Origin of the sequence: Bulleidia extructa W1219, from assembly GCF_000177375.1 — a bacterium.
Classification (GTDB): domain Bacteria; phylum Bacillota_I; class Bacilli_A; order Erysipelotrichales; family Erysipelotrichaceae; genus Bulleidia; species Bulleidia extructa.
Map to the genome: position 1 here is coordinate 57672 of NZ_ADFR01000016.1, position 57671 is coordinate 115342.

Genomic DNA, 57671 nt, shown 5'->3' on the forward strand with positions numbered 1-57671 from the left:
GGAAGATTCTTGATCATACCTTTGATTCAATAAGTCGATGGAGGAATGTAATTGTTCCTCATTTAGAGATAATGTATCCACCAACTGTTCATCACTAATCCCTTCTTCCCCCACTGCGAAAAGAAGGCCTTCTACTAAGCTTAATAAATGATCTTGATTTTCCATGTTAGTTATTTCCCTTCTGTATCCAGATAAAATCCTTCTCATCCAATTGAATAAAACACTTTTGTTGGCGAGCTAAGTCCAAAATAGCTAAAAAAGTAACGATCAATTCCTGCTTTGTTTCACAATCCTCAATCAAGTTCTCAAATTTGAAACAATCCGGTAACTCGTGAAAACGAATCTTTAATTCCAAGACCCGATCCTCCATGGATATTTCTTTCACTGTATAACGAACCGGAATCGGTTTTTCTAATTGTTTACGTCGCCACAAACGAGCCATTGCTTTTAATAAATCATAGGGATTTCCTTGAAATCCTTCCATTGTTTCTATATCACTTGGCTGATATTCAATCATAGGGCGTGTGTATTTCAATTGTCTTTGTTCATAATAGACTTCCAATTCCTCTCGAATCTCTTTAAATTGTTGATATTCCAACAGACGACGCACTAAGGCCTCTCTTGTGTCTTGCTCATAATGATCTTCCAATTCTTCTTTTGAGTTCGGTAAAAGTTGTCTGGATTTATACTCAATAAGAGAAGCCAATTGGGCTAGATATTCCCCTGCAATTTCTAAATGCAATCGCTGCATGGAATGAATGTAGGCGATATATTGGCTAGCTAATTCGTTTACATCTAAATTCATCAAATCCAATTCTTTTTCATGAATCAAATGCAACATCAAATCTAAAGGACCATCAAATTGATTTATCGTTACTGAAAATTCTTCCATGCGCTTATTTTACCAAAAAAAAAGACAGTTTTCACTGTCTTCTTTCTACTTCACAACGATATTCACTAATTTATTCGCTACCACAATAACCTTCATGATTTGTTTACCATTCGTATAGTTAGGAACGGATTCAATCGCCTTATCTTTTAAAACTTGTTGATCACTATCTTTTGCCATTTCAAACTTTGATCTTAATTTACCGTTGACCTGAACAACAATGGTCACGGTATCTTCCACCATCTTGCTTTCATCATAACTTGGCCATTTTTCAAAACTGATTCCCTGTTTACCAGTCAGAATTGTCCAAAGTTCTTCTCCTAAATGAGGGGCAAAGCAGGCAAACATCTTCACAAAGTTTTCAAGATATAATTGATACACATGATCCGCTTTATAACATTCATTGATAAAAATCATCATTTGTGAAATAGCTGTATTAAAACTCAAACTATCAATATCTTCTGAAACCTTCTTAACTGTGGCATGATAAACGCGATCTAAAGAACCATCATTTTCAGAAGTCAATTTATGACTTTCAACAACCAATCGGTACACCCGATTCAACCACTTGAACGTCCCCTCTATTCCTTGATCACTCCATGGTTTTGAAGCTTCTAATGGTCCCATAAACATTTCATAGACACGTACAGTATCCGCACCATACTCTTCTATCAAAACATTTGGATCCACAATGAATTCAGGGAATCGTTTTCCCATTTTGATTCCATTAGTTCCTAAAATCATGCCCTGATGCACCAATTTTTGGAATGGTTCTTTAGTTGGTGTAATCCCTTTATCATATAAGAAGCGATTCCACATACGAGCATACAAAAGATGACCTACTGCATGTTCTGGACCTCCTATATACAAATCAACGGGCATCCAATGTTTCAAAAGTTCAAAATCCGCTAAGCACTTTGAATTATTTGGATCAATGTAACGAAGATAATACCAACTACTACCAGCTGATCCAGGCATAGTAGAAGTTTCTCGCTGTCCCTTTATTCCATTTATTTCGACATTGACCCAATCGTCAGCTTTAGCTAGTGGAGCCATGCCGCCTTTTCCTGGTTTGTAATCATCTAAAATCGGCAATAACAGGGGTAATTGGTCATCACTTAACGCTACATAGCGATCATCTTCCAAATGAATCACCGGAATCGGTTCTCCCCAATATCGCTGGCGTGCAAAAATCCATTCTCGAATCCGATAATTGACTTTTTTAGATCCCAAACCTTTTTCCTCTAACCAAACCAACATTTTTTCAATGGCTTCTTCTGTATTTAAGCCATTCAACCAATCGGAATGAATATGAATCCCATCTTCTACCCAAGCTTCTTTTGCGATATTTCCACCTTCTAAAACAGGAAGAATATCTAAGCCAAACTTTTTTGCAAAAGCATAATCTCGTTCATCATGAGCCGGTACCGCCATCACCGCTCCTGTTCCATAACTTGCTAAAACATAATCTGAAATCCAAATAGGAATTGCTTTCCCATTAACCGGATTAATGGCATAGGATCCTGTAAAAACACCAGTCTTTTCTTTGTTTAACTCTGTTCTTTCCAAATCCGATTTCAAAGAAGCCTCTTTTTGATAAGCTTTTACCGCTTCTTTTTGAATCTCTGTGGTGATTTCATTCACCAATTCATGTTCTGGAGATAGGACACAATAACTAGCTCCAAATAAAGTATCACAACGAGTTGTGAAAACGATAAACCGTTGATCACTACCTTGTACTTGGAATTGAACACTCGCCCCCACTGACTTACCAATCCAATTCCGCTGCATTTCCTTGGTTGATTCTGGCCAATCCAACTCATCCAAACCATCCAACAATTTTTCAGCATAAGAAGGAATATCAATGATCCATTGTTTCATATTCTTACGAACAACCGGATAGCCTCCCCGTTCACTTTTACCATCAATGATTTCATCATTAGATAAAACCGTTCCCAATTCTTCACACCAGTTTACCGGCATATCCACACACTTAGCCAACCCTTCTTCAAACAATTGTTTGAAGATCCATTGAGTCCAGTGATAAAAATGAGGATCGGCTGTACTAATTTCACGACTCCAGTCATAAGAAAAGCCAAAAGACTTTAATTGTTTTCGAAAAGTTTCAATATTTTTTTCTGTAAAAGTAGCGGGATTATTCCCGGTTTGAATGGCATACTGCTCCGCTGGTAAACCAAAAGCATCATAGCCCATCGGATGAAGTACATTATAACCTTGCATCCGACGTTTTCGGCAAATAATATCTGTGGCAGTATAGCCTTCCGGATGACCAGCATGCAATCCTTGTCCACTTGGATAAGGAAACATATCCAAGGCATAGTACTTAGGTTTAGAAAAATCATAAGCATCCGTTTTAAAAGTTTCTTCTTGTTCCCAATACTGTTGCCATTTGGTTTCTATTTCTTTGTGATTATATGGCATTTTTTCCTCCTTGATCAATAAAAAAAGCCCTTATCTCTAAGGACGTATTTCACGCGGTACCACCTTAGTTCATGAATTTCTTCATGCCCTTTATTCTCTTTTATCGCAAGAGTTACGCTTCGCTCCAAAGCAAGTTCAATGATTTTGAAACACTAAGTTACACCATCCCTTAGCTCTCTATGCTTTCAGTCTCATTTACTACTCTTCTTCAATGTGATAGATAGTTGTATTATACACTCTATTTAAAGATTCCATCAAGCGTATCCACAAGATAATTCGGGTAGTTATTTTCTCGATCCTGTGTTAAATCAATTTCCTTTCCTTCACTGACAAAAACACTTGTCAGTCCTAATTGCGAACACATTAAGATCTCTTTTCCCATAGAGTTGCATAGCCGGATCACATCCTTACGAGATTTCTTTACAAAGGATAGAACGCATTTTTGAAACGCTTTCGATTCAATCCCAAACGAATAAAATTTCTGCAAGCACGCATAGGCAATCATCCGAGCTAAACTATCCGCTCCAAAACTAACCTCTCCATCCACGCTTTGAACCCTTCGAGAATCCAAACAAATCAATTTCGCACCAAATTCTACTTCTGATAATACGGCTGCAATTTCATGTTCATCAATAACGGATTTACGACCAATTAAAACATAATCCGGTTTAGAAAAATCAATTTCTACACCATAATTCAAGATTTCTTGTTTGATTTTATTTGATCCCAAATAAGAAACCTTTGCTGTTTTTTTACTGGAACAGATATATTGTAAAGCCGCTTTAGTGGTGGAGTAAAACTGATCTTCCCGTAGAAAAGGGAGCTGATTTTTCCAATCAGCATAGAATTTTTTTTGACTCAGTAGCAAGAATTCCACTTTTTCTTGATTTAATTTTTCTAAAAAAGAACGATCTTTTTTGGTATGAATCAAGTCATCCGGTATTAACAATGTTTTTCCATGTAAGTTCATGGTTTAAGTGTAGCACTACTACAGGTTTTATCACAATTGTGTTAGTATGAAATACATGAATAAACAACAAAAATGGCTTTTCGGAATAGTTGGAATGTTATTGATTATTTTGCTTGGAGTGATTCATTCCTTTTGGATCAGCCCCCAACGCTTTGAACTTAGAAAAGAAACATTAAGTTCTCCACAAATTCCTAAATCTTTAGACAATCTTAAAATTTTATATTTCAGTGATCTCCATTATGGAGAATTCATGAATCAAAAACGACTTCATACATTAGTGGATAAAATTAATTCCTTACAACCAGATGTTGTTTTATTTGGCGGAGACATCTATAGTACTATCGCAAAAATAAACGCTCAATCAAATAAAGAGATCCAAAATGCTTTTTCTTCCATTCGAGCTAAATATGGGAAATTTGCTGTTCTAGGTGATCAAGATGAAATGAATGAAGAACACTTAAAAGCATCTCGCTCTATTTTAAACAAAAGCAATTTTGAGATTCTTCAAAATCAATCCATCACAATTCATAAAGATCAAGAAGACTCTATTGAATTGGTTGGTTTAGCCAATGGGATCACCACCCCTGTCGACTCTAAAAAAGCCTATGAAAATCTAGTTCCTATGCATTATGTTCTAGCTTTTTCCCACACGCCAGACTCAGCGAAACAAGTTCCGGCTGATTTAACCGACTATTATTTAGCTGGTCATAGTTTAGGAGGTCAAGTTTATTATTTATTTGGTTCTTTAACAAGACCTGCTATGGCCAAAGAGATTTTCCGCGGTAAATCTTCTATCAAAGGGAAATTTGATGTGGATGTCACAAATGGTGTTGGAACCATCAAGAAAGATGCCCGTTTCTTAACCCCTGCCGAAGTGGTGCTGTATACGTTAAAAAAAATTCCTAAATAACCAAACCGATGGCCGAAAATAATAGCTAGTTTCATCAATCAAAAAAGGCAACTTCCTTGAAAAATTCTCATTGAAATAGCCTTTTTTAATATAATCATAGACATCATCTCATCTACTATTCACCTGAAACACTAGACTTCCTCTTCTTTTAACTCTCTAAAATTTGAAAGATGATATCCAAAATAACATTTACCCGATTTGCCTATAAATATCCCATGTTCAGGCATGTTGACTATTTCTTCCAAATATATCATAGGCAGATCGTTTTTAAACGGATAATCACTGGTCATGTTTTTCATAGTTACTAAAGTCTTTTCTCTTAACTTGTTCATTCCATCGCCTTTCTTAACTCCAAATCGCTGAAACTCTTTCTCCATCTTAAGAAACCCTCCCATTCCTCATTTCATACAGTTCATCTGCCAATGACATTGTTGAACTTCTATGAGAAACAAGCACAATGGTTTTTCCCGTCTTGGCTTCGGATAAAGATTTTAGAATAATACCTTCATTTAAGATATCCAAATTACTCGTCGGTTCATCCAAAAGAATCAGATCACCATCTTGTAAAAAAGCTCTTGCTAAGCCAATTCGCTGTTTCTCGCCATCTGAAAGAGAATCTCCCAACTCTGCCACGTTTGTTTCATAACCATCAGGAAGACTCATGATAAAGTCGTGAATACTCGCTTTTTTAGCCGCATTTTTCACTTCTTCCATCGTTGCTTTCTGTTTAGCTATCTTGATATTTTCAGCTATCGTATCACGAAACATCATCGTATCTTGCGTCACATAACTCGAAAAATGTCGTAAATCATCAGTATTGATTTCTTTTATATTTTTATGAGAAATATAAATAGACCCTTGGTTGACATCCCAAAAGCGCATCAGTAATTTTAAAAGTGTCGATTTTCCAGAACCACTAACCCCATGAATTCCCAAAACTTTCCCCTTAGGAATCTGCATGGAAATATTTTGAAGAATCATATCCTTTTCATAGGAAAAATAAACCTTTTCAACCTCGGCACCTTCAAAATCAATCGGTTTTCTACCACTCACTTCTTCAATAACCGGTTTTTCTTCCAATAACGAAAGAACTCTTTCTCCACAAGCTAGCGTTTGATTTAAGTTATTGGATAATGAAGATAAAGCAATAGTAGGTCCAAAAGAAGACATCATCGCTAGTGTAGCGATCAAGACTTGTGAAAAATCAACGTTTCCTGTTTGGTACAACCAAAGCATCATGAAAAACATCCCCCACGAAAAAATCTGGATAATCAGATTTGTTACCGCTTTTTGTGAACCTTCAAATGAGCTTAATTTTTTCTGATTTTCAGACAATTGTATCGATTTCTGATCCATGATCGTTTGTTGAATTGTCCCTTGATTGTATTGTTGAATTTCATCTAAACCATACATACTATTCAATACAAAATCATTCAGTTTTCCTACTTCATTTCTAAATTTTATTCCCGTACCATAACTGCGTTTTTCATTCCAAATAGGCAATATAATCCCTACTATTCCATAAGCAAATAAAGCCAGCAAGCCAGCCAACCAATGTTGTTGACCAATAAAAAGAATCATCATCATAGAAGTGAGAAACGCTATCGCTATTGGCGAAATAGTATGCGCAAAAAAGACTTCCAATAATTCAATATCGCTTGTGATAATCGTAATCAGATTTCCTTTTTCTTTTCCTTCCAGTTTAGCAGGACAAAGTTTACGAAGAACCGAAAACACCTTATGACGAATAATAGCCAATACACGAAAAGCGATATAGTGATTACAGTATTGTTCCCCATAATGAAGAATTCCTCTTGCTACAGCCATCACCAGTAAAAGAGTGAACAAATATTGCCAAGAAGATAAAAACCAAAACGTTACCTTTCCAGATGCTGCCATTCCTTCAACAACGCCAAGCCCTTTAAGAATGCCATAACCACCAACGATCGTCAGAAAAATTGCGCATAAAAAACCAAGAACCCCTAATAGAATCCCTAAAAGCATCACCCCCGTTAGTGGTTTTACCAAAATGATAAGCTTTCTCATAATGGCTACAGCCGATCTTCTTCTATCTGTATTCATAGTGCCTCTTTTCCATGTGAATATCTTTCGAGATTCATTTGTTTGGTGAATAAATTTTGATAAACACCTCTTGTTTCCATCAATTCATGATGTGTTCCCGATTCCACGATTGTTCCATTTTGTAATAAATAAATACAATCGCTATCTACTACATTGGCTAATCTGTGTGAAATTAAAATCACCGTTTTTTCTTTTGAAAGATTTCGAATTACTTGCATAATGATTTCTTCACTCGACGCATCTATATTTGAAGTCGCTTCATCAAAGATGTACATCGGCGTATTATGCAACAAGGCTCTTGCCAATGCCAATCGTTGTTTCTGACCACCGGAAAAATTGGAACCATTGGTTTCTATTCGGGTATTCAAACCATCCTGAGAGCTGACAAAAGCCAACAGATTCACTTTCTTTAACGCATCTTCCATCTGTTCGTCCGTTGCTAAAGCATTCCCCATTAAAAGATTCTCTTTGACCGTTCCTTCAAAAAGCCAGCTATTGTGACTAACCATCGTTATGTGACTCATAATGGACTGACTGGATAAATCACCATGTTCATCCTGATTGATTTTGATCACGCCATGATACTTTGGATTCAAACCCATTAAAATACCGGCTATAGTTGATTTTCCGGATCCGGATACCCCCACAATCGAAACAAAGGATTTTGGCTGTATATCCATATCAATACCATGCAATATTTCCCGCTTATCATCGTATGAAAAAGAGAGATTTTTTATCTGAATTTGAAGTTTGTCACCTGTAATTTCTTTGGTTCCTCTTGTTTGTTCCGGAAGATCCAAAAGTGCAAAAATACGATCGCTGGCTTTGATACCATTCATTCCAATATGGAATAAACTGCCTAGCAAACGCATTGGCAAGAAAAATTCAGCCGCCAAAAACAAAATCATTAAAACACCGGTCAACGAAATTTCTCCTTTAGAAAATAGAACAAGAGCACTAATCATACCCACCGTTGCTCCTCCATAAGCAATAATATCCATCATAGAGGTACTGTTTAACTGCATCATCAAGACTTTCATAGTGATTTTACGAAATTTCTCCGACTCTTTATCCATATCATCAGCCGCAGTTTGATCAGCCTGATAAATTTTCAAAGTGGTCATTCCTTGCAATTTTTCAAGAAAGCTATCACCTAATCCATAATAAATTTCAAAGTAGTGACTGAGCAATTTTTTAGCAATGATCATAACCAGCATAATGACTATCGGAATCAAAAAAACTGCCACCAAAAGATACCAAGCCGTCTTAACACTGATTTGAGATATCACAATAAATAAAATAACCGGAGCGAATAGGGCATAGAAGAATTGACTAAGATATCGACTAAAATAAGTTTCCAATTGTTCAACACCCTCTCCGACCATTTGCACAATTTCTGATGTACGAATCTGTTCACGATACGAAGGCCCTAGTCGCAATAATTTCTCATAGATTTGACCTCGTAACACCCTTTTAACATCTACGCTGGCATAGAAACTAGCACGAGTATACAAAAGATCACAAATATAACGGATTGTCACTCCCAAAAAAATGCTCATTGCCACTTGGATCATATCGGCGTTAGTCAGTGTATGATGCCATACCAGACTAATTAAGTTCGTGACATTCCAAGCAATCATAATTTGTACCAACAAAGATACCAACTGCCAAATAATCTGATAGATAATATATTTTCCCGACCCCTTTAAAAGGCGCAATAACCTTGTCTTAATCATACATTCATTCCCCTTTTCATCACCACTATAAAGCCATTCAATATCCCATATCTCATTGAATTTCCTATTCATGTTAGTCGATATTTATTCCCTGTCATATTAACATGGTCAAAATTCTCTAACAAGAAATTCAATTCAAATAAGATCATCAGAAAATTGAATCATACTTATGATTTTTATATATAAGTACGTTTTTATCACAAATCAAAAATCATCTTTTACAAAGATGGAATCTTGCATCATTAACCGGAATTTTTGACCACCTATAATAGCTCAAATACTCTCCATCCCCGTTATAAAAATAATCAACTTCCAAAGTCATTCCTCTTTTTATTCAGGGTATAGAAAAAGACGCTTGACACGTCCTTATGAATATTCTTTATCGTCACTTAGCGCAGCAATAATTTTATCCTTAAATTCTTTACTGTTCAGTCCTGCTTTTTCCACCATTTCCAGTTCGCCATGATGAAGTAATACAATCTCATCACAAAGATCAAGAGCCAAATCCATGATATGTGTTGAGATAATCGTGATTCGACCTTGTTTTAAAGACTGAAGTAATTGTTTCATTCGTTCAGCAATCACAACATCCAGTGAAGTAAAAGATTCATCCAACAACAAAATCTCTGATCGAGAAATAATATTCGTCAACATTTGCATTTTGTTTTTCATACCGTGGGAGTAAAATTCTAACGGCCTATCTCTATCTTCCGGTTCAATACTCATATACTCAAAATAATCATCAATGCTTTTAAGGTTAGATGGTGCATTTTTATTCGTATTCAAAAAGAAATTTAAAAATTCTCTTCCCGTCAAAAACTCCGGTACAATAGGCGTAGATAACACATATCCAATATGATCTGCTGTGACTTCTTGATGAACTCCATCCATGTCCATATAGAAATCTCCATTATCAGTCTCTACATCTCTATTCAAACAATTAAAAAATGTCGTTTTGCCAATTCCATTCCTTCCAAGTAAACCATAAATTTTCCCTTCTTCAAAGGTGAAATCTATATTTTTCAAAACTTTCTTATTTTCAAAACTTTTTGATAATTGTTCAATGATAAGTCTCATAACATCCCCTCAACTATAATTCTAGAATACCCGCTCAAATTAATCAAATCGTTTCAAGCTAAGAATCAACACGCTTGACATAAAAAGACGATAAAAATTTAATTTTTCTACCGTCTACCCTATTTTACGATTATAAACCTTTTTTAAAAAATTTCCTGAACTCTGCAACTTCAGAATTAGATTGTGTAACAGAAACCGAATATTTAGCCCCTCTATTGAGACCCGGCTCATAAGTAACCGGTACAAAATGAAACGAATATTCCGCATTAAATACTTTGCAATACCCCAAATAACCTTCTGTATGACTACCATTATCTCGATTAAATATGACCGCATCACCATGATTTTTCAAATCTGGTTCAACTGGAATAACCACAACTTCTCCCTCTTTATATCCCACAATAAAATTACTATGTTTTGTAATTTTCACCACAATAGCATCTGTAAAATCTTCCGAGTGACAATAAATCAACTTATACTCATCGCCATTAGGAACACTATTATTAAAGATTTCTCTCATTCTTGCCTTGTTTTTTCTATTTTCTTCATCCGTCGCTCCCAAAAACGCTTTCTTAGCTAAATCCATTAATCCCATTTTCGTTCTCCTTTTATTTTATTAATAAAATTCTAGTTGTTTACATTATACCTTAAATCTTTTTACATCCATAGACTTGCCAGCTATTTTTTATTTTCTAATTTTAAATGTCTTTGGAGCGAAACGATACACCAAAAAACTGGCCATCATACTATAAAGGACACAAAATACAATCGTCATCAATCCAAACATTAAAAATGATAGACGGAAAACTCTCACATGGAAAGACACTAAGTAAGTTAGTAACATGACCAGTTGATAAATTCCGCTTTTTAATTCTGTTTCAGCATTGTATGGCTGGAGTAAATAATAAATAGTCAGATAATGAATGGAAAAAAATAAGCTTATACAAAGAATTGAAACGATCATTATAGCATCATTCAAGAAATCACTTTTCCCCTTGATAACATAAAGAATCAATGATAATCCAATTCCAATAATCAAAGCAGGAACCGCATTGATTTTCATGATTTCCCGTAAACGAATCTGGAATAGTCGTAACACCAATTTGGGCTGTTTATAAAAAGAATACGTCAATAAACTATGATCACAATTCATAAATAACACTTGTGTAAAACGAGCACCACGATTGATAGAATACATAACAAGCACCAAAGAAGAAAAATTCGTCATAATAACACGATACATAGTTGGTTTTAAATCAGGACGAAGAAAAATAACCATCAAAATAGCAAAGATGAAAAGGATACAACCATACGAAACCTTTTTAGTGGAATTCCAAAGTATCTTTTTGTGTCTTTTAATAAACAATTCATTTAAATATTCAAAGCCTATACGATGACTATGAATGGAAGTGTCTGCCGATATTTTCTTCTCATTTTCCTTCTTAATCAACTTTGCCATCGCTTTAGAATCCATTTGTGTGACCATTTTTGATAATAATTCCTGATTAACAGCACGATAGTCTTGAAAGGTGAATACTTTTATCAAACCGATCATTCCTAAAGGAAGACAAATCAAAAACAGCCAGATAGAAATAACCTCCGGCAAAGCGACGCCCATCATCGGTAGCCCATATGCAAAAGCCACTAACAAAGTAGCGCCAATCATCGCGTTTTTAAAGAACTTATTTTCATTATAATCATACCCTTTTTTCTCATATTCAGATAAAATCAAGGCCGTCACTGAAAGTTTCATACCCGCTATACAAAACGGTAAAAGCAAACACAACCATAAAGGTATTCCTTTTCCTATCCCAAAGAAAATCGTAAAAGGCAAAAAACCAATTACAATCTTTAAAAGAGCATAAAAATAATTAACCAATGTATATTCCTTTGCGTCCATTCTCATAAGAATCATGGCATAGTATTTATCCTTTGTCGGATTAAAAAGACGTGTATTCATCAAGCTGCCAATCATCGTTAAAAAAAGCAAGATATGTAAAAAAGTCATACTTTTAGGTAATCCCTTATTATAAAGAAATCCCATACCACCAACCATGATTAGAAAATAAAGGAATTTCCATAAAAAAGTGGAAACAATTTCCCATAAAACAGATAACAGATTCGCGAAAATTTTAAATCCTTTTACTTGGTACACCATTTCCGGAAGTATTTTTTTCAAAAAAGGAATTTGCTTAAGAAAAAATAAAATACCATTGACACGATAGGTGTTTTTCAAAGAAAAAGAAATCCTAAGTGTCTTATTCATGGTCTTCCTCACTCAATGCTCTAATGATTTTATCCTTGAACTCTTGACTATCTAAGTTTATTTTCTCAACCACTTCCAATAGACCATGATGAAGTAATATGATTTCATCACAAAGATCAAGGGCCAGATCCATAATATGCGTTGAAAAGATAATGATTCGATTTTTCTTTAAAGAACGTAACGATTGTTTCATACTTTCTGCTGCAACAACATCCAATGAAGTCAAGGGTTCATCCAGTAATAAAACATCCGGTTCAGTCATCATGTTAATTAACATTTGCATTTTATTTTTCATACCGTGTGAGTAGTCCTTTAACAATTTATCCCTATCTTCCATCTCAATGCCTATATCATCAAAATACGCATCGATACTTTTAAGATGGGTCATTGACTTTTCATTGATGTCAATAAAAAACTTTAAAAACTCCCTACCGGTTAAAAATTCCGGGACAGCTGGCGTGGATAAAACATACCCCATGCGATCCGCCGTCAAGTCTTGACAAACCCCATCTATTTCCAAATAGAATTTTCCACTATCCACCTTCATATCCTGATTCAAACAATTGAATAAAGTTGTTTTACCGGCTCCATTTCTTCCCAGTAAGCCGTAAATTTTGCCTTCTTCAAAGGTAAAACTGATATTCTTTAAAACTTTTTTATTTCCAAAACTTTTTAACAATTGTTCAATGATCAATTTCATCCGATCTCCTCTATTATCTTTAAGAACACTATTCAATCCGAAACGAAAAACATCAAAAATATTAAATATGTCTTATTTTACCAATCCATGTAGATCTTGTGCCAGTTCTTTCAATATTGATAAATCCCGTTCTCGACAAAATCCAAAGATATTGCTGATATCTCTTCCTATAAAAGTTGTTTTCTCTTTTGATCCATAAATGGTCAATTTCAATTGTTTCGAGTTTTCTTGGATCGAAATATCCTCTAAATTATCTTTATATTGAAATTCACCATCCATCCACACACTTATTTGTTTATTTTCAAGTTGAACTTTAAAATCATGACCACATTTCTTTTTAATCCAAATGGCGACCGGTGCCCCTATCACAAAAGCAGGAACCAAAATAATCAACTCCAGATAAATATTAGAGCTTGCCATGCCTGTTATATTCTTATGCGGAAAAACAAACTCAAAAACGATTAAAATCATGGCTACCGGAACCATGAAGGCAGCAGGATAACTTAGTCCCATCACTCGATCATCTTTTGGAGTGCCTGCTCTAAATTGATATATTTTCATGACCACTTTCTACCTCAACATTCTTTCTATCAGCCAAAATAATAAAGGCTTATGCAACTCTAGATTCACATAAGCCTAGTCTACTTTTCTCTACTCTGACGGCCTCATCAATGGTTGTAACAATCTACTTCCACTTTGATTCTATCATCGCTTGTACTTGTCCTAACGGAATATTGAACAAAATACCATACAGACACATTCCTATTAACAAAACCGCTATCGCAACGGAAATTCCATAAACAAGCGGATTATGTAGTTTAGCTTTCCTGACTATTACATTGATCAACGTATAAGCCAGAAAAGCAGCCGATACAACTAATACAACATAATTCGGCACCATGCTGCTCATACGATATCCTACCTTCCGCTACAAAAATGATTCCAGAATTCAACCCAACTACTATGTTCATCTCTTTGATCCACATACGCAAAGGTTTCTTCGTCATACCAATCGTTATTCAATATTTCATCCACATATTTAGGAACAAAGAAATTAAAGAACTCCTTTTTAAACGAGTTTCCATACTGCAAATAATACGCCCCCGTCATCTTAATAAAATTCACTCTCTTAACATCTTGAGGTTTGTATGTATACGGTTCACCAGCTTGACTTAAATCTGGACTTACTTCCAGAAAAACCAAACTCAAGTCACTTTCTCTATACCCAATCACAAAACTTCTAAATTTACATGAAAATGTTCGAATAACTACCAAACTAGCTCTTTGTATATCTTCTGAATACGCATAAACAATCTGATAGCTTGATCCATCTTCTACATGGCTATCAAATAATTCTCGCATCCGCTTTTTATTGCCATCATTTCTGGAATTGTCTACTTCCACTTTACTTTTACTTCCACCAAATAAACCAAATAATCCCATTTCATTATCTCCAATCTTTTTAGGGAAATTTCCCTTAACTGGTTTCTATTGTAACATAACAAATATTTAATACATATACATGTATATATAATTTCCAATTTTTACTGATTTTTTAAAAAGGCAGCTATACACTACCTTTTTTTAATAATTCATTCATTAAATCCATATACGCATAACCATCTCCATTGTGGCGATAGCCAATACCGATAAAGTCAGATTGCTTTGGTAAGCTATATTGAAACAAGCTAACAATCCCTTTTTCTTTTTCTATAAAGCCATTTCTTTCCAATACAGTTAGTGTCAAAATCCCTTCTTGTTCCACCAATTTTTTCAACATTCTTTTCCCTTTTTGATACACCTCAAACCTAGGAAAACAAAGGCGAACCCCATCTTCAATCACTTGCAAATGACAATCCAAGAAATAAGATTGAAAAACATCCAAGTCAATGGTTCGATCCAAATAAACATCCCAAACTCCCTCTTGCTGATAAGAAATTCCTTTCGTGAAAGGAAATTCTAATTCAGTTTGAACAATAGTGGTCTTTTGAATACCAAATTCCAGCAAGGCTTGACCAGGATTTCCTTCTGTCAAAAGAACCATTATTTTTTTAGCGGTCGGTATATTCTCTTGGAAATACTGATCTAATTTTTCAAAAACAGGAAATAAGCTCTCTTGATGAATAATGAACACCATTGATTCTTTTTGAAATTGACTTGGTCGATACGTCCAAAGACAGCCATAAATTCCTTTTTTATAGTCCATATAAACTTTTTGTAAAGGCCAGCGAATCGACAATTCTTTTTGCAAACGATCTAAAGAAGAGGATTTTAAAACCTCTCCTTTCGCTACTTCCGGAACAAAAGAAATTGAAAGTTGAAAGCGAGATTTCCATAGCCCTACCAAAGCATAGAAAAAGATACCGATAAACACAATCAAACAACCCCAAATCCAATATTGATTCATCTTTCTTTTCCTTTCTATCTTTGATCTAAATAAATCGCTTTTTCTACCAAACAATCTTTTCTTTGTCCCCACTTGAATTCCATCAAAACCGTCTTAGCCTTGGAATGGACATGAGCATACGCTAAACCCATGCGCACACAAGATAATCCCTGTTCATGAGCTTCTTCTATCATACTACCTATCTTTTCCGCTTTTTGCACGATATAAAACCGACCATTCCCTTTCAAAAGACGATGAACAGCTTCCATTAAATCTCTCAAAGGCAAATATTTTTCCCGTCTGGCTGTATCCAAATAAAGATTATTATTTTTAATATCGCCAGAAAAATATGGAGGATTACACACAATAACATCCACCAATTCCGCTTTGTATTCTTGAATTCTGGAACAAACAAATTGGAAGTTTACTCGATTGTAGATAGCATTTTCCTTAGCACTTTCTAACACTTCAGAAAACACATCTACTCCAATTCCTATAATATCGGCCTTCTCTTTTGCGTAATATAATAAAGCCCCTTGGTTACAACCAATATCCAATACCGTTTCTCCATCATAGACTTCCAAAAAACGACCCAATAATTCCGTATCACCATTAAAATGATACCAATCCTTACCTTGTGCAAGGCTATATCGAGTTCCATTCAAGTAATCTCTTTTAATGCTGATCTTGGTACTCATATAACCGTTGTTCCCTTTCCTAACCTCATCCTACTCTCTCCAATTTCACTAACTCGATTGATTGTCGATTGGTGATCCTTCCTTTCATTCGAATCACTTGACCAACTTGTAATTTTCCTTTCAAGGTTTCATATAGTTGACTAAATATCAACACTTCTAACTGTCCACTTTCGTCTTCGATTCGAACAAAGGCCATATAATGCCCATTTTTATCCTGGTGTTCTTTGATTTGTGTGACCGTTGCTAACCCTATCTGATCAGGTTGATAAGACCAAGTTTTTAAAAATGGTAAGCACCAGTGGTTTTTTTGACGCACTAAAGCCGAAGGATCTAATTGAAGACTATATGAAAGAACAGATTGCTCATATTGTCGTTTCATATTCAAACTTTCTTTTTCATCTTGCAAAACAGGGCTGGAAACCAACTCGAAATTCAAATATTTCTTTCCTTGTTGATGGACAACACATAAAGAAGCATAGCGAAAAGCATCCTCTAATTGATGAATCAGTGCACTCCGACTATATCCAAAAAAGTCCAAAGCCCCTACTTTGATACATTCAAGTACTTGTTCTGAATGGATTCCCAATAAAGATAATCTGGCGACACATTGAAAATAATTTTCATAAGGACCGTTTTCTTTAAAATCTTTTTGAATCGCTTCAATTGTTTCATAACGTAAAGAAGGAATTGCCATGAGCCCCAGTTGAATGCCTTCCTTATCCATTCGACAATACGCTTCTTGACAACGTAAGTCAAAAGAATAAAAAGGAATTTTTTGAAGACGCATTTCTTTTAAAATCGTAGCCATCAACGAATTCGATTTCAAAGATTGATTCAACAAGACACTATAAAAGGTTAATGGATCATGAGCTTTGATATACAACATTTGATACGCCAATAATCCATAAGCCACCCCATGTGATAAATTAAAGCCAAAACCGCTTATAAATTCTTGAATCACACGCCATAAATTCGGATGAATCGCTGTGAACTTTTCTTCCAATCCTTTAATCAACTCAGGTTCTTTACAACCGTTTTTTCGAATGGTCTCTGCTTGGGCAAAGTTCATTCCTGTCACCTCTACCAATAATCGCATGACCTGTTCTTGAAAGATAAAAACACCATGAGTATTCTTCACAAGCTCTTGAATCGACTTCGGATACTCTGATCTCTTATTTTCAACGTATTGAGGAATGTGTTGAACCGCTTGCGGACGAGCAATCCCTAAAACATTAACCAATTCCATAAAGGAATTTGGTTTTAACCGTGGCAATTGTTGTCGCAAAAAAGGAGCATCCAGCTGGAATAAACCAGCTGTCAATCCACGATTTAATAAAGCATAACTATCCTGATCCTCTAAATCTAAGTGAGGAGTATCTATCTTTAAGTTGGTTTGATGTAACAGTTCTTTCAAAAAATCCAAGTTGGACAGAGACAAAAAATCCATCTTAATCAAACCATGTGTTTCTAACGTATCTTTATCCCACTGAATCTTTAAAAATCCATTGCTTTCCATAACCGGTACAACATCCAATAAACTCTTTTCACTAAGTACAATACCGGCCGGATGAATGGAATCTGATGTGTATAAACCCTCTAATTTCTGAGCCATCGCAAAAACCTCTTGGCAAGCTTTCGACTGTTTCACAGCATTTTGTAAGGCGATATCCCGTTCTTGCAACACCCTTAAATTGTCTACCTTATATTTAGCTCTTGCTTTTTTGACAGCCAAACTTAACGATCTGGCTTCCCTTTCCTTAAGAGTATAACACTGGCAAAGCGCTTGAATGACTTCTACACTCGCTAAGGAATGAAAGGTTGAAATTAAAGCCACATGTTCATATCCGTAAATCTTTTGTAAATAATTGAGTAATAGAGGTCGATCTTGGCTGGCAATATCTATATCTATATCCGGCATCTTTGTTCGATTCGGATTTAAAAACCGTTCAAATAATAAACCATATTTCAAAGGATCAATCTGACTGATCCCCATCGCATAAGCCATCAATGATCCCACCGCCGATCCTCTGCCTGGTCCTATTAGTAAGTTTTGTTTACGAGCATAACGAATGGCTTCATACACTATCAAAAAATAACGTTCAAACCGTTTTTCACAGACGATGTTAAATTCCATTTGAATCCGTGTTAAATAGGCTTTAGGAATCTCTTTGGTCTGAAGGCGTTTTTGAAGCCCTAAGAAAACCAATTGTTTTAAATAAGTCTTTTCATCTTTATCTTTTAGAAAAAACGGCTTTGGCAATTGAGTTTGAAATAAAGTTAAATTCACATGACATTCTCCAGCTAAACTGGAGGCTCTTTCTTGTTCTTCATCATCATAATATTGATGAATCTCTTCATCCGAATAGAAATAGCGACCAACTAAAACGGGCACACCGGGATCATGAATGGTTTTCTTTTTTCCCAATAACTCCAAAACATGAAAATCTTTTGCTTCAGAGGATGTTAAGTATTTTACTTTAGAAATAGCGACGGTAGGAATATTTTTAGATCGGCAAACTTGCTTTAAAAGAACATTACATTCCCTAAATTTTTGATTTTCATTATACGAAATAGCCACATCAAAAAAACGTAAGTCTTCCTGAAACTGGGTCAGTTGTATTTCTAAGATCTCTCTTTGCCCCTTTAACAACGCCTCATCAAATAACCCTCCTTCTCCATACACGATGATATGAATATGACCGGAATGATTTTTTAATTGATCATAAGAGACAGATCCTGTTTGACTGATTTGATAGGAATACCGAATCAATTCTTGATAACCTTGATTATCTTTTGCCAAGATTAAAAAAGGAACTGTCGAATTTTCTATCTGAACATCCATTTCCATTCCGAAAATGGCTTGAATTCCCTCTTTAGCACAAAGTTTTGAAAATCGATCATGTCCTGACAAAACATTATGATCACTAAGAACAAGACTCTGATATCCAAGCTTTTTAGCGTATCGGACATAGTCTTCTAAGCGTATAGTTGACTGGTAAAAACTATATTCGGATGTCACAAGCAAATGACTAAACATATTCTTATTATAAACGAAAAAAGACTTTCTTTTCATTTTACTTTATGTCTTATTTTTAGTAACATTTATTTGAATCATTTCTACGATTTAAACACATATGGAGGGGCGTCTTATGAATAAACCAAACATCAAAAAACCGATCTTATACTATGCCAATTGTGTTCTCATTGGCGTTTTAATTTTATACGCTTTGGTTGGTGGCTTTGCACTTGTTAAAGGAAGCCAATTGTTAAAAGGAATGCCCTCATTAAACGTCGATGACTTCCGCTCTTCCGATTCTACTAAAATTTATGATGCGAATCATAAACTCATTACAGAAGTTGGTAACTACTATCGGCAAAACATCTCTTATAAAGATATGCCTCAGGTTTTGGTAGATGCTTTTTTATCTGTTGAAGACTCTCGTTTCTTTGCCCATAACGGTTTTGACACACCTCGCTTTACCAAGTCTGTTATAGAAACATTGCTTCATCATAATATGCAAGGGGGATCCACCTTCACCATGCAGCTGGTAAAAAATACGTACTTTTCTACGGAAGATAAAGAAAGAACAGCCACTCTATCTTATAAAGCCCAACAAATCGTCTTAGCCATGAATTTAGAAAAGAAACTATCAAAAGAAAAAATCTTTGAGCTATATTTAAACAAATTAAACTTTGGTGATCGTATTCGTGGGGTACAAAAAGCCTCTCAATACTACTTCGCAAAAGATGCGAAAAACTTATCCCTATCGGAAGCTGCACTATTAGCCGGTATCATCAATTTACCGAATCGATATAATCCTTATCGTTATTTAGATTATGCAACATCTCGTCGTAATGAAGTTTTAGATTTGATGGAATACCATGGCTATATTACAGCCCGTGAAAATCAATTAGCGAAAAATATTAAACTTGAAAATCTTTTAAAAGGCAGTCAACATTTAAAAACTGAAAGTACACAATATAGTTCTTTTGTGGATGTAGCCTTGAATGAGGCACAAGAATTAACCGGAAAAGATCCTGTTTCTTATGGCATGGAGATTCATACAACATTAGTTCCTAAAATTCAAGAACGCATTGAAAAAATTCAAAATGAGAAATACTTTCGATTTCCAGATAAAAACATTCAGGTTTCTTTAGTGGCCATTAACAACAAAAATGGTGAAATTGCAGGTATTGGTGGTGGTCGAAATTATGGTGGTGGTGCTCGTTTATTGAATCGAGCCATTTCTAACTACAAGCAACCGGGTTCTTCCATCAAACCAATCATCGATTATGCCCCTGCTTTTGAACATCTAGGCTATTCCACCGATGAAGTTCTCTTAGATCAACCAATGACCTTCCCTTCTGAATCCCGTGTTCTACATAACGCTGACGATGACAATTACTATCGTGGGGATGTGGATATTAAAACCGCCTTAGCTCATTCCTTAAATATCCCGGCTATCCGATCTTTTGAAGCGGTGACCGCTAAAATTGGTTCCGATAAATATATCGATTATCTGCGAAGTCTTGGTTTCAAGAAAGCTCGCTATGGCAATTTTCACCCTTCCATTGCGATTGGTGGTAATTTATTTACAACAACTGTCACGGAAGTGGCGGGAGCTCATGCGGCCATGGTTAATCTCGGTAAATATAATCAGCCGCATTCCATTCGTAAAATCATTTATAACCGAAAAGAATACCTTCCACCAAATCAAAACAAACAAGTCATTTCTAGTGGTTCGGCTTATTTAACAGATGTCTTGATGGCTCATAATGTGACGTCCGGTGTTTACAACTATATGCAAGTTCTACGACGTCCTTATCCTGTTTATGCTAAGACCGGTACCACCGACTGGGGAACGTCCGGTTTGCAATACGGCATTCCAGAAGGAGCTGCTAAAGACAGTTGGATGATTGCTTCCACCTCCAATTACACTAATGCCGTTTGGATGGGCTACGATTTTGCAAAAAAAGGAGAAGGAACTTATCTTCATCAATGGAAGAGACTATTAAACATTCCTGGTCGCATCAATAACTTAATGCTAGATGTGGAAGAACAAATTCCGGGAGTTCAATTAAAAGGTGTTCAAAAACCAGATGATGTTGTCAATGTGAGATATTCGAAAGGAACCTATCCTCATATTGGAATTGACTCTCAAAACAATCATAACCCTATCACTTCCATGGTGTCTAAAAAAGGATTGGAAAACGTTCCAACCGTCTATGCTGGTGATTACCAAAAAGATCGCAATCATTTAGCCTTCTTCCACGCGTCTATCTCCAACGGTTTGATTTATGCCAATTGGGGAGCCCAAAATGTTTGCAGTGGATCAAGGGATATCTCTCTCCATGATCGTTTTAATCATATTTCAAAATCCGGAAAATGTATCGCTCATAATGGCTGGTTACCTTCTTTGAGAAATACGCAGTTCTATATGGATCTTTATCAAAATGATCAATACGTGACTACCGTCCAATCCAAGCGAAATACTTGGCAAGGTCTTCCCGCCTATTTCAAGGGAACTGTGAAAGCCTGTGGATGGATGGTGAGAAACGGTTCTAAGTCTGAAAAAATATGTACAACTGCCGGTTACTATGATCCGGAAGATACCAAAAAGAAGGATCAATCTCTAGAAAAGAAATAAAGGAACATCGTGATGAACAGATGTTAAGAACGTTCATCACTAGTTCCTTTTTATTCACTTTTCTTGTATATAAACAAAACTCACCACATATTCACCATCATGAGAGATTGAAATTTCAATTTCAGGATGATTTTTGACATAAGGAGAGCCATTTTCCTTATGTAAAATTTCATACGATAGATATTGCTGATCCTGCGTTGCCTTAAAAATAGCTTCTTTAGCACAAAAATGCGTTGCTAAATAGACCTTTTTTTGTTCATCATTCCGTAAACAACGGTACTCTTCCCATTCATCCCCCGTTAAAATAGAGGACGCCAAAGATTCTTTTAAAGAGATTCGATTGATCTTGAAGATATCTGTTCCAATCATAGATTTATTATAATAAAAATTTGGGACATAAAAAACATGATCTCTCTAGAATCATGTTTCTAAGATTATTCACTCTTTAATCGATTCACCAAAGCCAATAAAGCCTTAGCAGAATTGAAGTTTTCATTCACAATTTCCGTTGCCGGAATTGAAATATCATAATGATCATTCAAAGCACTGATGGTTTGAAGAATATCAAAAGAATCAAACACTTGATGATCAATCAAAAATTCTTCTGTTTCATAATCCACATCATCACGCACTTCTTCTTTTAATAAATTAATCAATTCTTCCATTTTTATCTCCTTGTGTTTAAAATATACGTTTCTTCTTGATCTCGCAATAATTCCAACTTATTGCCACTCAATTTATAGACGGAAGGCAATTTTCTGGATAAGAATAATCCAATCCCTTCTGTTACACCATAAGCTCCACAATTATGAAATACAAGTACATCTCCAATCTTTAATTTTGGCAAAGTCACTTTACGAACCAAAACATCTGCCGTTGTACAAAGAGAACCCGCCAAACAATAGTCTGCCATTTCTTCATTCTGTGGACTTTCTAGAAGAGGAACTTTCATTCCCATCATTTGACCATAGTAATTTAAATGATGAATGCCACCATCTAAAATAGCCACATAGCTGTCGTTTAATTTTTTGATATCTTGCACTTGACTATAATAAGATCCACAGTTATATACCATAAAACGACCCATCTCCACCATGACTTCTCTTTTTAAAGAGGATAGACTATCTTGAATCGCTTTCAAAGGAGCTAAATCCTCTGAAAAATCATCACCCACAAATAATGGAACCGGTAATCCCGGTCCATACTCCAAGGCTAACGAAAGACGATACTTTTTTTCCCACAACTTTAATTGAGCGTCCAACTGCTCTAATTCACTAATCTGATGTTGACTCTTTTTACGTTGAGTTCCTGCAAAATAGTGAATACCGATGATTTCAATTTGTGGATCCGGATGCTCAAAAAGATATTCTGTATCTTCTACGCTCATCCCAAATTGATTGCCGGACGTTAAACGAATATAAGCTTTCACTTTTTCATGACTATTTTTTAAAACCTCTTGGAGACGTTCAAAATGAACGATACTTTCAAAGCTAAATAAACGAACCCCATAATCAAAAGCTTCTTGAATATCCTCCACCGTTTTATTCACACCGGACATCAATATTTTAAAAGCCGGCACTTTTCGATCTATACAAATTTTCATTTCACCAGGAGAGCAAACTTCCAACTGGTCAACCGTTTCAAACAATGATTCCACCAGGAACGGATTAGCTTTAATAGAATAACATAACCCCCATTTCCCATCTGCAATCTTTTTAATATCACAAATACGCTTTAAAAGTACATTTTCATCCATCACATAATACGGTGTTTTCATACAAAATCTCCTTTCAAAGCTTGCCGATCAATTTTACCATTTTTAGTCATTGGTAAATGAGGCCAAAAATGAATATGATTGGGAATCATGTAGCTTGGTAACTTTTTCTTTAAAAAATCAGCCATTTCTTCTTTCGTTAACGTTCCTTCAAAATGAGCTTCTATCTTACTTCGTTTAGCATCATATAATACGCAAGCTCTTTCACAAGCCAAATGCTCTTGCATGACAATTTCAATCTCACCCAGCTCAATTCGGTGTCCTAAATGCTTGATTTGAAAATCTTTACGACCTTGGAAAAAAAGCTTCCCTGTTTCGTCATAATAAGCTTGATCACCCGTTCGATACATCCTTATTTCCACTTCTTTTACAAAAGGATTCAGCGGAAAAGAAGTCGCTGTTTTTTCCGGAAGATTCCAATAGCCAAGCGCTAAGCAATCTCCGCTCACGCAAATCTCACCTATGCGATTGGGTTCTTTTACTAATTGATCATTTTCATCCAGCAAGAATACCCATTCGTTATCAAAGGCTTTTCCAATACTGATATGATCCAAATCTCCTTTTTGATCAATGATTTCATAGGTGCAATTGCAAGTAATCTCAGTAGGGCCATATAAATTCACATACCGAACTTGTGGTAAAAACTTCATCCACTTTCTTAGATGTTTCACCGGCATAACCTCACCAGAGAATAAGATAGAATGAATTCTATCCGGCAAACGATACGATAAGCCGTTCATGATTGACACAAAACACAAAGCGGAAACCGCCCAAACTAATACTGTTGCTTCTTTTTCTACCAACAAATCCATCAAATCTGTCGGATTGGAGAAAAATTCTCGTGGAATCAAAATCACCGAAGCCCCTAAGTACATAGCCGAATACAAATCCTTCACTGAAACATCAAAATCCAGCGGAGCTTGATTCGCAAAAACATCGTCTTCCTGAAATTGAAACGTCTTACAAAAGGTAGGGATAAAATCAAGAACTGATCGATGACTAACCGCTACTCCTTTTGGTTGACCTGTACTGCCGGAAGTAAAATTGATATATAACGGTGCATTGGAATAACAATGAGTTTTTAGCTCTACTTCCTCTGTTGATAAAAGAATATCTTCTTCCAGTAAATACTCAAAAGAAGAAACTAGTTTTTCATATCCTTGTTTCACAATCAAGCAACTTGGCTGAAGCTGTTCTAACATTTTTGATAACCGCTCTTCACTTTGTCTAGTATCTAAAACACAATAGCACGCACCACAATAAGCACACGCCATCATCCAAGAAACCAGCTCAATGGACTTATCCATCAATAAAGCAACTGGCCGATACATTTGACTTCTATCTTTTAAAAATGAAGCCTTCTTTTGTGTCAAACGCCAAAACTCAGAATACGTTATTTGGCTGTTTTTTTCCATCAAAAAAATATTATTAGGAACCCGCTTTACTGTGTTTTCTAAAATATCAATTACCGTTTTCATCATTTAAAACCCCGCATACATCATCGCCACATGATCAAATCCTGGCCCATAAGTCGCAAATAAAATATACGCGACAACTAAACCATACATCACTAAAACCTGAATAGATCCATGAGAACTAAAGAAGCTTTGTTTCCAATCCCAACCTTTTTCTTTTGCGATATTGAAAAGACTCACTAAAACAAAACCAATCCCGACCACCAACCACTCTGCCTTAGTAATAGAAACGATCGATAAGAAAGCTGATAATTCTTGTCCTCTAAAATTAGAGAAAATACTTTTGACCATCATCCCAAAAGCACTTAAATTCGGTGATAAAAATAACGCTTCCCCAAGACAAACAATTATAATCAATTTGATAAAGCGAAGAGTCTTAACACCAAATGAATCAGAAGAGACTCCTGTTTTTTGATAAAAAGACTGCATTGGTTTTTCCAGCAATAAATCCAATAAAATAAAGATAAAATAGTACAACCCATATAAAATATAGGTCGATTGCGGACCATGCCAAAGTCCATTTGCCAACCAAACAAAGAATAAAGCAATGATCGGACCAACTAAGCGAGCCACTGACTTATTGATGTGCTTTTTTGTCCATTTACTCATTTTCTGAACCGGCTTTGCTAAAGAAATCGGATAAAAGATGTAATCACGGAAAAAATGACCCAATGTCATATGCCAACGGCGCCAAAACTCCGAGGCATCTTTCGCAAAAAATGGTTGATTAAAGTTTTCCGGTAATGTAATTCCCAATAATTTAGCCGAACCAATTGCCATATCTACTGAACCGGAAAAATCCATATAAATTTGTAAAGTACACAACCCAATTCCCAATAATGAAATGGAACCGATATGTGTATAAGATTTAAAAATAAGAGCCACCACCGGAGCGATTCCATCCGCAATGACTGATTTTTTCAATAGCCCCCAAAAAATACGGATAAATCCCTCTTTCAAATCATTGAAGCTAGCCCCGTCTGCTTTCCTAATTTGAGGAACCACCTCTTTAAAACGTGTGATAGGTCCCAAAACAATGGTTGGAAAAAAGCTCGTATATACTAAAACATCCACTAAACTCGGATTTTTTATCTTATTTGTTTTCACATCCACTATCAAAGAGATCAATTGCAAGGAATAATAACTAATTCCTAGCGGTAAAATTAACCTTTTTACTTGTAAATTAGAAGAAAAGAAAGAATTAAAAATTTCAATGAAAAAATTCCAGTATTTCAGTTTGAATAATACCACTAATAAAAAGACGATACTAAAAAAGGTAACTACATTCTTTTTCCTTTTCTTGATACATTTATCTTTTTCTTTCAATTCTATCTTATCTAATAACCAACAAGACATATAGACAAAAATAGACGAAGCTAAGTAAATAACCACTAATTTCCGTGACCAGTTAAAATAAAAGGCCATATTGATTAATAAAAGAGCATATTTTCGAAAACGTTTTGGCACGATGTGATAGAAAAGAACGGCTAAAGGAAGAAAACCGGCAATGTATAAAATACGAGTATAACTCATTGTTGTTGACCTCTTTCTAATTCTTTAACCAAGTAGGAGCCTAACGCTTTTCTGATTTTTTCTTCACCAAAGTCATTTAAATGATCACCACCATCACGATAATCTTTCTCAAAATCAATCTTCACCTGTTTTAATTTCAAATTATAATCGATATAGCGAATGCCATTTTGATTTGCCCACTTTTCAACTTCATCATGTCTCTTTTGATTCCAATTCACAGGACTTGGAACACTGACCAACACTAACTTCACACCAGAATCATGGCATAGCTTTTTAATCTTATCCAAGTACTTTAAATTAAAACGATTTAAATACGTAATATTATATGGATTTAAAGGGTTAAAAGGAATTTTCTTTTGTTTCATATAATCCATTCTCTTTCGATACGCTTCTATCGTTTTATCCGGATAATACCCCAAATGAGGATCTTCTTTCCCCTTTAAATCAAACCGATACATCGCATGATAATTCATAATTGGAAAAAGGTTCATTAAATCAAAACGATTATATTTATTGGTAGCATTAAACAGAGCGTGTGCCTCTAAAACGATGATTTTCGGCTTTTGCGTTTTTAATGCTTCACGAATCATAACATAGCTATCCAAGGTCATTTGGCCGGTTGTTGATAAATTATAGTTTTTAATTCCGAATTCTTTTTCATATCCCTTTGGATTAAATCCTGTCCAAGCCAAACTATCCCCTACAAAAAGAACTTCTTTTGAAAACGGCTTTTCTTGTTGATATGTCGATAATTTTGGTTGTACATATTGATAATGGTATCCATATTTTTCTAAACTACCAAATGGAAGTCCTATTACATAAACAACCACCACTAATCCTAAGAAAAATAAACCTATCTTTACAAATAATTGAACTATTTTTTTCATGTCGATTCATTCTAACATAAAAACAGTCATGAAATAAATACTTCCGCATGAGGTTATTTTTCTTCAACCAAATAAAAAAGGAACTTCAGTTCCCTTCATTACTCCTCTTTTAACTCTCTAGCCATCAAATCTATCATAGCTTGACTTGGCTTTTTTCCTTCATACAAAACCGCATACACTTCATTTGTGATAGGCATATCAATGTGATGTTTTTTTGCTTCTAGATAAACAATCTTACAAGCATACATACCCTCTACTGTTTTTTGATTATTTTCTAAAAATTTCTTTGCACTATCCTCCCGACCAATTTCATAACCTGCCATAAAGTTACGAGAATGTCGAGAGGTACAAGTCACGATCAAATCTCCAACACCATCTAAACCTAAAAATGTTTCCGGTTTACTACCAAAATAGATTCCATAACGACTGATTTCCGCTAATCCGCGTGTCATTAGAGCCGCTCTAGCATTGTCTCCTTGTCCTAAACCATCTAGGATTCCTGAAGCAATGGCCATCACATTTTTTAAAGCCACGCCAATCTCGGCTCCAATCAAATCATAATTTCGATATACTCGGAAGTAATGATTTGAAAAAACTTCTTGAACAATTCTTGAGGCTTCTTCATCTTCACTTACTGCATTAATTGATGTCAACAAACGAAGGACCACTTCTTCAGCATGGCTTGGTCCTATCAAGCTGACAATTCTTGCTTGCTTGTTTTGAAAAGCTTTTTGAAGAACAACAGACAAACGTTCATGGCTTATAGGATGGAACCCTTTCGCCACATTAACAATAATCACACCCTCTTCTAAATAAGGGCTAACTTGTTTAGCCACGGATTCTAGAGCAATAGAAGGTACCGCCATCAAAACAATTTGGCTACCTTTTACCACTTGAATATCTGTACTGGCTTTAATGCTAGGGTTTAATGCCGCAGTAAAAAACTTAGAATTATGATGATTATTTTGAATATCCTCTACTTCTGTAATTTCTTTACCCCACATTTGAACCTCATGGCCGTTATCCGCCAACACCTGTGCTAATCCGGATCCCCAAGATCCTGTTCCAAGAATGGAAATTTTCATTCTGACACCTTCTTTCGAGCAATGATACGAATTGGCGTCCCTTCCAATGGGAACGCATTTCTTAATGTATTTTCTAAAAAACGTTCATAGCTAAAATGCAATAATTTAGGATCGTTACAAGACAACATAAAGGTTGGTGGCTGAATACCAACTTGTGTGGCGTAATAAATGCGAAATCTTTTTCCATTATGAGTGGGGGATGGAGTCGTGATTTGAGCATCTCCCACCACCTCATTTAAAACATTCGTTGGAATTCTTCTTTTAGCATTTTCCAAAATCATATCGACTATTGGTAAAATTCGATTCACCCTTTGATGTGTTTTGGCTGACACAAATACAATCGGAGCATAACTTAAGTATAAAAAATGATCCCTTACCTTTTGGGTAAACTCATTCATCGTTCTATCATCTTTTTCAACAATGTCCCATTTATTCACCACAATAATAATTGGTTTATTCATCTCAACAGCGTAGCCGGCCACATGCTTATCCTGTTCACGAATACCAGCTTCTCCATCCATCACAAACAAAACCACATCACAGCGTTCAATGGCTCTCATGGCTCTTAAAACCGAATATTTTTCAATGGATTCATATATTTTTCCACGCTTACGAATACCTGCTGTATCCACAATAATGTATGGCTTACCTTCATGTGTAAATGGTGTGTCAATAGCATCTCTGGTTGTTCCTTGAATATTGGAAACAATAGCTCTTTCCTCATTTAAAATGGCATTGACCAAAGAGGATTTTCCAACATTCGGTTCTCCAATCACAGCCATCTTAACCCCTTTTGTCTCAGGAATATCCATTCTTTTTGGCATCAATTCAAAACAACGATCTAAAACATCTCCTACACCGACTCCATGAATTCCCGAACAGGCCATCGGATCTCCTAGGCCAAGCTCATAAAATTCATAAATATTGACCATACGACTTTGATCATCAATTCGATTCACCGCTAAAACAACCGGTTTTTTATTTTTCTGCAATAAACCGGCAATAAAACGATCGTCCTCCATCACCCCCATTTGTCCATCACAAACCATCAGGATGACATCTGCTTCTTCCATTGCAATATCCACTTGCGCTCGGATCTCTGTTTGGAATGGCTGATTGGCTAATTGAATGCCGCCTGTATCAATCACCCGAAAAGAATTTCCTGCCCACTCTGCACTACCATACAAGCGATCTCGCGTAACACCCGGTATATCTTCTACAATAGACATCCTTTCACCAACCAAACGATTAAAAATCGTACTCTTTCCTACATTTGGTCGACCGACAATGGCTACCACCATTTCTTTCATACTCGACTCCTTTCTAGAGATACGAACAAACTTTCTCGACCACTTCTTCAATAGTCATATCCGAACAATCAATACGCACCGCATCCCTAGCTTGCTTCAAAGGAGAGGCACTTCTTGTTTCATCCTGTCGATCCCTTTCTTCCATAGCCTTCACGACTTCTTCCAATGTGATAGAAGAATTCTTTTGTTGCTCTTCTAAAAAACGTCGTTTCGCTCTTGCCTTGACACTGGCCACTAAGAAGATCTTCAGTTTAGCATCCGGCAACACTACCGTACCAATATCACGACCATCCATGATAAAACCCTTTTCTTTCGCCAAAAACTGTTGTCGAGCCACCATTTCTTGACGCACCTTCGCCCACTTAGAAATATTTGAAGCCCCAATAGAAACTTCAGGTTCACGAATGATTTTAGTCACCTCTTCACCATCTAAAAAGACCCGATCACTCTCCAAGCGAATCTCTGTTTCATTCAAACATTTTACTAAATCCTTTTCATTTTGCTGTGAAATACCTTGCCGAATGGCTTTTAAAGCCAAACAACGGTACATAGCTCCTGTATCTAAATGCGTCATACCCAAATTTTTTGCAAGTTGTTTAGAAATGGTGCTTTTGCCCGCAGCACTAGGCCCATCAATCGCAATATTATATCGTTCCATTAATGCTTGCCTCCAAAAATACTCATAAATACAAAAGTCAATATAATCACCAAAGCCACAATTAAAATAACTAATACAATATTTAAAATACGGTTAGTTCTTCTCACTTTCGTATTCAAAGAAGCCACATCATCTCCATAATTTTCTAATTGAGCTCGCATGGAAGTTGTCTCATTTAAAAGTTGTTGATGCGTAGATTGTTCTTCTTGTCGATTCATCTCCGGGATTTCCATTGAATATTGTGAATCCTCGGTTGAAGAAGCCACTCTTCCAGCCATGATATCCTGTACTTCTTTCATGATATCAGCCTTTGTTAAATTTTGAGTCGATTCACTAGATGAATTTACTTTTTGAAAAGGGATATCAGTCGTACTGCTATCTTCTAATGGTTCATAGTGCCGCTGTTGCTTTGGAAAAGGACGTGTCACTAACTTCTCTTCTTTCTTTAAAGAAGTCAAAATATCCAAAGAAGTCTCTTCGCTGGCCGCCTGACCATGTTCAACATTATAGCGTTTAGCTTCCTTAAGATATTGATTGATATATTCATTATCTAAAGGAGAAGCTTCAACATGACTCAAAGCTTCTAACGGAGATAAATCTGACTGTTCAATCCGACTTGGTTGACGCGGTGTTGCAACCATCTCTTTGGCATGATTCGCTTTTTTGATCTCTGTATTTTTTTCACTAGGCACTTTAAAATTACTTTGATCGATACGATTTAAACGACGAGCCAACCGTGATAATTCTTCACTTTGAATCGGGGTATCCAGAAGTGATTCTTGTTCTTGCATACTACTTCTTAATTCTTTGTATTTTTTTGTACGGGAAAATTCTGACATATTAACTCTCCAATCGTCAAAATTATACCATAAAGAAAAGAGCCTTTCGGCTCTAATTAACGATGTAATAGCGGACTGATTGATTTATACAATAATAAAGTGCAAATAGAAACGATGATTCCTTTGATTAAATTAAAAGGAAGTACTGATAAAAGCACAAATCCCAAAGAATCTTGGATGAGTGGAATAATGGCTTGCCCGGCCTTTACAATTGAAGAAATACTCGTATGAAAGAAATATGCATACGCAGGTAATAATAAGAAATAATTCGCAATTACTCCTGTGGTCGCCATGACTATAGTTCCTACACCCAATCCAATGAAAGCATTCTTTTTTGTTTTCTGTTTTTTATAAATGAACATAGCTGGCAAAACAAAAGAAAGACCAATTAAAAAATTCGCCAATTCTCCTACAAAAGCGGTTACCGTTCCTTTGAAAAGAAGATGTAAAACAATCTTTAAAGCTTCTATACAAACGGCCGCAAAGGGGCCCAAACTAAATCCGCCAATCAAAACAGCCACTTCACTTAAATCAAATTTATAGAAAGGCGGTGCAATGAATGGTAATGGAAATTCAATAGACATTAAAACAAAAGCCAAGGCTCCCATAATCGCCATCAGCGCCACACGTTTGATGGTAGAAACTTTTCTTTCTACTGTTTGAACATTTTCTGACATAGGTTTCTCCTTCCCTCTTACAAAAAAAGAGGTTCTAAGTAACCTCAGGAAAGATAATAAAAGACTCTTTCATCCAGACTCTACTGTCGCCTTCGGAATCACACCGAATCATGCCATAGGCTCGCGGGGTATACCGCCGGTAGGGAATTTCACCCTGCCCTGAGTTACACTTTAATTATAGAAAAATTCGACCAACATGCAAGAAAAAAGAATTCATTCTCTGAATTCTTTACGCACGTCCACAATATTTACCATCCGATGTACTGACGACAATCATTTCTCCATTTTGAATAAATAAAGGAACCCTAATACTAAGCCCTGTTTCAACAACCGCATTCTTCGTAGCCGAAGTAGCTGTATCTCCTTTCACCGCTTGCTCGCATTCAGTTATCTGCAAAGTCACTTTATCCGGCAAAGAAACCCCCAAAATTTCACTACCATAAGTTGTTACAATAACAGAATCATTTTCTTTCATAAACTGCATTTCCCAAGTCAATCGTTCTTTAGGAATTTCTATTTGATCATAAGTATCATTATCCATAAAAATCAAATGACTGCCATCGTCATACAAATATTGCATATTCTTTTTTTCAATTTCAGCTTGTTCAATCTTGTCGCCTCCCGTAAAAGAAAGCTCATTAATAACACCGGTCCGCATATTCCGAACCTTCACTTTAACAATCATTTGACGCATGGCTGTTTTATTGTGATCAACATTGATGACTGTATACAAATTGCCCTCATAAGAAATAGACATATTCGGTTTTAAATCATTAACTATTATCATTCTTCTTACCACCTTTTCTATGTTATTCTACCCAATTCAAAAGGACTTATCAACTTGAAAATGATATTCAATGACTTCCTTATTCACCAAATCCACTTTAATTTCCATCTTCTTTTTTTGAGGATAATAAATTTCTTTAATGATTTTATTTTCTTTAACACTTCCTTTTTTCAGATCACACTCAACTTGTCGAATGATTTTTCTTTCTTCTAAATAAAACGCAAAATCTTTCTTTAGATTTTCTTGAATCATCATTTCCTTTTTCTTAAAATCTAATTGTTCACCAAGATAATACCCATAAAACAAAAACAATGCCAAAAAATAGATGGATATGAATCCCTTCTTATGGCACATAGATTCCCACCTTTCTTTCCCCATAATTGGAACGATAGACCAAATAAATCTTTTTTTCGAATTCTTCAAAAGAAACAAACTGGATTTTTTCTAAAAAAATTTGTGTCCCCGGTTGTAAAATTAACTTTTCATTGACCAATAATAAAACCTTTTCCTGTTGACCAAGACGATAATGAAGTTGATGATTTTCAAGGGAAAGATCTTTTGCCAGCATCAACTCTCTTCTTAATTGGGCCAAAGCAATTTCATCTTGCCAAAGAGAATATGTTTCCCTTCTTTTCTGTGTTCTTAAGAAAGAAGGAATCACCGATACTAAGCTCACTAAAACGAGAATGGACAATAAGACATCGATGATGAGACTTCCTCTTTGACTTCGCATGATGAACTCTTCTCCTTTTCAAAACCTCTTTGAATCCATTTTTGATAGTTCTCTAGTCCTGCATCTTTTTGAAGATAAAATAACACCTGATACCCTAAGCTGACTAACATCATAAAAATAAACACACAAATTAGAGCTTCCATTAGAAAAAATCCAGATTTACTCCCACCGTAATCGCCCTTGTGCAATTCGAATCACCACCTTTTGTTTCAAGGATTCTATCCATTTGCTTTGACCATGATCAACATACCCATTTGCATAAAAGAAGATTCCTTCATACTCTTCAGTTCTTTTATTGGCCATCGCTGTACTTTGAGTCAATAAGTAATTCAAAGACCACCCTTGTTTAGATACAAAACCACGAAATAAAGGCATAGGGGTCCACACAAATAAAATAGATAATACCAATAAAATAACCAACAATTCCATGAAGCTAAATGCCTCAACGTATCTTTGCTTGACCATTTTGAATAATGAGATGTTTTGATCCATCACAAGTTAATTGCGATTCACTTAAAAGTCCTTCCGAAACCAATTCATTCACTGAATTGGGCAAACGATCATGAGCCAATTTGTACTGTAAGATAGCTGAATCTCCTATTTTTTCTAGCGCTTGGCATCCTTTATGATTGACAATCGTTAAGGTTTTTTGAATATTCGGAACCACCAATAAAAATAAAACTGAAATAATTAAAATCACAATGACCATTTCCAATAATGTAAATCCACGAACTTTCTTTTCCATTCTCTTTCCTCCTTTCAAAATTGCTGAAGAAACCGCATCGGATAAAGAATCACTTGATACATGAGCACCAATAAATAGGCAATCTGTCCATAAGCAAAACACTGTAAAATCATTGAAAAACGCTTTAAGCGTTGATTTTGTTTATCACTTGCAATGACCAAATATCTCTCTAGTAAAAGAATAGTATCTTTAAAAAAATAAGAAAGTTGAAAGAAACGCTGTAAATTAGGCTCCACAATCCGATGAGAATAAATAGCTTGAAAAGAAATACCAAGACACAATAAACGGTTAAATTCACCAGCTATATAACGAACCATAGGTTTTTCCTGAATGTGACTTAATAGCCGAAAACTTTCTTGACTGGATTGTTGAAGTTTTAAACATTCTAAATAATATTCCACAAATTCTATTGAACCTTTCTGGACAAAATAACTTCTTGGATATACCTTACTCAACACACGATACAAAACAATCTGCACTTTCTTTATTTTCAAAAAAGTCACTAAACCGATCAATCCAAATGATAAAAATCCCATCATGATCCAAGAAAGCCTTAAACTTCTTTCCACCTCTTTTAAAGACTGATGTTCAATCGCAAATGAATCAATGACCCTTGTCATTGTGGGAAGAATGAAGTAAGAAAACGCAAAACTACCGATACTGACTAAAAGAACCAGCAAGAAAGGATAAGTTAATTTCTTTTCCATTGCTTTTTTCTTTTGTTGTTCCATTTGCGTCAAACAAATAGCTAATTGTAAAGATTTTGAAAAAGACAAAAGCGATAAAAATCCCTCTAAATGAACCCATAATTTTTTGGGACAAACTTGATGAAAAGCCACCTCTAAAGCTTCCCCTTCTTCTAATTGCCTCTTCAAATACTCAATAGCTTTTTCATTTCTTTTTTCTTCAATCAGTGTTAAAGCATCCTTTAAAGGAATATCTTGTTTTAATAGTTGATTCAAATACAAACAATCTTCAAAAGAAATAGACTTCCTCCGATTGTTTAATCTGCTTTTCCAAAGGGATAAATTCCGGGGAATGTTTTTGATTTTGAAAATAATACCTCAACTCCTTTTCATCCATCATTTCATAAACAGATTGTTTATGACCATCTTCTTCAATCAACTCTTGATAAGAAATGCCCACTAACACTTCTTTCAATTGATTTAAAGAAACACCTAAATCCACCATTCGACTGATGGCTAAAGAAGAACTGGCAGAATGAATTGAACTAAATACCAAATGGCCGGTTAAAGCACAACGATACGCCATTTTTGCGGCAATACTATCTCTAATTTCACCAATGAGAATAATATCCGGATCATGTCTAAGCAACTGTTTGATGCCTTCTTCATAACTCAGCTGTTCTTTAGATACTTGTAACTGAACCATATTCTCTTGATAAACTTCAATAGGATCTTCCAAACTAAAGACCTTTTTTCCCTCAATTTGGTGTAAAAGACTATACATAGTGGTTGTCTTCCCACTTCCTGTTAAGCCACTGAATAACACAAAGCCACTTTTCATTTGAATCATCTTCTTCATCCATCTTTGATTGTTCTGAAAAGGAGTCAATTCTTCAATGGAAAAGTGATGACTTTGATTAAGAATCCTTAAAACCGCTGATTGCTTGTGGTGACTTTGGATCAAAGCAAAGCGACAACTTAAGTTCTGTTCTCCGATTTGAATTTCGAAAGAACCACTTTGAGGTACATAAGCTCTTGAAACATCTAAATTAGATAAATACATCAAATAATGAAACAAGCGTTCATCCTCCGGTCTTGTTCGTACCTTCTCAATTCCCTGCATGGTGCGTAATTCCATCTGAATGACTTTACCATCTTGTTTAATAAAGTGAATATCACTTGCTTTTCGAAATAGAGCTTCTTTTAACCACTCTTCTAATCTTTCCTTCATATCCATGCACACTTATATTCCCTAATAGAAGAAACATCCATAAAAAAAGATGAGATTTCTCATCTTAAGAAAATATTGGTTTGAAGCTCATAAGCCAAGCTAGTCACTTGATCATGTCCCGGATACACTTTTAGCCCGGGATTTAAGTTTTTTAATTTTTGTAAGCTTTGCATCAAATCTCTTTCATTTCCGCCATATAAATCACTTCGTCCTATAGTTCCTCTAAATAAGGTATCTCCTGAAAACAAGCAATCTTTCAACAATAAGCACGTTGAGCCCATGGAATGTCCTGGTGTATACAAAACTTCGGCTTGGAAATGTCCTATTTGAATCATTCCTTCTTCAACAGCTAAAAAAGGATGATAAATAGGCGCTCCTGACGGAATCAAAAGATTTGGATCAACCAAATCACGATCACCTTCATGCATATACAATGGAGTATTTGGATAAGCATCCATCAAATCATCTACTGCAACCGTATGATCACTATGCCCATGTGTTAAATAGATACCGACCACTTGAAAACCAAGCAAATAAGATTGAATGGCGGAAAAAGAATTTCCCGGATCAATGATTAAGGCTTCTTTTTCTTCCAAACAAATATAAGTATTCTCTTGAAACTTTCCTTGATTTAAACAAATCACTTTCATATAGACGTAATAAAAAAATAGTCCGATGACTATTTCTTCTCCTTATGTAGAGTCATTTTTCTAAGACGCTTGCTATATTTCATAACTTCTAACTTTTCAGGATGCTTGCGCTTATTTCTTGTCGTGATATAGTCCTCTTCCCCACATTCTGTGCAGACTAAGATAACATTTTCTCTTGCCATGATCCACCTCCTGGTCTTTGCTAAAAGATTATATCATAGTTTTCTATCAGTGGACAAATAAATGAAATAGTGAAAAAATATTTTTGAGGAGGATCTAGATGAAACGAAGTGAAACAAGACCAATCTATGTTGGATCCGTACAAATCGGCGGCCAAAATAGGTGCGTTTTACAATCGATGACAAATGTTTCTACTCATGATGTAGAAGCCAGTGTCAAACAAATCAATGAATTAGCCAAAGCTGGATGTGAGATTGTCCGTTTAGCTGTTTTAAATGAAAAAGATGCCGAAAAAATCGGTGAAATCAAAAATCGAACCAGCGTTCCCTTAGTCGCAGATATTCACTTTAATCATAAACTTGCCCTAACTTGTCTAGACTTAGGAATTGATGCTATTCGTATCAATCCAGGAAATATTGGCGGAAAAGAAAATGTGGAAGCTGTTGTCAAAAAATGTCAAAAAAGAAATGTGCCCATTCGTATTGGAATCAACTCCGGCTCCCTTGAAAGAGAACTCTTGGTAAAGTATGGCGGTCCTTGTGCCGATGCCATGTTAGAAAGTGCTGATAAACATATCAAAATTCTAGAAGATCTGGGTTTTGAAGACATTTGTTTATCGTTTAAATCTTCCAATGTAGCTTTAACTATTGAAGTCTATGAAAAAGCCTCCCAGAAATACCCCTATCCATTGCACTTGGGGGTCACAGAAGCAGGCGGATTTAGGGATTCTTCTATTAAATCCTCGGCTGCTTTAGGAGCTCTTCTCTATCAGGGAATCGGTGATACCATGCGTATATCCGTTTCTGCTGCTCCTGTTGAAGAACTTTATATTGGCAAACAACTCTTAAGGAGCTTTAAATTGATAGAAGACGTCCCTGATTTAATTGCTTGTCCAACTTGTGGTCGTATCCAATATGATATGTTACCACTGGTAAAAGAAATGGAAGATTATCTTCAAGACCTTCATTCCAATATCACTGTTGCTGTTATGGGATGTCCGGTTAATGGTATCCAAGAAGCCTCAAGAGCTGATATTGGTGTAGCAGGTGGTGTCAAACACGGCCTTATCTTCCGCAAAGGAAAAGTCATCCGTAAAGTTCCCCAAGAAGTCCTTCGAGATACCCTTATTGAAGAAATCAATAAATTAGTACAAGAAAAGCTTAGTCAATCAAACTAAGCTTTTTTACTACCTTCTTTTAATTCTTTAGCTCTTTGTTTATAGCGGGCTTTTTTCTCTTCTTTAATCTTTGAACGAATAAAGTCTCTTCTTTTTTGACGATAAAGTTTATCAATTTCTGCTTCTCTTTTTTTCTTATAACCGGGTTTTACCTTAGTGTTTTTCTTAGTCATCATTTTAGAAATCTGAATCTGCATTTCTGTATCTTTTTTAGAATGACGTTTCCCATATGGGCGAAGTTCTTGCCAGTTATGACGATGATAACGACGATGTTTAAATGAAATACCCTGTTTCATTAAAGAACGAATGGCTTCATCATCACTTTCATGATATAAGGCATAACAAGTTCCTTGAACACCAGCTCTTCCCGTGCGGCCAGCACGATGAATATAATATTCCAACTCATTTGGAAAGCCACATGAAATAACAAAACCAACTTCCCCAATATCCATACCACGTGCTGCCAAATCAGTCGCAATCACATACTCATATTGAGATTGAGATATTTGTTTCATGGCTTGTTTCCGTTGGCGAGAATTCAAATCACCATGTAATTCTGTCAACTTCACACCATGGTCCCGCAACTCTTGTGAAATTTCATGTGCTTCTTTACGAGAATTCGCAAAAATTAAGCAAACATACGGATTGAATCCGGGCATAATCTTTAAAATAGTTTCCGCATAACTGCGGTGATAACATGGAATCAACACATGATCAATATTCTTATTATTCGATTGGCGCTTACCAATTTCCACCGTCATTGGATGACGCATATATTTTTTAATAAATGGTTTCAATTGATTTGGCAAAGTAGCTGAAAATGACAACATTTGTACGTCTTCCATTCGTGAAACCATCGCGTCAATATCCGCCAGAAAACCAAATTCCAGTGTCATATCCGCCTCATCCACTACTAAAATTCTAGCTTTATCCAAACGCAAGGAATGATCTTCTAAAAATAAATCTTTTAAACGCCCTGGTGTACCAATCACTACATGAGGCTGTTGATGTTGAAATTTCTTGCTGTCTCTTACTCTTTCTTTGCCACCAACCACAGCACTGATTCGAATCTTAGGAAGATAATTTTCTACTTCTTTAGCCATTTCATAAATTTGATAAGCCAATTCCCTTGTCGGAGCTGTCACCACAGCTTGCACCTGATCAAGACTGACATCAATTTTTTCAAAAATAGGTACCAAGAAGGCATGCGTTTTACCGGATCCGGTTTCCGATAAACCGATCATCTCCTTTCCTTGTATAATCAAAGGGATCATTTCTTCTTGAATCGCTGTCATCTCTTTAAAATGTTTATCTTTTAACCATTGTTTCAATGGTTCTTGAATGTGTAAATCTTCAAACTTTTTCATATAATCACCTATAATAAGTATAAAGGGAACCCACCAAATAAGAAAGGAATAACGCATGGAAATTATTTCTGTTCAACCAAGGGGCTATTGCCATGGTGTCGTAAGAGCCATTCGTTTAGCTCAAAAAACCAGAGAAACATACCCGCACACAACAATGACGATTTTAGGTATGCTGGTTCATAACCAACACGTGGTAGATGAGTTAGCCAAAAACGGGATTCATACCATTGAAGATCATCATCAAGATCGCCTTTCTTTACTAGATAAAATCCAAGAAGGAATTGTTGTTTTTACAGCTCATGGTGTTTCACCTGCCGTTTATGAAAAAGCCAAAGAAAAAGGCTTGCAGATTGTAGATGCCACCTGCCCCGATGTTTTAAAAACGCATGAATTGATTCGAAATCATCCTGGCGATGTGATTTATTTAGGTAAGAAAAACCATCCTGAAGCAGAAGGTACTATCGGTTTATCTTCTCGTGTTCATTTAGTTTCTTGTGTTGAAGACTTAAATACTCTACAATCCTTCCCCCTTCAAGACCCCATCATCACCAATCAAACTACCCTATCCCTTTTAGACTTACAAGACTTAATTACGGCCTGTTTAAAGCAATACCCAAACGCCAAAGTGGTTCGTGAAATATGTCCAGCCACCCGCTTACGCCAAGAAGCTATTTTAAATTTAGAGACTGATGTTTTATACGTCGTTGGCGATGTTCGTTCCAATAACAGCAACCAATTAGTTAACATTGCTAGAAAAAAAGGCATCTCCTTTGTAAAAATGATTTCTTCAGTACACGATTTACAAGAACACGAAATTATCGAAAAAAAAAGAATCGCTGTGACCAGTGGCAGCAGTACTCCTAACACCTTGACCAATCAAGTGATTTCTTTCTTACAAGACTACGCAAAAACAGGTAGTTTTGTACTACCTGTTTCCTTAGATCGACAACTGCTTTAAATCTCCAATTTCTTCTTCACTCAAGGGGCGATATTCCCCTTTTTTTAATGTTTCATCCAATATCAGATTTTTCATTCGAATTCGTTTTAAATAAGTAACTTTATTGTCAATGGCCAAAAAGATATTTTTGATCTCGTGATATTTTCCTTCTTGTAAGATAATGGTGCATTGAAGATCATCTAAGATTTTGAGCTTAGCCCCTTTATAAGTAATATTTTTATACCTAATTCCCCGTTCGATACAAAGTACATCCTCTTGACTCAATGGCAATTGATGTTCCACATAATATTCTTTTTCCACATGCTTTTTAGGAGAAAGCAGATTATGAGCTAATCGTCCATCATTCGTCATCAACAGTAAACCTTCTGTGTCTTTATCCAATCGACCACATGGAAATAGTCCTTTATAATTCGGAACCAATTCTAATACCGTCGGATCATACCTTCCCTCCGTTGCAGAGATATAGCCAGCCGGTTTATATAACATCAAGTATTGATACTTTGCGTATTGAAGTATTTCATCATCAATTCGAATCACATCTTGATTGGGATCCACCATCATACTAGAGGCTAATGCTATTTTCCCATTAACACTGACTCTTCCATTTTTAACCATATTTTTAACTTGTGTTCGGCTACCCACACTGGCATTCGCTAAAACTCGATCCAAACGCATTAAGCTCTCCTTATCATACGACTTAAAATCGTCCTCAAGGAACGATGAAATGTTACTTGAGAGATTCTTGTCCATTCTGTCAAAGCAAAATAGATCATGATAGCAACGATAGAAACCCCACTAAATAAGATCAAAGAAACAGCTCTTGAATAATGGGAAAAATCCACTCCCAACATTTGAACCGCATAGTAAGGAAGATTCATCATCATAGAAATCACTAAAATTTTAATAAAACGACGCAATAAAATCTTCCAGTGCAGGTTGGAATAAGAAGAAATCTTATGAAAAGCCAAAAAGAAAATCGTAAAACCTGATACATAACTGGAAATAATCGCCCCAGAATAGCCAAATAAGGCTGTAAAAGGGTAAAAAGAAATCAACTTCACCAAAAAACCAATGGCCAGATATCCAATACAAGACTTTCGGAAACGTATGGTCAATAAAATAGAAGTGATTAGAGGTGTCAAAGTTGATGAAAAAGCCAAAATACCAGCTTGCCTTAAAGCCACTTGACCATACATCAATTCACTTCCCCCATACATAATGTAATAGACTGCCCGTGATTGAAAGAATAAAACAGAACTTACCGGAATCGCAAAAAAGAACGTTACGTCAAAGGCGTCCATCAAATATTTACGCAATTCTCTTAGATTTTGATTTTCTAACGCTGCCGTTACAAAAGGAATGATACCGGCACTAAAGCCACTAGCTACCACTTGTGGAATAGAGGTTAACTTATCACAGTTCGTTTGAATAATCGAATAAATTAATGTGGCTGTATGATGATTCATTCCCAAACTTTGATTCACAGATACAAACAAATTGGTATTCACCAGAATTTGCGAATTTCCCAAAATAGCTGTCACAAAAAACGGAATCGCATACATCAAAAATTCTTTTAAAACAATCTGATATGAAACGGCTTCTCTTTTCTGTTTTTTCGCTAATCGAACCAATTTTTTATTTCTTTTAGTATCAAAATAAGCAAAATAGAAAATAGCTAAAATAGCCCCTAAGCTCGTTCCAATCACCGACGCATAAGCTCCAAAGCTTGGATGCATTTTAAAAACATAGACCCCTATCATGGAAGCTACCAAAATAAACGCAACCCTTCCTACCTGTTCCAACACTTGTGATCCAGCATAGGCTCTCATTTCTTTTAAACCTTGATAATATCCACGATAGCTATATAAAATAGGAACGATAAATAACGCCAACGCCAATAAAGCAAAAACATTTTGCATGGTACCCAATTCCCACGCACTCAGATTGTGTCCTCCCAAGGCTCGGGAAGCTAAAGGTCCGGACATCAACAAGAAAAACATCGCCATCACAAAGCCAGAAGTCATCAGAATTCCCGTTCCTAATCGGCGAACTAACAAAACGGTCTTATAATCTTCTTTGGCATAATACTTCGCCACTAACGCTGCAATAGCGAAAGGAATACCGGAACCGGAAATCTGTAATAATAAAGCATAATAATCATAAGAAGCCGAAAAGAATACCATATTCTGTTGGCCCACAATTTCTTTAAAAGGAATAATGTAAAACAGGCCTATCAACTTAGCGATAAAAATACCCGCCGTGGAAGTTAGAGAACCAGCCAAAAACGACTGACCGACTTCCTTTTTCATTTTTTCACTCATTCTCAAACTCCTCATTGAATATCTAGATGAATAAATTCTCTTTGAACTTCACCGGAATGATCTTTAAATTCCACCAAAACTTCAACTTTTATTTTTTTCTCTTTCGATTCCCCGGAAAGAACAATTCCCTTTACATAACCCCGTTCTTTATTAATCTGATGAGGAATTAAAGAACTTGGCCGATCAAAAATTCCGGAACTTGGCATCATCTTGGGATTTTGTTGATATGGTATATCATTCTCTACCACCATCACCACCACTTGATTCATTTCCACTTTGGCTTGATCTATAAAAATATAATAAACATAACCATGATTCTTCTTCACCATTTCACTGGAAATTGAAAAAAAAGTTGATTTTTGTTTAAAGTTTGTATGACTTTCCACCATGTTGTAATGAAGTTTATAAGACTCCATCTTTAAATTTGTTGTTTCATCTTTATAGCAAGCTTGTAAACAACTAATGAGCATCAAGCCAACCAACCAGCTTATCTTTTTACGCATATATAAAATTATACCTTAAAAAAGACCAATGATCGCATTGGTCTACTTAAATTCAACCATATAATTCTAGGATGATCAAACATATGCGACGAAAACCATCCGATTTTGGCATAGAACAAACCATTTGTATCATCAGATGGCAAACAGTAAACTCTCTGTTTACTCAAACCGTTCACAAAGTCTTATGTCATATCATCCACAACCCTTTATGAATTTTAATACCGTACTTCTTTGTTTCTTTCTGGAGATTGCTCACCAATTGATCTGTTTTCTTAGTTTTTCCAAACATCACAGTGGCTCTTTTTCCATTTCCATGTTTTTTCTCAATCAGAAGAATATATCTTTTTCCCCTGCCTATCCTACCGCGAAAATAGTGAGTTTCAATACTCTTTATCTCTCTTAACGGGATGATTCGTTTGCCAAAAAACATAGCATTATGAATATAAAGATTTCCATTTTCGATATGATAAGGTAAAAAGAAACTTCCTCCACTTTTCCAAACAGCAAACCCTCTGCGAAGGCATAACAGTATTATCATGGCTATTAGTAAAATATTCACATTTTTAAAAAGATCAATTGCCCATACCTTTTCAAATCCTATCCAAAAATATCTAAACATCTTCTCATTCTCCTACCTAATATCCTTATATTCTATATTTCCTCTGTTATGCTCATCATAAAAAGCCTTTTTTCTGATACTATGGTTTGTCCTTAAACTCATCTCATCAGATGGCTTTCTATTTTTGAGTTTTTTGTCACATATCTGTTATCCTCTAACAGTCTACTGAAATTCAACAATATAATAATTCTTTTTCCTTTTTTCAAAATCATAAATTCCTGATCAATAGCTTCTTCTTTGACTAAGACACCATCAATGGCTTGAATTTTAATACCATTGATTGAAATCGAACCTTGTTGAATCAACTGTCTGGCGTTTGATTTTGACTGACAGACTCCTGCCAAAACCAAAGCATCCAAAATACCAATTCCACTATCGACCAAAACTTTCTTAGCATCGCTTAGGCCCTCTTTTAATTCTGCCGGACTTAAACTCATAAAATCACCGGAAAATAAAGTTTCCGAAATACGCAAAGCTTTCTCTAACCCTTTTTGACCATGCACATAAGTCGTCAATTCACAAGCCAACGCTTTTTGGGCTTCTCTTCTTTCCGGTTCTGTTTCTACTAAATGAGCTAATCGTTCAATTTCTTCCGGTGTTTTTAAACTCAATCGCTTCAAATAGTCTACGATAGAATCATCTGGTGTATTCAGCCAAAATTGATAAAACTCATAGGCGCTGGTGCGATTTGGATCCAACCAAATGTTCCTACCTTCGCTCTTACCGAATTTTGAACCATCACTTTTGGTAATAAGTGGTGATGTAATTCCAAAAACTTCTGTGTGATTTCCCTCTAATTTCTTAATCAGATCCATACCGGAAGTTAAATTGCCCCATTGATCAGAACCACCAATCTGAACCCGACAATCATATTCCTTAAATAAATGATAAAAATCAATAGCTTGTAGAATCGTATATGAAAACTCCAAATAAGATAAGCCCGTATCTACCCTTCTTTTGATTGTGTCTTTTTGCAACATATACGCAATATTGAATTGTTTTCCAAAATCACGCAAAAAATCTAAAGTCGTCATCTTTTCCAACCAATCGTTATTATTCACCATCACAGCCGCATTATCACCACTAAACTCAATAAACATTGCTAATTGGTGCTTAATACATTCTACATTATGCAAAACCTCTTCATGTTGAAGTAATTTTCTTTCAGTGGTCGGACGTGGATCGCCAATCATCCCCGTAAAACCACCTGCTAAAGCTAAGACACGATGACCCACTTTTTGATAACGACGCAACAGCATGATTTGTTGAAGATGACCCACGTGCAAAGAATCGGCTGTTGGGTCAAATCCGCAGTAAACCGTTGTTGGCTTTTCTAATCGTTTCTGTAAAGCTTCTAAATCCGTATAATCTTTGACTAATCCTCGCCATTGTAACTCTTCTAAAAAATTCATATTTCTCCTTTCAAGGCACATAAAAAGCGCCCTTTCTATCTAAGGACGCTCTTTGCGCGGTACCACCTTAGTTCATAGACTTCCCTATGCCCTCTATCCCCTTTAACGCAAGGTCACGGTCTGCCTTTTGAGACAAACAGCTCCAAGGTGTATTTCCGATCTTTCCAAACAAGCTTTTTCACCAAACAAGCTCTCTCTACCGTTCTTTCAGATGGTACTTCTTCTTTTCAACGCTTTAAGACATTCTAACAAAGCAAAGATTTCTTTTCAATGCCTATTCCTTCGTAGATTGACGAGAAGTGAATAAATAACTCAATTCAATTGAATCTTCGCGATCTTCATTTTCATCTTTTTGTAACATTTTTGTCATCATACGCATGGACACAGCCCCTAAATCATAAGACGGAATGGAAAAAGAAGACACTTGTGGACGCATAATAGTATTGTATTTAGTATCTAACACACAAACCACTTCCATCTCTTCCGGAACAGAAATATCATTTTCTCTGGCTGCATTGATAATAGCCATAGCTTGTGAATCCCGATAGCCGACCATCAAATCATAGCGGTGCGTTTTTAACCAATCTTTTAAGAATCCATAAGAAGTTCTTGTCCCTGTCGGAAGATTCAACTGTCCTTTGAATTCTTTGCCTTTTGATTCATAAGCTTTTTTAGCCCCTTTTAAAATATACTGATATTGTTGTGGGTTCTTACGATCTTCTAAAATAGCAATCTTATCCTTACCTTCTTCCAAATATTTCATGACTAATTCATAGATGGCCTTTTCGATATTGACATAAACCGAACAAACATCCTTAGCTTCAATCTTATTGCCAATTACAACAACAGGGATATTATAACGATTCAAAGTAGCCATATCATTCGCTCTTAATTTATCATCAAAGATCACCACTCCATCCACATGAGATTTAATGATATCTTCCACCACAGAATTCAAATCCGTAATGCCCTCAGTGATTGTATGTAACATAATGTTGTAATTATAAATTTTAGCCACATCAATTAAACCATTGATAATCTGACCCGTATACGTAAACGAAGCTTCCGGAACCACCAAGCCAATGGTGGTTGTTTTTTGTAAAGCCAATCCTTGTGCTATCGCATTTGGTTTATACCCTAACTTTTCAACCGCATTTTCAACTCTTTCACGAGTTGGTGCTTTTACGACATTTGATCCATTGATAACACGAGACACCGTTGCTAAAGACACGTTCGCTTCACGAGCGACATCATAAATTGTTACACGTTTCATTTCCAGCTCCTATTTCTTTTCATTCATTTTATCCTGAACTTTATGCCAAATCATTTCTCCGGTTTCCTTGGCTTTAGCTATTCCATCTTGAACAAAATCACTCTGGATAAATTCTTTTGTCTTATCCACGGCTAATTGAACCCCTTCTTGAACTTTCGGTAAAATCGTTTTCTCAAATTGTTCTTTTCCTTCTTTGACTTTCAAAGATAAATTTTCCCATCGTTCGCAAGATTGTACTTCCTTCTGATCATTTGATAAACGCTGTTGGCTCTTACGAGCATGTTCTTTCACATAAGATAGAACCTTTTGAGTTTGGTCATGGTCTTCGATTTTTTCACCTAAATCTTCGACTTGATTGATAGCTTCTTCTTTGAGATCCTTTGTGCTTTGCTTCAATTCATCCACAAAAGAATCCTCTTTAGGGGCCTCTTCCATCACACTTTCCACTTCTTCCTCTTCTAATTTCTGTAATTTCTTTTTTAAATCTTCCACTGTTTTCTCAATATTTTCAAAGGAATCATCATAGTTTTCATTCTTGTTGGTCATTTGAATTTACCTCCTCTTTTTTCTTTTTTAAATTATCACTGACTGTTTTGCTTGCCTTTGATATCGCTGAAGAAACTTTATCATGAATGGAATCTAAACTTTTACAATATTTCACCGTGGTATCCAAAGGAGCTTGTGCTTTTTCAAGACTTTTATCTACCAACTTCATCGTCGGTTCCAATTGAATCACCGTTTTATTGATAGATTCTAATAAGGTAATCAATCGCTTTAAAACCATACAGAGAAACAACAAAACCACAACTCCTAAAATCGGTAGTAATTTTGCGCATACCAGTTGTAAATCATTTAATAATGCATCCATATAGCTTACCTCTAATTACCATTATAATAAGACTTGTAAACACTTTCAATTATATGTAATGAAAATCATTAAAACATTTTCAAAACCACATCAAAAAAAGAGGATCACTCCTCTATTTCTTCGTCTTTTCAATCACAGTGGTTGAATCTTCTGCATCTTCTAATTCATCATCAAATAAATTCAGTTGAGGAAAACCATCATTTTCAGCTTCATACATAGTATCTTCACTAGATGCTTTGCCATAAACTTGATCACGAGCACTCAAAATGTCATCTAAAGAAAATTCAGGGATTTCATCATCCATTACCCCATCATTCATAAACGTTTCCGAAGATTCTTCTTTTACTTCTTCCTTTACATCGTAAATAGGATTGTTTTCTTCCGTACCCCACATAGGCGAAAGTATGGTTGTCACATTTTCCATATGTTTCTTTTTTTCTCTTTCATTTAACTTTGAAGTGGTTGATTTCAAAGCATTAACATCCTTTTCATCCGCTCCGAAAATAGGACTAATCACCGGTTGAAATTGATAATCAAAGGATTTTGCCATAACTGATTTACGACTTTCTTTTTTCACACGCTTAGCAACAGAACTACTCGACTTTCCAGCATCATCAATTGTAATATTTGGAAAAGATGGTTTAGGAGCTTCCACTACTTTTTCCTCTGGTACTGAATCGATTGCCTTTTCTTCTACCGGAACAACAGGTATCACAGGTTCTTCCACTACTTTTTCTTCTTTTTCAACCCTCTCTTTTTCCGTTTCTTCTGGTATTTCATCTTCAAACAATAAATTTTGTATTTTCTTAATCATAGAATCCTTCAATCCTTCCTATGTACTTTATTATTCTAGTCTATATTTAAAAACTTGTAAAAGAGAAAATCAATCTCCTTCCTGTTGATCAATATTCTTTTCTTTTTCCTCAATTGAATCATTTCTAAATAAATCTTCAATACGCCCTTCTTTCGGTAATTTTTTTTCGAAAAGAGGAATAATGTCGGCTATGTATTTTTTTCGATTTGATTTGATCAATTTCTTTCGTAAAGCATTTTCATCTTTTTGTAAGCTTTGAGAAATTTGAACCATGGCCTTTATAATCGCCTTTAATTCCACCTTTTCACAAACACTGGTTCCAATAAAAGCAGGACTTTCATATACTAAATAATATTTTTTATTGGACAGTTCTTCATAAAAAACACGATAACTTTGTAGACGATGATAGACATCCATATAATTTCCTTCAAAATTGGGCTTTTTAATCCATGATTTTGGATGCTCAAATAAAATGGATGAAAGATTTAATGTCATTTGAAACTTGGTTCCTTGATGATCTAAAACATAGCTATAATCCGTTGATTCAAAACGCCCAATCGAACTGGGAATATAAAAATGATAGGAACTTCGAAAAACATTACTACCTGAGCTTGTTAAGGAAGGTATATCCCGGCTTAAATGGATGTCCGAAGAACAAGCCGCCATCATGCAAGCCATAAAAAGCAGGATTATTTTTTTCATACTTCTATTTTACCGTATTTTTTGAACAACACAGCGATAAATTGGTTGTCCCAGATCCATAAAGCGTCGTTCATATTCTGTAATGGCATCTTCCGGATGTTCCTTTCTTCGGTAATCTACAGAAACCTCTACTAATCTAAAGCCGGCTGCATTAAAATAAACTAAACTGTCTTCAAATAGACCTTTATTATCAGTTTTCATAATTATTTCACCATCATCCGCTAAAATCACCCGATAACGTTCTAAAAACTTTTGAGAACTTAATCTTCGTTTGTGCGTATATTTTTTTGGCCAAGGATCGGAAAAATTCAAGTGTAAATAGTGAATTTCTTTAGCTTCAAACCACTTTAGAACTTGATCAGCATCGCCTAAGACAAAAATTTTATTATAAAAAGATTCCGAATTTTCTTCATAACTATATCGGGCTGCCATCGCAATAGCTGGCGCTTCTTTTTCAATCCCAACCCATGCGTCTTCAGGATATAAAGCTGCCATTTGATTCAAATAGTTTCCCTTCCCTGTTCCAATTTCTAAATGAAGTTTTTTACCATGAAGTTTTCGCTTCCAATTTCCTTTTAAAAACTCAGGATCTTGTAAAATCAGATCCGGATGGTCTTCAATCCAGGGAATAGCCCATTTTTTGGTTCTCATTCTTGCCATATCATCATTCCTAATAAAAGAGAAGGTTAAGCCTTCTCTTCTTTCTTCTTTCTAAAGACACGCGTTTCACCCTCTATTTTTTGAGGTTTAAAAGACTTACGTGGTGTTTCCACATACCCTTCGGGCTTTTCCAAAAGCTCTTTAGCAGAAACCTTCACTTTGCCGGTTTCATCCACTTGAATGACTTTCACCCGAATATGATCACCCACACGAACTTTATCCTTAATGTTTTCAACCCGTTCCCAAGATAATTGAGATACATGTAATAAAGCATCCACACTACCAAATAAGTTCACAAACGCAAAGCTTTCTCTCACATCGGTGACACAAGCCTCATATATTTCACCAACCTTGGCTTCTTTGATTAAGTTTTCAATCATTTCTTTCGCTTTGTCAATCATTTCTCGATCCATGTGATAAATGACACAAGATCCATCATCTTCAATATCAATCTTGACATCTTGACAAGATTCAATGATCTTGTCAATCATTTCACCACCCTTACCAATCACAATGCGGATCTTATCCACAGGAATGATCAGACGATCCATCTTAGGAGCCCACTTTGATACATCAGGTCTAGGTTCAGCAATACAAGCTTCCATATTATCCAATATTTGCATACGACCCTTGTGAGCTTGAGCTAAAGCCTCTCGTAAAATATCTTGTGAAATCCCTGTTACTTTAATATCCATTTGTAAGGCAGTAATCCCTTCTCGTGTACCGGCTACCTTAAAGTCCATATCGCCATAATGGTCTTCCATACCTTGAATATCCGTCAATACGGAGTAAGTATCTCCGACTGTGATTAGACCCATTGCGACACCGGCAACCATGGCTTTAATAGGGACACCAGCCGCCATTAAAGACATGGTCCCAGCACAAATAGAGGCTTGTGAAGAAGATCCATTGGATTCCAAAACTTCCGCAGAAGTACGAATAGCATAAGGAAATTCCTCCTCACTTGGTAACACTTGTGCTAAAGCTCTTTCTCCTAAAGCACCATGACCGATTTCACGACGACCAGGAGAACCCATACGACCCACTTCTCCCACAGAAAATGGTGGAAAGTTATATTGGTGCATAAATCTTTTTTCTTCTTCCATGCCTAAATCATCCATCATTTGAGCATCACTTAAGGGACCTAGTGTTGTCACCGAAAGAACTTGAGTTTCCCCACGGGTAAATAAAGCAGAACCATGTACACGAGGCAATAAATCGACTTGACTATCCAACGAACGTAACTCATCTAAAGCCCTGCCATCCGGCCGAATCTTATCTTGTGAAATCAGGCGGCGAACTTCATTTGCTTCAATTTCAACACCATACTCACGAGCTTGTTTCATCGCTTTATTTTGATCCGCTTCTGATTCATATGCCCACTCAGAGACCCCTTGAACCATTTCTTCAATAAGAGCATCAATAGTGGCATAACGTTCTAACTTAGCTTTAATGGAAACGGCTTCTCGAATCCGTTTTGCACCCTTTTCATCAATATACGCCTTAATCTTTGAATCAATCTCGTAAAGAGTCACTTCCATCTTTTCCTTAGCACAGCTTGCAATCACTTCTTCTTGAATTTCACAAAGCTTCTGAATCGCTTCATGACCAAATTGCAAAGCAGCCAACATCGTTTCTTCCGAAACCTCTTTTGCTCCGGCTTCCACCATGTTGATAGCTTGTTTTGTACCTGCCACTGTCAAGTGAAGATCTCCTTTGGCATTCTCTTCTACACTAGGATTAATTAAAAACTCACCATTGACACGAACCACTTGAACCCCAGCTACTGGCCCATTAAAAGGAATATCCGATATGCAAAGAGCTAAAGAAGAACCAAATAACGAAGCCATTTCACTACTGGCATCCGGATCATTGGATAAGACCGTATTCACCACTTGCACTTCATTACGGAACCCTTCCGCAAACAACGGACGAATAGGACGATCAATCAGACGCGCTGTTAATGTTGCATGTTCACTTGGTCGACCTTCTCTTCTTAAGAAACCGCCAGGAATCTTACCTGCCGCATACATTTTTTCCTGATATAAAACTGTTAACGGGAAAAAATCCGTATCCTTTGCTTGAGAACTAGCGGTTGCTGTGGAAAGAATCGTTGTATCGTTATAGCGAACAACGACAGATCCACCCGCTTGTTTAGCAATTTCACCATTTTCTACTGTAATTGTCTTTCCAAAAAAAGACCAACTTTTCTTAAACTTTTCCATCTTTTCTCCATTTTTCAATTACTGTAATAGTACCACAACCAGCCCTATTTTCATACTTTCCCTAAAAAGTGCCCTTCATTGGTACACTTTCATTTATAAACATCCCTCCAAAGACTCGTTTAATCAGAATCTCCTTTCTTTTTTATTATGTTAGATTTGCCTTTTAAAATCGTATCAGCCTTCTTTTTTCTTCATATAACCCTTGCTTGTTTTTACATATTCCACCATAAACAATCTTTTCAGTAAATGATTTCATGTGTATTTGACTCTTCTCCTAAACCGCAGAAAAAGTCAAACATCTTTCTAACATCACTCGCTCCATCTGCATAAAAACATTCATCTTGATATTCTAAACCATCCATGTCATTCATTCCAAACTCTTCAAGCTTTCCACCATGTCAATACGATGAATATACCGTTTCATCCACTTAGTCACTAATAAACCAAATAAAGTGGTCCATAGGAAAGAATATACGAAACTGGGCCATTGAATCCATATTGGAAAAACCAAGTTTTCAACTTGAATGGTTGTCATAATAATCCGATGCAATACCACCCCTATAGGAAGTCCCACAAAAGAGGCTAATCCCGTCAATAAAATATTTTCTTGGAAAACGTAGCGTTCAATTTCTCTTTTCCGAAAACCCAGTACTTTTAAAGTCGCAATTTCTCGCATTCTTTCTGAAATATTTAAACTAATTAAATTTTGCAAGACCACAAAAGCCAGCAACATAGAAGACACAATTAAAACCCAAACAATAGCATTTAACCCCTGAATCATTTGATTAAAATTTTCAATCAGTGGTCTAAAAAACTCAATTTTTTTCACATCTGTTCTGGCTAGGATCTTTTTTTCTAAATGAGCGATTGAAACGTTATCCTTAACCTTTACAAAGATACTATTTTCAACCAGTTTCTCTTGGAAGATTTTTTGATAAGTCCTTGGATTCATCCAAACCGCATTTTGCGTATAATAAACCGCAATCTTTCGAACAGGTACGGAAAACTTTTTACCCACTTGATTTTCAATTGCGATAATATCTCCTTCTTGAATATGAAATTGTTCCGCTACTTTCTCGCTTATAATCACACCATCTTGTTCAAAAGATATTTTTTGTTTATGCAAATCTTCTAGTTGATATAAAGATGATAAGTTGGATCCCGAGAATAAACTAACACTTTTCTCCTGTTGGTTAAAACTCAGATTAGTGGTGTAATAAAGTCCCTCTTTCACATAATCTATATCTCGATTTTTTTCTAAGTCTTTCTTTAAATTAGATATCTGACCTTTTGCTTCAACAATACCATCATAATGAAGAATTTTTGTAAATTGAAGATGAACTAAAGAAGTAATCGAATCCCGAATCCCAAAACCCATCACCATCAAAGCAGAACACCCTGCTATACCAATTATCGTCATAAAGAATCGTTTCTTGTAGCGAATAAGATTACGAAAAGTCACTTTATGTAAAAAACTAAATCGTCTCCAAAGACAAGAAATTCTTTCCAATAAAATGATTTTTCCAACCTTCGGTGCCTTTGGACGCATTAATGAAGCCGGCACTTCTTTAGTATCCTTATGAATCGCCATCCAAGTGGTTAAGTACATCACAAGCAAAAAACCAATCAATGTCCAAACGATAAACATCCATGGAATTTCCATTTGTAAGGAAGGAAGAATAAACATCATTTTCCAAGCTTCATAAATAATCAATGGAAAACTAAGCATGCCCAACAAAACACCCAAAACCAATCCTAGTCCCGTTGCACTTAATGAATAACAAGCGTACTTCTGAAGCAATTGTTTACGTTGATAGCCAAGAGCTCGAAAAATTCCCAGTTCACTTCGATCTTCTTCCACTAAACGCGTCATTGTTGTCAAACAAACCAGCATCGCCACTAAAACAAAGAAAACAGGGAAGATACGAGCAATGGCTTTCATTTGATCCACCGTATTTTGAAATGTAGCGGAAGCATAATGACGAAGACGGTCTAAATACGTCCATTCTCCATTTTCCAGCTGATCAATTTCTTTTTTAGCTTCTATTAATTGATACCTGACTTCTTTTAGTTTTCTCTCTCCTTCATTGACCTTTTCATAGCTATCTTTTTCAACTAACTGGAGTTGTTTCTGACCGAATCGAAGTTTTTCATAACCGCGCTTCCATTCATTTTCCTTTTGTTGTAAAACTTTTTTAGCATCTTCCAATTGTCTTCTTCTCAAGTCAAGCTGGGCTATTATCTTTTTTTCTTTTTTTTGAATTTGTTGGAAAACTTGTTCTAAGGCTTGCTGACCTATTTGTATCTGTTTTATACCTTGAGCAACTTTCTTTAAACCATCTTTCACTCGACTCAATCCTTGTTCAGTTTGATCAATGGCTTGTTTCAGACTTTCTTTTTTCTCACTAGCATTATTTCCCTTCAGTGTTTTTAATCCTTGTAAAGCTTTCTGATCTTGCTGAATCAACCCGGATAAATAAATTCGTAAAGCCGCTACATTTTTTTGCACATCGAAACCATAACGCTCACTATGAATCCCCGGAATCGTATAGACAGCCGTTTCATCCGGATAACTTCCCCAAATGGCCTGTTCAGAAGAAATCAATGCAATTAATTGTTCTAAAGTCACCAATTTTTCCAAGACCGGCTTTAATGATTCCAGTTGATTTTTTTGCTTTTCTAAAAAATCTTTTTGTGTCAATAAAGCATATTTTTGTTGTGATAAAGATTGGAATTGGGCATTTAAAGAAGCCTTCTGTTCTTCAATTTTTTGATAAGAAGCCTGAATTTGATCCTTGACCGATTTCTCAGATTGTTGAAAAAGATTTTCGTTACTAGATAACTCTTGCTTACCTTTATCTAACAAAGACTTTCCTTTTCTTAATTCTTTTTCCTTCTGAATCAATACCTGCCTTGATGTTTGTAACTTCTGCTGAACTTCCATTTTCCTTTTAGAAAATTTTGCCCATTCTCTTTGATAGTTATCCCATCCTGATTGATAATCTTGTAGTGCTTTATCTTTTACACGCTGACCTTCTTCTTTACCTAACTCCATGAGTTTTGGTTTTAAGCTTTCCTGAATTTTCTTTAATTGATCTTGGTACTCTTTGGAAAACTCATCTGCTCCAAAGTTTCCTTTAAATAATAGATTGACTTCACGATAGCGATTTGCTTTAAATCCTTCTTCCGGTAAATAAAGATAAGTCGAAATAGCCTGATTTTGCAAAGTGGAATTTTCTTTGGTTTGATTCAGATATAAAGGTGTATTGACCAAACCGACCACCTTAAAACGACGTTTTTTCAAAATAGAATCTTTCTTTTTGATCGTTAAAACATCTCCCAAAGAAAATCCGGGCATAATACCAGAGCCCTTTTCTGCCAGTATTTCTTGATCATTCTTAGGCAAGCGACCTTCTACCAAAGCAAAACGATTGATTGTTTTTTTCGGATGATAAGAATGAATACGAGTGATTCTCGTCGTATGAGAACTCATCACCTGAGCATCTTCAAAATAAGCCGCTTCACTTTTTTGAACTTCTTTTTGACGAGCAATTTTATCTAAGTCTTCTTGTTCAAAACCATAATTGGAATAGATAGTTGCCTGTTTTAAGTTGTACTTTTGATTATACAAAGAAACCGAATGAGCCATAATACCGGCCGAAGAAGAAACACCCACGAAGAAAGCTACCCCTATCGCTACAATAGCAACGAGGTTGATATAACGCCCTTTCGTCTTACAAATTAGGCGTCCTAATGATTTCCAAAAGGTTTTATCTTTTACCATTCAATTTCCTCCACAGACAGTGGATGTGTGTTTTCTGTATAAGATTGAATCAAGCCGTCTTTTACCCGAATCACAATATCCGCCATTGGACAAATGGCTTGATTATGAGTGATGATGATGACTGTTTTATGAAATTGGCGGGACATATCCTGCAATAATTGCAGAATTTGTTTTCCTGTCTTATCGTCCAACGCTCCCGTCGGTTCATCACACAATAACAAATCCGGATTTTTAACAATAGCCCTTGCAATGGCAACCCGTTGTTGCTCACCACCGGATAATTGTGCCGGAAAGTGTCCTTTCCGATCTTTCAAACCCACCAAGTCCAATATTTCTTCCGCCTTCAAAGGATGCGTTGATATTTCCGAGGCTAATTCAATATTTTCTAAAGCTGTCAAATTACCAATCAAATTATAAAATTGAAATACAAAACCAACTTGCAAACGGCGATAATCAGTTAACTCTTTTTCATCCATCTTATGAATGGATTGATTACGAACATATACTTCTCCCGAACTTACCTGATCCATCCCGCCAAGAATATTTAATATGGTCGATTTTCCCGCTCCACTATTGCCGACAATAACCGCCACTTTGCCTTCTTCAATTGAAAAGTTAATGCCAGCTAAAGCAGGAATTTTTACTTCTCCCATGGTATAAGTCTTCTTAACCTCTTTTAATTCAATCATTTTCATAATTTTATTATAGGACAGGGTATCAGAAAGCACAAAAAAACCACCATAGAAATAAAGTGAAAACCATTCATTCCATAAAAAAATGAACCTACTGAGTTGTTGTCCAACTTTTCAGGTTCACTTCAAAATGACATTTTTTGAAATTATTTTCTTAAGCCTAAAGCCTTCACTAAATCACGATAACGGTTTACATCGTTCTTCTTTAAGTATTCCAACATATTTTTACGACGACCAACCATCTTTAAAAGACCACGGTTAGAAGAATAATCCTTCTTGTTTACCTTCATATGTTCTGTCAAAGCATTAATTTGATTGGTTAATAAAGCGACTTGAACCTCTACAGAACCGGTGTCCCCTTCTTTACGTCCAAACTCTTTTGTGATTTCAGCAATCTTTTCTTTCGTTAACATGTATTCTCCTCTTTCTTTCTTATTCTTCTAAACCGAGTTTATCGTCGAGGATTCAGTAAACCCAGTCCAAAAGCCTATTCATAATATCCTAAAGATTAAAGAAAATCAACTAATATTGATTGCAAAATTGGAAATCCTTTCTTTGTACATCGAACATACGTTCCTTCTAAAACCAAATTACCGTTTGATAGATGCTTCTGAAATGCCTTATCATAATATTCCACCATATTTTCCTGGTATTTCTCTTTCCAATCTAAAAGATCAATTCCTTCTTTTAGACGCAAGCCCATCATAATAGATTCAAATTGTTCATCTTCTTTACCTAAAGGGATTTTTTTATATTCTAAAGGGTTCTTTAAATATTCTCTCAAGTTTTTTGATTTATCATAGCGTTCATGATTTTCTTTCCCACTGGCTCCACAAGATAAACCAATAAAATCCTCATAATGCCAATACATCTGGTTATGTCTTGATTCAAACCCCTTTTTAGCAAAATTGGAGATTTCATAATGGTCATATCCTTGACTTGGTAAATAAGCACAAATCCATTCATACATATCCGCTTCCAGATCAGCTTCTAAAGGTTTCAATCCCTTTCGGGCAAACAAAGTATTTGGTTCAATCGTTAGTGAATACAACGAAAGATGTTTCGGTTCTAAAGCAAGGGCATCATTGACCGATTGTTGAAACAGTTCCATCGTTTGTCCTGGCAAAGAGTATAGTAGATCCAAAGAATAGTTGGTTATACCGACTTTTTTTAAAAACTCAATCATTTCTTGCACTTCTGTATAATCATGTTGGCGATCCATGAGTTTTAATAAGCGTTTAT

General features: G+C 35.8%; 59 protein-coding genes, 1 riboswitch and 2 other annotated features (2 of these 62 cut by a window edge). Of the genes, 4 read left to right on the plus strand and 55 right to left on the minus strand.

Annotation, left to right across the window (positions count from 1 at the left end; all coding sequences use genetic code 11):
• The 4 genes from scpB to HMPREF9013_RS06360 form a co-directional block, all read right to left on the minus strand.
• Positions 1-165 carry the beginning of an SMC-Scp complex subunit ScpB gene (scpB, locus tag HMPREF9013_RS06345; RefSeq protein WP_006627558.1) on the minus strand. Its footprint begins 399 nt before the window's first position, so 165 of the gene's 564 nt are visible here — the first part of the coding sequence; its start codon is at positions 163-165; its stop codon lies beyond the left edge, outside the window.
• 1 nt (position 166) lies between these two features.
• Entirely contained in the window at positions 167-892 is a 726-nt protein-coding gene (locus tag HMPREF9013_RS06350; protein ID WP_006627559.1) for a segregation and condensation protein A, read from the minus strand.
• A 45-nt stretch (positions 893-937) separates the two neighbouring features.
• Positions 938-3331 (minus strand): leucine--tRNA ligase, encoded by a 2394-nt coding sequence (gene leuS / locus HMPREF9013_RS06355; protein ID WP_006627560.1) that lies wholly within the window; start codon positions 3329-3331, stop codon positions 938-940.
• 35 nt (positions 3332-3366) lie between these two features.
• Positions 3367-3552: a binding site (T-box leader), on the minus strand.
• Between the two features lie 17 nt (positions 3553-3569).
• Positions 3570-4301 carry a hypothetical protein gene (locus tag HMPREF9013_RS06360; protein WP_006627561.1) on the minus strand — a complete coding sequence of 244 codons (732 nt, stop codon included), beginning with the start codon at positions 4299-4301 and terminating at the stop codon, positions 3570-3572.
• A 55-nt stretch (positions 4302-4356) separates the two neighbouring features.
• On the opposite strand from HMPREF9013_RS06360, the gene HMPREF9013_RS06365 reads away from it, so the two are divergent.
• Entirely contained in the window at positions 4357-5211 is an 855-nt protein-coding gene (locus HMPREF9013_RS06365) for a metallophosphoesterase (RefSeq protein WP_006627562.1), read from the plus strand.
• 131 nt (positions 5212-5342) lie between these two features.
• Here HMPREF9013_RS06365 and HMPREF9013_RS06370 read toward each other — a convergent pair whose 3' ends face one another.
• From HMPREF9013_RS06370 to dnaE, 13 genes are all read right to left on the minus strand, one after another.
• On the minus strand, positions 5343-5588 hold the full coding sequence (locus tag HMPREF9013_RS06370; protein ID WP_006627563.1) for a hypothetical protein: 246 nt from the start codon (positions 5586-5588) through the stop codon (positions 5343-5345).
• A gap of 1 nt (position 5589) precedes the next feature.
• Positions 5590-7293: an amino acid ABC transporter ATP-binding/permease protein gene (locus tag HMPREF9013_RS06375; protein ID WP_006627564.1), complete on the minus strand. Its 1704-nt coding sequence runs from the start codon at positions 7291-7293 to the stop codon at positions 5590-5592.
• Positions 7290-9029 (minus strand): ABC transporter ATP-binding protein/permease, encoded by a 1740-nt coding sequence (locus tag HMPREF9013_RS06380; protein WP_040333745.1) that lies wholly within the window; start codon positions 9027-9029, stop codon positions 7290-7292. The genes HMPREF9013_RS06375 and HMPREF9013_RS06380 overlap by 4 nt, the downstream gene beginning before the upstream one ends.
• A 366-nt stretch (positions 9030-9395) precedes the next feature.
• Positions 9396-10106, minus strand: a complete 711-nt coding sequence (locus HMPREF9013_RS06385; RefSeq protein ID WP_006627566.1) for an ABC transporter ATP-binding protein — start codon at positions 10104-10106, stop codon at positions 9396-9398.
• A 130-nt stretch (positions 10107-10236) separates the two neighbouring features.
• On the minus strand, positions 10237-10701 hold the full coding sequence (locus tag HMPREF9013_RS06390; protein ID WP_006627567.1) for a hypothetical protein: 465 nt from the start codon (positions 10699-10701) through the stop codon (positions 10237-10239).
• A 90-nt stretch (positions 10702-10791) separates the two neighbouring features.
• Positions 10792-12372, minus strand: coding sequence for a hypothetical protein (locus HMPREF9013_RS06395; RefSeq protein WP_006627568.1), 1581 nt, complete (start codon positions 12370-12372; stop codon positions 10792-10794).
• Positions 12365-13072 (minus strand): ABC transporter ATP-binding protein, encoded by a 708-nt coding sequence (locus HMPREF9013_RS06400; protein ID WP_006627569.1) that lies wholly within the window; start codon positions 13070-13072, stop codon positions 12365-12367. The genes HMPREF9013_RS06395 and HMPREF9013_RS06400 overlap by 8 nt, the downstream gene beginning before the upstream one ends.
• Before the next feature lie 72 nt (positions 13073-13144).
• Positions 13145-13633: a hypothetical protein gene (locus HMPREF9013_RS06405; RefSeq protein WP_006627570.1), complete on the minus strand. Its 489-nt coding sequence runs from the start codon at positions 13631-13633 to the stop codon at positions 13145-13147.
• 124 nt (positions 13634-13757) lie between these two features.
• Complete coding sequence (locus HMPREF9013_RS06410; protein ID WP_040333731.1) at positions 13758-13982, minus strand: hypothetical protein; 225 nt, start codon at positions 13980-13982, stop codon at positions 13758-13760.
• A gap of 8 nt (positions 13983-13990) precedes the next feature.
• The gene (locus HMPREF9013_RS06415; protein ID WP_006627572.1) at positions 13991-14515 is read right to left on the minus strand and encodes a hypothetical protein; all 525 of its coding nucleotides are present in this window, start codon (positions 14513-14515) and stop codon (positions 13991-13993) included.
• A gap of 124 nt (positions 14516-14639) precedes the next feature.
• Positions 14640-15479 (minus strand): hypothetical protein, encoded by an 840-nt coding sequence (locus HMPREF9013_RS06420; protein ID WP_006627573.1) that lies wholly within the window; start codon positions 15477-15479, stop codon positions 14640-14642.
• Between the two features lie 14 nt (positions 15480-15493).
• Positions 15494-16156, minus strand: a complete 663-nt coding sequence (locus HMPREF9013_RS06425) for a tRNA1(Val) (adenine(37)-N6)-methyltransferase (RefSeq protein ID WP_050772096.1) — start codon at positions 16154-16156, stop codon at positions 15494-15496.
• Between the two features lie 25 nt (positions 16157-16181).
• Entirely contained in the window at positions 16182-19193 is a 3012-nt protein-coding gene (gene dnaE / locus HMPREF9013_RS06430) for a DNA polymerase III subunit alpha (protein WP_198002141.1), read from the minus strand.
• A 112-nt stretch (positions 19194-19305) separates the two neighbouring features.
• On the opposite strand from dnaE, the gene HMPREF9013_RS06435 reads away from it, so the two are divergent.
• Complete coding sequence (locus tag HMPREF9013_RS06435) at positions 19306-21804, plus strand: transglycosylase domain-containing protein (RefSeq protein WP_006627576.1); 2499 nt, start codon at positions 19306-19308, stop codon at positions 21802-21804.
• A 54-nt stretch (positions 21805-21858) separates the two neighbouring features.
• On the opposite strand, the gene HMPREF9013_RS06440 is transcribed toward HMPREF9013_RS06435, so the two are convergent.
• The 20 genes from HMPREF9013_RS06440 to rpmG all read right to left on the minus strand — a co-directional run bounded on the left by HMPREF9013_RS06440 (position 21859) and on the right by rpmG (position 37056).
• Positions 21859-22173, minus strand: coding sequence for a holo-ACP synthase (locus HMPREF9013_RS06440; protein WP_006627577.1), 315 nt, complete (start codon positions 22171-22173; stop codon positions 21859-21861).
• Positions 22174-22238: 65 nt separating this feature from the next.
• On the minus strand, positions 22239-22469 hold the full coding sequence (locus tag HMPREF9013_RS06445; RefSeq protein ID WP_006627578.1) for a phosphopantetheine-binding protein: 231 nt from the start codon (positions 22467-22469) through the stop codon (positions 22239-22241).
• A 2-nt stretch (positions 22470-22471) separates the two neighbouring features.
• Positions 22472-23581 carry a diaminopimelate decarboxylase family protein gene (locus tag HMPREF9013_RS06450; protein WP_006627579.1) on the minus strand — a complete coding sequence of 370 codons (1110 nt, stop codon included), beginning with the start codon at positions 23579-23581 and terminating at the stop codon, positions 22472-22474.
• Positions 23578-25056: an amino acid adenylation domain-containing protein gene (locus HMPREF9013_RS06455; protein ID WP_040333748.1), complete on the minus strand. Its 1479-nt coding sequence runs from the start codon at positions 25054-25056 to the stop codon at positions 23578-23580. Before HMPREF9013_RS06455 ends, HMPREF9013_RS06450 begins: the two co-directional genes overlap by 4 nt.
• Positions 25057-25059: 3 nt before the next feature.
• Positions 25060-26586, minus strand: a complete 1527-nt coding sequence (locus tag HMPREF9013_RS06460; protein ID WP_006627581.1) for an MBOAT family O-acyltransferase — start codon at positions 26584-26586, stop codon at positions 25060-25062.
• Positions 26583-27473, minus strand: coding sequence for a hypothetical protein (locus tag HMPREF9013_RS06465; protein WP_006627582.1), 891 nt, complete (start codon positions 27471-27473; stop codon positions 26583-26585). The genes HMPREF9013_RS06460 and HMPREF9013_RS06465 overlap by 4 nt, the downstream gene beginning before the upstream one ends.
• A 98-nt stretch (positions 27474-27571) precedes the next feature.
• Positions 27572-28558 carry an NAD(P)H-dependent glycerol-3-phosphate dehydrogenase gene (locus HMPREF9013_RS06470; RefSeq protein ID WP_006627583.1) on the minus strand — a complete coding sequence of 329 codons (987 nt, stop codon included), beginning with the start codon at positions 28556-28558 and terminating at the stop codon, positions 27572-27574.
• Positions 28555-29868: a ribosome biogenesis GTPase Der gene (gene der, locus HMPREF9013_RS06475; RefSeq protein ID WP_006627584.1), complete on the minus strand. Its 1314-nt coding sequence runs from the start codon at positions 29866-29868 to the stop codon at positions 28555-28557. Before der ends, HMPREF9013_RS06470 begins: the two co-directional genes overlap by 4 nt.
• A gap of 13 nt (positions 29869-29881) precedes the next feature.
• Positions 29882-30526 (minus strand): (d)CMP kinase, encoded by a 645-nt coding sequence (gene cmk, locus HMPREF9013_RS06480; protein ID WP_006627585.1) that lies wholly within the window; start codon positions 30524-30526, stop codon positions 29882-29884.
• Positions 30526-31365 carry a hypothetical protein gene (locus tag HMPREF9013_RS06485; protein WP_006627586.1) on the minus strand — a complete coding sequence of 280 codons (840 nt, stop codon included), beginning with the start codon at positions 31363-31365 and terminating at the stop codon, positions 30526-30528. The genes cmk and HMPREF9013_RS06485 overlap by 1 nt, the downstream gene beginning before the upstream one ends.
• A gap of 56 nt (positions 31366-31421) precedes the next feature.
• Positions 31422-32042 (minus strand): ECF transporter S component, encoded by a 621-nt coding sequence (locus HMPREF9013_RS06490; protein WP_006627587.1) that lies wholly within the window; start codon positions 32040-32042, stop codon positions 31422-31424.
• 57 nt (positions 32043-32099) lie between these two features.
• A riboswitch (FMN riboswitch) is annotated at positions 32100-32213 on the minus strand.
• A 58-nt stretch (positions 32214-32271) separates the two neighbouring features.
• Complete coding sequence (efp, locus tag HMPREF9013_RS06495) at positions 32272-32829, minus strand: elongation factor P (protein WP_006627588.1); 558 nt, start codon at positions 32827-32829, stop codon at positions 32272-32274.
• Between the two features lie 36 nt (positions 32830-32865).
• A complete protein-coding gene (locus HMPREF9013_RS06500) occupies positions 32866-33183 on the minus strand; it encodes a hypothetical protein (protein WP_006627589.1) in 318 nt (105 codons plus the stop codon).
• On the minus strand, positions 33173-33562 hold the full coding sequence (locus HMPREF9013_RS06505; protein WP_006627590.1) for a hypothetical protein: 390 nt from the start codon (positions 33560-33562) through the stop codon (positions 33173-33175). Before HMPREF9013_RS06505 ends, HMPREF9013_RS06500 begins: the two co-directional genes overlap by 11 nt.
• Positions 33563-33721: 159 nt before the next feature.
• Positions 33722-34027 (minus strand): hypothetical protein, encoded by a 306-nt coding sequence (locus HMPREF9013_RS06510; RefSeq protein ID WP_198002142.1) that lies wholly within the window; start codon positions 34025-34027, stop codon positions 33722-33724.
• Complete coding sequence (comGC, locus tag HMPREF9013_RS06515) at positions 34005-34307, minus strand: competence type IV pilus major pilin ComGC (protein ID WP_006627591.1); 303 nt, start codon at positions 34305-34307, stop codon at positions 34005-34007. The genes HMPREF9013_RS06510 and comGC overlap by 23 nt, the downstream gene beginning before the upstream one ends.
• 14 nt (positions 34308-34321) lie before the next feature.
• Positions 34322-35269, minus strand: a complete 948-nt coding sequence (locus tag HMPREF9013_RS06520; protein ID WP_156780657.1) for a type II secretion system F family protein — start codon at positions 35267-35269, stop codon at positions 34322-34324.
• Between the two features lie 13 nt (positions 35270-35282).
• Positions 35283-36224, minus strand: a complete 942-nt coding sequence (locus HMPREF9013_RS06525) for an ATPase, T2SS/T4P/T4SS family (protein WP_198002143.1) — start codon at positions 36222-36224, stop codon at positions 35283-35285.
• Positions 36225-36283: 59 nt separating this feature from the next.
• Complete coding sequence (locus HMPREF9013_RS06530; protein WP_006627594.1) at positions 36284-36874, minus strand: MBL fold metallo-hydrolase; 591 nt, start codon at positions 36872-36874, stop codon at positions 36284-36286.
• A gap of 29 nt (positions 36875-36903) precedes the next feature.
• The gene (gene rpmG / locus HMPREF9013_RS06535; RefSeq protein WP_006627595.1) at positions 36904-37056 is read right to left on the minus strand and encodes a 50S ribosomal protein L33; all 153 of its coding nucleotides are present in this window, start codon (positions 37054-37056) and stop codon (positions 36904-36906) included.
• A gap of 98 nt (positions 37057-37154) precedes the next feature.
• On the opposite strand from rpmG, the gene ispG reads away from it, so the two are divergent.
• Entirely contained in the window at positions 37155-38231 is a 1077-nt protein-coding gene (ispG, locus tag HMPREF9013_RS06540; protein ID WP_006627596.1) for a flavodoxin-dependent (E)-4-hydroxy-3-methylbut-2-enyl-diphosphate synthase, read from the plus strand.
• On the opposite strand, the gene HMPREF9013_RS06545 is transcribed toward ispG, so the two are convergent.
• On the minus strand, positions 38228-39598 hold the full coding sequence (locus HMPREF9013_RS06545) for a DEAD/DEAH box helicase (protein WP_006627597.1): 1371 nt from the start codon (positions 39596-39598) through the stop codon (positions 38228-38230). The genes ispG and HMPREF9013_RS06545 overlap by 4 nt on opposite strands.
• Positions 39599-39653: 55 nt before the next feature.
• Here HMPREF9013_RS06545 and ispH point away from each other — a divergent pair, with 55 nt between their 5' ends.
• Entirely contained in the window at positions 39654-40556 is a 903-nt protein-coding gene (ispH, locus tag HMPREF9013_RS06550) for a 4-hydroxy-3-methylbut-2-enyl diphosphate reductase (protein WP_006627598.1), read from the plus strand.
• On the opposite strand, the gene HMPREF9013_RS06555 is transcribed toward ispH, so the two are convergent.
• The 17 genes from HMPREF9013_RS06555 to hemW all read right to left on the minus strand — a co-directional run.
• The gene (locus HMPREF9013_RS06555) at positions 40536-41231 is read right to left on the minus strand and encodes a pseudouridine synthase (RefSeq protein WP_006627599.1); all 696 of its coding nucleotides are present in this window, start codon (positions 41229-41231) and stop codon (positions 40536-40538) included. The genes ispH and HMPREF9013_RS06555 overlap by 21 nt on opposite strands.
• Entirely contained in the window at positions 41231-42877 is a 1647-nt protein-coding gene (locus tag HMPREF9013_RS06560) for an oligosaccharide flippase family protein (protein WP_006627600.1), read from the minus strand. Before HMPREF9013_RS06560 ends, HMPREF9013_RS06555 begins: the two co-directional genes overlap by 1 nt.
• Positions 42878-42888: 11 nt before the next feature.
• A complete protein-coding gene (locus HMPREF9013_RS06565; protein WP_006627601.1) occupies positions 42889-43380 on the minus strand; it encodes a hypothetical protein in 492 nt (163 codons plus the stop codon).
• 187 nt (positions 43381-43567) lie between these two features.
• Complete coding sequence (locus HMPREF9013_RS06570; protein ID WP_006627602.1) at positions 43568-43999, minus strand: hypothetical protein; 432 nt, start codon at positions 43997-43999, stop codon at positions 43568-43570.
• Positions 44000-44097: 98 nt separating this feature from the next.
• On the minus strand, positions 44098-45411 hold the full coding sequence (tyrS, locus tag HMPREF9013_RS06575; RefSeq protein ID WP_006627603.1) for a tyrosine--tRNA ligase: 1314 nt from the start codon (positions 45409-45411) through the stop codon (positions 44098-44100).
• A gap of 38 nt (positions 45412-45449) precedes the next feature.
• Positions 45450-45651 (minus strand) — a binding site (T-box leader).
• 34 nt (positions 45652-45685) lie between these two features.
• Complete coding sequence (locus HMPREF9013_RS06580) at positions 45686-46684, minus strand: LacI family DNA-binding transcriptional regulator (RefSeq protein ID WP_006627604.1); 999 nt, start codon at positions 46682-46684, stop codon at positions 45686-45688.
• A gap of 9 nt (positions 46685-46693) precedes the next feature.
• Entirely contained in the window at positions 46694-47230 is a 537-nt protein-coding gene (locus HMPREF9013_RS06585) for a hypothetical protein (RefSeq protein ID WP_006627605.1), read from the minus strand.
• Complete coding sequence (locus HMPREF9013_RS06590) at positions 47214-47552, minus strand: hypothetical protein (RefSeq protein ID WP_006627606.1); 339 nt, start codon at positions 47550-47552, stop codon at positions 47214-47216. The genes HMPREF9013_RS06585 and HMPREF9013_RS06590 overlap by 17 nt, the downstream gene beginning before the upstream one ends.
• A gap of 112 nt (positions 47553-47664) precedes the next feature.
• Positions 47665-48366, minus strand: coding sequence for a hypothetical protein (locus tag HMPREF9013_RS06595; protein WP_006627607.1), 702 nt, complete (start codon positions 48364-48366; stop codon positions 47665-47667).
• 69 nt (positions 48367-48435) lie between these two features.
• Positions 48436-49068, minus strand: a complete 633-nt coding sequence (locus HMPREF9013_RS06600) for a hypothetical protein (RefSeq protein ID WP_156780658.1) — start codon at positions 49066-49068, stop codon at positions 48436-48438.
• A gap of 9 nt (positions 49069-49077) precedes the next feature.
• Positions 49078-49728, minus strand: coding sequence for a tRNA (guanosine(46)-N7)-methyltransferase TrmB (gene trmB, locus HMPREF9013_RS06605; protein ID WP_006627609.1), 651 nt, complete (start codon positions 49726-49728; stop codon positions 49078-49080).
• A gap of 26 nt (positions 49729-49754) precedes the next feature.
• The gene (pnp, locus tag HMPREF9013_RS06610) at positions 49755-51953 is read right to left on the minus strand and encodes a polyribonucleotide nucleotidyltransferase (RefSeq protein WP_006627610.1); all 2199 of its coding nucleotides are present in this window, start codon (positions 51951-51953) and stop codon (positions 49755-49757) included.
• 239 nt (positions 51954-52192) lie between these two features.
• Positions 52193-52324, minus strand: coding sequence for a hypothetical protein (locus tag HMPREF9013_RS07675; RefSeq protein WP_006627611.1), 132 nt, complete (start codon positions 52322-52324; stop codon positions 52193-52195).
• Positions 52321-55737, minus strand: a complete 3417-nt coding sequence (locus HMPREF9013_RS06615) for an FtsX-like permease family protein (RefSeq protein ID WP_006627612.1) — start codon at positions 55735-55737, stop codon at positions 52321-52323. The genes HMPREF9013_RS07675 and HMPREF9013_RS06615 overlap by 4 nt, the downstream gene beginning before the upstream one ends.
• The gene (locus HMPREF9013_RS06620; RefSeq protein ID WP_040333753.1) at positions 55731-56435 is read right to left on the minus strand and encodes an ABC transporter ATP-binding protein; all 705 of its coding nucleotides are present in this window, start codon (positions 56433-56435) and stop codon (positions 55731-55733) included. The genes HMPREF9013_RS06615 and HMPREF9013_RS06620 overlap by 7 nt, the downstream gene beginning before the upstream one ends.
• A gap of 140 nt (positions 56436-56575) precedes the next feature.
• Entirely contained in the window at positions 56576-56842 is a 267-nt protein-coding gene (rpsO, locus tag HMPREF9013_RS06625; protein WP_006627614.1) for a 30S ribosomal protein S15, read from the minus strand.
• A gap of 95 nt (positions 56843-56937) precedes the next feature.
• On the minus strand, positions 56938-57671 hold the 3' portion of the coding sequence (hemW, locus tag HMPREF9013_RS06630; RefSeq protein ID WP_006627615.1) for a radical SAM family heme chaperone HemW. The gene runs 358 nt beyond the window's last position; 734 of the gene's 1092 nt are visible here — the last part of the coding sequence; its start codon lies beyond the right edge, outside the window — the gene reads right to left on this strand; its stop codon occupies positions 56938-56940.

Coding starts and splice junctions, on each gene's coding strand:
- HMPREF9013_RS06490 (WP_006627587.1), bottom strand. CDS start 32,042: ATGTCAGAAAATGTTCAAACAGTAGAAAGAAAAGTTTCTACCATCAAA.
- HMPREF9013_RS06375 (WP_006627564.1), bottom strand. CDS start 7,293: ATGAATACAGATAGAAGAAGATCGGCTGTAGCCATTATGAGAAAGCTT.
- HMPREF9013_RS06370 (WP_006627563.1), bottom strand. CDS start 5,588: ATGGAGAAAGAGTTTCAGCGATTTGGAGTTAAGAAAGGCGATGGAATG.
- HMPREF9013_RS06470 (WP_006627583.1), bottom strand. CDS start 28,558: ATGAAAATTTCCATTCTTGGAACAGGATCTTGGGGATCCGGATTAGCA.
- HMPREF9013_RS06500 (WP_006627589.1), bottom strand. CDS start 33,183: ATGTGCCATAAGAAGGGATTCATATCCATCTATTTTTTGGCATTGTTT.
- cmk (WP_006627585.1), bottom strand. CDS start 30,526: ATGGAACGATATAATATTGCGATTGATGGGCCTAGTGCTGCGGGCAAA.
- HMPREF9013_RS06600 (WP_156780658.1), bottom strand. CDS start 49,068: ATGAAAAAAATAATCCTGCTTTTTATGGCTTGCATGATGGCGGCTTGT.
- HMPREF9013_RS06590 (WP_006627606.1), bottom strand. CDS start 47,552: ATGGATGCATTATTAAATGATTTACAACTGGTATGCGCAAAATTACTA.
- HMPREF9013_RS06450 (WP_006627579.1), bottom strand. CDS start 23,581: ATGAAAACACCGTATTATGTGATGGATGAAAATGTACTTTTAAAGCGT.
- HMPREF9013_RS06615 (WP_006627612.1), bottom strand. CDS start 55,737: ATGGTAAAAGATAAAACCTTTTGGAAATCATTAGGACGCCTAATTTGT.
- ispG (WP_006627596.1), top strand. CDS start 37,155: ATGAAACGAAGTGAAACAAGACCAATCTATGTTGGATCCGTACAAATC.
- HMPREF9013_RS07675 (WP_006627611.1), bottom strand. CDS start 52,324: ATGAATGACATGGATGGTTTAGAATATCAAGATGAATGTTTTTATGCA.
- HMPREF9013_RS06420 (WP_006627573.1), bottom strand. CDS start 15,479: ATGAATCAATATTGGATTTGGGGTTGTTTGATTGTGTTTATCGGTATC.
- HMPREF9013_RS06395 (WP_006627568.1), bottom strand. CDS start 12,372: ATGAATAAGACACTTAGGATTTCTTTTTCTTTGAAAAACACCTATCGT.
- HMPREF9013_RS06380 (WP_040333745.1), bottom strand. CDS start 9,029: ATGATTAAGACAAGGTTATTGCGCCTTTTAAAGGGGTCGGGAAAATAT.
- HMPREF9013_RS06390 (WP_006627567.1), bottom strand. CDS start 10,701: ATGGGATTAATGGATTTAGCTAAGAAAGCGTTTTTGGGAGCGACGGAT.
- HMPREF9013_RS06385 (WP_006627566.1), bottom strand. CDS start 10,106: ATGAGACTTATCATTGAACAATTATCAAAAAGTTTTGAAAATAAGAAA.
- rpsO (WP_006627614.1), bottom strand. CDS start 56,842: ATGTTAACGAAAGAAAAGATTGCTGAAATCACAAAAGAGTTTGGACGT.
- tyrS (WP_006627603.1), bottom strand. CDS start 45,411: ATGAATTTTTTAGAAGAGTTACAATGGCGAGGATTAGTCAAAGATTAT.
- der (WP_006627584.1), bottom strand. CDS start 29,868: ATGAAAGAAATGGTGGTAGCCATTGTCGGTCGACCAAATGTAGGAAAG.
- HMPREF9013_RS06400 (WP_006627569.1), bottom strand. CDS start 13,072: ATGAAATTGATCATTGAACAATTGTTAAAAAGTTTTGGAAATAAAAAA.
- HMPREF9013_RS06525 (WP_198002143.1), bottom strand. CDS start 36,224: ATGAAGGAAAGATTAGAAGAGTGGTTAAAAGAAGCTCTATTTCGAAAA.
- HMPREF9013_RS06360 (WP_006627561.1), bottom strand. CDS start 4,301: ATGAACTTACATGGAAAAACATTGTTAATACCGGATGACTTGATTCAT.
- HMPREF9013_RS06460 (WP_006627581.1), bottom strand. CDS start 26,586: ATGAGTTATACTCGTATTTTATACATTGCCGGTTTTCTTCCTTTAGCC.
- HMPREF9013_RS06570 (WP_006627602.1), bottom strand. CDS start 43,999: ATGTTTAGATATTTTTGGATAGGATTTGAAAAGGTATGGGCAATTGAT.
- HMPREF9013_RS06505 (WP_006627590.1), bottom strand. CDS start 33,562: ATGCGAAGTCAAAGAGGAAGTCTCATCATCGATGTCTTATTGTCCATT.
- HMPREF9013_RS06585 (WP_006627605.1), bottom strand. CDS start 47,230: ATGACCAACAAGAATGAAAACTATGATGATTCCTTTGAAAATATTGAG.
- HMPREF9013_RS06435 (WP_006627576.1), top strand. CDS start 19,306: ATGAATAAACCAAACATCAAAAAACCGATCTTATACTATGCCAATTGT.
- leuS (WP_006627560.1), bottom strand. CDS start 3,331: ATGCCATATAATCACAAAGAAATAGAAACCAAATGGCAACAGTATTGG.
- pnp (WP_006627610.1), bottom strand. CDS start 51,953: ATGGAAAAGTTTAAGAAAAGTTGGTCTTTTTTTGGAAAGACAATTACA.
- HMPREF9013_RS06485 (WP_006627586.1), bottom strand. CDS start 31,365: ATGTCAGAATTTTCCCGTACAAAAAAATACAAAGAATTAAGAAGTAGT.
- comGC (WP_006627591.1), bottom strand. CDS start 34,307: ATGGAAAAGAAAGTTCGTGGATTTACATTATTGGAAATGGTCATTGTG.
- HMPREF9013_RS06410 (WP_040333731.1), bottom strand. CDS start 13,982: ATGAGCAGCATGGTGCCGAATTATGTTGTATTAGTTGTATCGGCTGCT.
- HMPREF9013_RS06455 (WP_040333748.1), bottom strand. CDS start 25,056: ATGAAAACGGTAATTGATATTTTAGAAAACACAGTAAAGCGGGTTCCT.
- HMPREF9013_RS06365 (WP_006627562.1), top strand. CDS start 4,357: ATGAATAAACAACAAAAATGGCTTTTCGGAATAGTTGGAATGTTATTG.
- HMPREF9013_RS06555 (WP_006627599.1), bottom strand. CDS start 41,231: ATGCGTTTGGATCGAGTTTTAGCGAATGCCAGTGTGGGTAGCCGAACA.
- HMPREF9013_RS06350 (WP_006627559.1), bottom strand. CDS start 892: ATGGAAGAATTTTCAGTAACGATAAATCAATTTGATGGTCCTTTAGAT.
- trmB (WP_006627609.1), bottom strand. CDS start 49,728: ATGGCAAGAATGAGAACCAAAAAATGGGCTATTCCCTGGATTGAAGAC.
- HMPREF9013_RS06595 (WP_006627607.1), bottom strand. CDS start 48,366: ATGATTAAGAAAATACAAAATTTATTGTTTGAAGATGAAATACCAGAA.
- HMPREF9013_RS06560 (WP_006627600.1), bottom strand. CDS start 42,877: ATGAGTGAAAAAATGAAAAAGGAAGTCGGTCAGTCGTTTTTGGCTGGT.
- HMPREF9013_RS06580 (WP_006627604.1), bottom strand. CDS start 46,684: ATGAAACGTGTAACAATTTATGATGTCGCTCGTGAAGCGAACGTGTCT.
- ispH (WP_006627598.1), top strand. CDS start 39,654: ATGGAAATTATTTCTGTTCAACCAAGGGGCTATTGCCATGGTGTCGTA.
- rpmG (WP_006627595.1), bottom strand. CDS start 37,056: ATGGCAAGAGAAAATGTTATCTTAGTCTGCACAGAATGTGGGGAAGAG.
- HMPREF9013_RS06415 (WP_006627572.1), bottom strand. CDS start 14,515: ATGGGATTATTTGGTTTATTTGGTGGAAGTAAAAGTAAAGTGGAAGTA.
- HMPREF9013_RS06445 (WP_006627578.1), bottom strand. CDS start 22,469: ATGGAAGAATTGATTAATTTATTAAAAGAAGAAGTGCGTGATGATGTG.
- HMPREF9013_RS06565 (WP_006627601.1), bottom strand. CDS start 43,380: ATGCGTAAAAAGATAAGCTGGTTGGTTGGCTTGATGCTCATTAGTTGT.
- efp (WP_006627588.1), bottom strand. CDS start 32,829: ATGATAATAGTTAATGATTTAAAACCGAATATGTCTATTTCTTATGAG.
- HMPREF9013_RS06425 (WP_050772096.1), bottom strand. CDS start 16,156: ATGAGTACCAAGATCAGCATTAAAAGAGATTACTTGAATGGAACTCGA.
- dnaE (WP_198002141.1), bottom strand. CDS start 19,193: ATGTTTAGTCATTTGCTTGTGACATCCGAATATAGTTTTTACCAGTCA.
- HMPREF9013_RS06510 (WP_198002142.1), bottom strand. CDS start 34,027: ATGGTCAAGCAAAGATACGTTGAGGCATTTAGCTTCATGGAATTGTTG.
- HMPREF9013_RS06545 (WP_006627597.1), bottom strand. CDS start 39,598: ATGAAAAAGTTTGAAGATTTACACATTCAAGAACCATTGAAACAATGG.
- HMPREF9013_RS06465 (WP_006627582.1), bottom strand. CDS start 27,473: ATGAAAAAAATAGTTCAATTATTTGTAAAGATAGGTTTATTTTTCTTA.
- HMPREF9013_RS06440 (WP_006627577.1), bottom strand. CDS start 22,173: ATGATTGGAACAGATATCTTCAAGATCAATCGAATCTCTTTAAAAGAA.
- HMPREF9013_RS06405 (WP_006627570.1), bottom strand. CDS start 13,633: ATGAAAATATATCAATTTAGAGCAGGCACTCCAAAAGATGATCGAGTG.
- HMPREF9013_RS06530 (WP_006627594.1), bottom strand. CDS start 36,874: ATGAAAGTGATTTGTTTAAATCAAGGAAAGTTTCAAGAGAATACTTAT.